Annotated in this window: 46 protein-coding genes and 1 tRNA gene (1 of these 47 only partly in view); 13 read left to right on the top strand and 34 right to left on the bottom strand. The window is 73.7% G+C overall.

The genetic code is table 11. The features are described 5' to 3' along the window. Window positions 1-156: 156 nt before the first annotated feature. The 6 genes from kdpC to ACZ58X_RS06485 all read right to left on the bottom strand — a co-directional run bounded on the left by kdpC (window position 157) and on the right by ACZ58X_RS06485 (window position 7,413). On the bottom strand, window positions 157-786 hold the full coding sequence (gene kdpC / locus ACZ58X_RS06510; RefSeq protein ID WP_470332561.1) for a K(+)-transporting ATPase subunit C: 630 nt from the start codon (window positions 784-786) through the stop codon (window positions 157-159). 22 nt (window positions 787-808) lie between these two features. Next, a complete protein-coding gene (gene kdpB / locus ACZ58X_RS06505; protein ID WP_470332560.1) occupies window positions 809-2,923 on the bottom strand; it encodes a potassium-transporting ATPase subunit KdpB in 2,115 nt (704 codons plus the stop codon). Next, window positions 2,923-4,584, bottom strand: coding sequence for a potassium-transporting ATPase subunit KdpA (gene kdpA / locus ACZ58X_RS06500; RefSeq protein WP_470332559.1), 1,662 nt, complete (start codon window positions 4,582-4,584; stop codon window positions 2,923-2,925). The genes kdpB and kdpA overlap by 1 nt, the downstream gene beginning before the upstream one ends. A 1-nt stretch (window position 4,585) precedes the next feature. Next, a complete protein-coding gene (gene kdpF / locus ACZ58X_RS06495; protein ID WP_045693083.1) occupies window positions 4,586-4,675 on the bottom strand; it encodes a K(+)-transporting ATPase subunit F in 90 nt (29 codons plus the stop codon). 446 nt (window positions 4,676-5,121) lie between these two features. Next, a complete protein-coding gene (locus tag ACZ58X_RS06490) occupies window positions 5,122-6,951 on the bottom strand; it encodes an APC family permease (RefSeq protein ID WP_470332558.1) in 1,830 nt (609 codons plus the stop codon). Window positions 6,952-7,332: 381 nt separating this feature from the next. Next, window positions 7,333-7,413, bottom strand: a tRNA-Tyr gene (locus ACZ58X_RS06485). Window positions 7,414-7,631: 218 nt separating this feature from the next. Between ACZ58X_RS06485 and ACZ58X_RS06480 the strand changes: the two genes are divergently transcribed. Next, window positions 7,632-8,120 (top strand): YajQ family cyclic di-GMP-binding protein, encoded by a 489-nt coding sequence (locus ACZ58X_RS06480; protein ID WP_470332557.1) that lies wholly within the window; start codon window positions 7,632-7,634, stop codon window positions 8,118-8,120. 155 nt (window positions 8,121-8,275) lie between these two features. Here ACZ58X_RS06480 and ACZ58X_RS06475 read toward each other — a convergent pair whose 3' ends face one another. The 11 genes from ACZ58X_RS06475 to ACZ58X_RS06425 form a co-directional block, all read right to left on the bottom strand. Then, window positions 8,276-9,337: a threonine aldolase family protein gene (locus tag ACZ58X_RS06475; protein WP_470332556.1), complete on the bottom strand. Its 1,062-nt coding sequence runs from the start codon at window positions 9,335-9,337 to the stop codon at window positions 8,276-8,278. A gap of 80 nt (window positions 9,338-9,417) precedes the next feature. Further along, the gene (locus ACZ58X_RS06470) at window positions 9,418-10,635 is read right to left on the bottom strand and encodes an ATP-grasp domain-containing protein (protein ID WP_470332555.1); all 1,218 of its coding nucleotides are present in this window, start codon (window positions 10,633-10,635) and stop codon (window positions 9,418-9,420) included. Between the two features lie 27 nt (window positions 10,636-10,662). Beyond that, window positions 10,663-12,276: a class I tRNA ligase family protein gene (locus ACZ58X_RS06465; RefSeq protein ID WP_470332554.1), complete on the bottom strand. Its 1,614-nt coding sequence runs from the start codon at window positions 12,274-12,276 to the stop codon at window positions 10,663-10,665. 26 nt (window positions 12,277-12,302) lie between these two features. Then, window positions 12,303-13,397: an FAD-dependent oxidoreductase gene (locus tag ACZ58X_RS06460; RefSeq protein WP_470332553.1), complete on the bottom strand. Its 1,095-nt coding sequence runs from the start codon at window positions 13,395-13,397 to the stop codon at window positions 12,303-12,305. Next, complete coding sequence (locus tag ACZ58X_RS06455) at window positions 13,394-13,789, bottom strand: cupin domain-containing protein (RefSeq protein ID WP_470332744.1); 396 nt, start codon at window positions 13,787-13,789, stop codon at window positions 13,394-13,396. Before ACZ58X_RS06455 ends, ACZ58X_RS06460 begins: the two co-directional genes overlap by 4 nt. 2 nt (window positions 13,790-13,791) lie before the next feature. After that, window positions 13,792-15,012: a lysine N(6)-hydroxylase/L-ornithine N(5)-oxygenase family protein gene (locus tag ACZ58X_RS06450; protein ID WP_470332552.1), complete on the bottom strand. Its 1,221-nt coding sequence runs from the start codon at window positions 15,010-15,012 to the stop codon at window positions 13,792-13,794. Beyond that, window positions 15,009-16,280, bottom strand: a complete 1,272-nt coding sequence (locus ACZ58X_RS06445; RefSeq protein WP_470332551.1) for an ATP-grasp domain-containing protein — start codon at window positions 16,278-16,280, stop codon at window positions 15,009-15,011. The genes ACZ58X_RS06450 and ACZ58X_RS06445 overlap by 4 nt, the downstream gene beginning before the upstream one ends. Then, the gene (locus ACZ58X_RS06440) at window positions 16,277-17,536 is read right to left on the bottom strand and encodes an MFS transporter (RefSeq protein ID WP_470332550.1); all 1,260 of its coding nucleotides are present in this window, start codon (window positions 17,534-17,536) and stop codon (window positions 16,277-16,279) included. The genes ACZ58X_RS06445 and ACZ58X_RS06440 overlap by 4 nt, the downstream gene beginning before the upstream one ends. Before the next feature lie 257 nt (window positions 17,537-17,793). After that, the gene (locus tag ACZ58X_RS06435) at window positions 17,794-18,432 is read right to left on the bottom strand and encodes a hypothetical protein (RefSeq protein WP_470332549.1); all 639 of its coding nucleotides are present in this window, start codon (window positions 18,430-18,432) and stop codon (window positions 17,794-17,796) included. Between the two features lie 154 nt (window positions 18,433-18,586). Further along, window positions 18,587-19,075 (bottom strand): hypothetical protein, encoded by a 489-nt coding sequence (locus ACZ58X_RS06430; RefSeq protein ID WP_470332548.1) that lies wholly within the window; start codon window positions 19,073-19,075, stop codon window positions 18,587-18,589. Between the two features lie 42 nt (window positions 19,076-19,117). After that, a complete protein-coding gene (locus ACZ58X_RS06425; protein WP_470332547.1) occupies window positions 19,118-19,777 on the bottom strand; it encodes an ArsR/SmtB family transcription factor in 660 nt (219 codons plus the stop codon). Window positions 19,778-19,917: 140 nt separating this feature from the next. Between ACZ58X_RS06425 and ACZ58X_RS06420 the strand changes: the two genes are divergently transcribed. From ACZ58X_RS06420 to mug, 7 genes are all read left to right on the top strand, one after another. Further along, a complete protein-coding gene (locus tag ACZ58X_RS06420) occupies window positions 19,918-21,348 on the top strand; it encodes an MFS transporter (RefSeq protein WP_470332546.1) in 1,431 nt (476 codons plus the stop codon). A 146-nt stretch (window positions 21,349-21,494) separates the two neighbouring features. Next, window positions 21,495-23,030 carry an APC family permease gene (locus tag ACZ58X_RS06415; protein ID WP_470332545.1) on the top strand — a complete coding sequence of 512 codons (1,536 nt, stop codon included), beginning with the start codon at window positions 21,495-21,497 and terminating at the stop codon, window positions 23,028-23,030. Continuing rightward, window positions 23,027-23,464, top strand: coding sequence for a hypothetical protein (locus tag ACZ58X_RS06410; RefSeq protein ID WP_470332544.1), 438 nt, complete (start codon window positions 23,027-23,029; stop codon window positions 23,462-23,464). The genes ACZ58X_RS06415 and ACZ58X_RS06410 overlap by 4 nt, the downstream gene beginning before the upstream one ends. 9 nt (window positions 23,465-23,473) lie before the next feature. Then, a complete protein-coding gene (locus ACZ58X_RS06405; protein WP_470332543.1) occupies window positions 23,474-24,820 on the top strand; it encodes a M20/M25/M40 family metallo-hydrolase in 1,347 nt (448 codons plus the stop codon). Between the two features lie 180 nt (window positions 24,821-25,000). Next, complete coding sequence (locus ACZ58X_RS06400) at window positions 25,001-26,080, top strand: aminopeptidase P family protein (protein ID WP_470332743.1); 1,080 nt, start codon at window positions 25,001-25,003, stop codon at window positions 26,078-26,080. Window positions 26,081-26,228: 148 nt separating this feature from the next. After that, complete coding sequence (locus ACZ58X_RS06395; protein ID WP_470332542.1) at window positions 26,229-27,245, top strand: phosphatase PAP2 family protein; 1,017 nt, start codon at window positions 26,229-26,231, stop codon at window positions 27,243-27,245. A gap of 17 nt (window positions 27,246-27,262) precedes the next feature. Next, window positions 27,263-27,805, top strand: a complete 543-nt coding sequence (mug, locus tag ACZ58X_RS06390; protein ID WP_470332541.1) for a G/U mismatch-specific DNA glycosylase — start codon at window positions 27,263-27,265, stop codon at window positions 27,803-27,805. 24 nt (window positions 27,806-27,829) lie between these two features. Here mug and ACZ58X_RS06385 read toward each other — a convergent pair whose 3' ends face one another. Next, window positions 27,830-28,732 carry a LysR family transcriptional regulator gene (locus ACZ58X_RS06385; protein WP_470332540.1) on the bottom strand — a complete coding sequence of 301 codons (903 nt, stop codon included), beginning with the start codon at window positions 28,730-28,732 and terminating at the stop codon, window positions 27,830-27,832. Between the two features lie 133 nt (window positions 28,733-28,865). On the opposite strand from ACZ58X_RS06385, the gene ACZ58X_RS06380 reads away from it, so the two are divergent. Beyond that, window positions 28,866-29,864, top strand: a complete 999-nt coding sequence (locus tag ACZ58X_RS06380; protein WP_470332539.1) for an NADP-dependent oxidoreductase — start codon at window positions 28,866-28,868, stop codon at window positions 29,862-29,864. A gap of 18 nt (window positions 29,865-29,882) precedes the next feature. On the opposite strand, the gene ACZ58X_RS06375 is transcribed toward ACZ58X_RS06380, so the two are convergent. The 3 genes from ACZ58X_RS06375 to ACZ58X_RS06365 form a co-directional block, all read right to left on the bottom strand. Continuing rightward, window positions 29,883-30,839 carry a M48 family metalloprotease gene (locus tag ACZ58X_RS06375; protein ID WP_470332538.1) on the bottom strand — a complete coding sequence of 319 codons (957 nt, stop codon included), beginning with the start codon at window positions 30,837-30,839 and terminating at the stop codon, window positions 29,883-29,885. Window positions 30,840-30,842: 3 nt separating this feature from the next. Beyond that, window positions 30,843-31,268: a BlaI/MecI/CopY family transcriptional regulator gene (locus tag ACZ58X_RS06370; protein ID WP_470332537.1), complete on the bottom strand. Its 426-nt coding sequence runs from the start codon at window positions 31,266-31,268 to the stop codon at window positions 30,843-30,845. A 159-nt stretch (window positions 31,269-31,427) separates the two neighbouring features. Continuing rightward, on the bottom strand, window positions 31,428-32,357 hold the full coding sequence (locus ACZ58X_RS06365; RefSeq protein ID WP_470332536.1) for a DMT family transporter: 930 nt from the start codon (window positions 32,355-32,357) through the stop codon (window positions 31,428-31,430). Here ACZ58X_RS06365 and ACZ58X_RS06360 point away from each other — a divergent pair. After that, a complete protein-coding gene (locus ACZ58X_RS06360; RefSeq protein ID WP_470332535.1) occupies window positions 32,356-33,810 on the top strand; it encodes an aminotransferase-like domain-containing protein in 1,455 nt (484 codons plus the stop codon). The two genes, ACZ58X_RS06365 and ACZ58X_RS06360, sit on opposite strands and share 2 nt — an antisense overlap. 34 nt (window positions 33,811-33,844) lie before the next feature. Here the strand turns inward: ACZ58X_RS06360 and htpX are convergent, their stop codons facing one another. From htpX to ACZ58X_RS06305, 11 genes are all read right to left on the bottom strand, one after another. Then, window positions 33,845-34,708, bottom strand: coding sequence for a zinc metalloprotease HtpX (htpX, locus tag ACZ58X_RS06355; protein ID WP_470332534.1), 864 nt, complete (start codon window positions 34,706-34,708; stop codon window positions 33,845-33,847). 118 nt (window positions 34,709-34,826) lie between these two features. Further along, on the bottom strand, window positions 34,827-36,368 hold the full coding sequence (locus ACZ58X_RS06350) for an NADH-quinone oxidoreductase subunit N (RefSeq protein ID WP_470332533.1): 1,542 nt from the start codon (window positions 36,366-36,368) through the stop codon (window positions 34,827-34,829). Between the two features lie 56 nt (window positions 36,369-36,424). Continuing rightward, window positions 36,425-37,981: a complex I subunit 4 family protein gene (locus ACZ58X_RS06345; RefSeq protein ID WP_470332532.1), complete on the bottom strand. Its 1,557-nt coding sequence runs from the start codon at window positions 37,979-37,981 to the stop codon at window positions 36,425-36,427. Window positions 37,982-38,037: 56 nt separating this feature from the next. Then, window positions 38,038-40,080, bottom strand: coding sequence for an NADH-quinone oxidoreductase subunit 5 family protein (locus ACZ58X_RS06340; protein WP_470332531.1), 2,043 nt, complete (start codon window positions 40,078-40,080; stop codon window positions 38,038-38,040). Then, window positions 40,077-40,454 carry an NADH-quinone oxidoreductase subunit NuoK gene (gene nuoK / locus ACZ58X_RS06335; RefSeq protein ID WP_470332530.1) on the bottom strand — a complete coding sequence of 126 codons (378 nt, stop codon included), beginning with the start codon at window positions 40,452-40,454 and terminating at the stop codon, window positions 40,077-40,079. The genes ACZ58X_RS06340 and nuoK overlap by 4 nt, the downstream gene beginning before the upstream one ends. Next, complete coding sequence (locus ACZ58X_RS06330; protein WP_470332529.1) at window positions 40,454-41,170, bottom strand: NADH-quinone oxidoreductase subunit J family protein; 717 nt, start codon at window positions 41,168-41,170, stop codon at window positions 40,454-40,456. The genes nuoK and ACZ58X_RS06330 overlap by 1 nt, the downstream gene beginning before the upstream one ends. Next, complete coding sequence (locus ACZ58X_RS06325; protein ID WP_470332528.1) at window positions 41,167-41,721, bottom strand: NuoI/complex I 23 kDa subunit family protein; 555 nt, start codon at window positions 41,719-41,721, stop codon at window positions 41,167-41,169. Before ACZ58X_RS06325 ends, ACZ58X_RS06330 begins: the two co-directional genes overlap by 4 nt. Then, on the bottom strand, window positions 41,718-42,677 hold the full coding sequence (gene nuoH, locus ACZ58X_RS06320) for an NADH-quinone oxidoreductase subunit NuoH (RefSeq protein ID WP_470332527.1): 960 nt from the start codon (window positions 42,675-42,677) through the stop codon (window positions 41,718-41,720). Before nuoH ends, ACZ58X_RS06325 begins: the two co-directional genes overlap by 4 nt. Further along, window positions 42,674-43,840, bottom strand: a complete 1,167-nt coding sequence (locus ACZ58X_RS06315; protein ID WP_470332526.1) for an NADH-quinone oxidoreductase subunit C — start codon at window positions 43,838-43,840, stop codon at window positions 42,674-42,676. Before ACZ58X_RS06315 ends, nuoH begins: the two co-directional genes overlap by 4 nt. Continuing rightward, window positions 43,837-44,472, bottom strand: coding sequence for an NADH-quinone oxidoreductase subunit B (locus tag ACZ58X_RS06310; protein ID WP_470332525.1), 636 nt, complete (start codon window positions 44,470-44,472; stop codon window positions 43,837-43,839). The genes ACZ58X_RS06315 and ACZ58X_RS06310 overlap by 4 nt, the downstream gene beginning before the upstream one ends. After that, a complete protein-coding gene (locus tag ACZ58X_RS06305) occupies window positions 44,463-44,879 on the bottom strand; it encodes an NADH-quinone oxidoreductase subunit A (RefSeq protein WP_470332524.1) in 417 nt (138 codons plus the stop codon). Before ACZ58X_RS06305 ends, ACZ58X_RS06310 begins: the two co-directional genes overlap by 10 nt. A 285-nt stretch (window positions 44,880-45,164) precedes the next feature. Between ACZ58X_RS06305 and ACZ58X_RS06300 the strand changes: the two genes are divergently transcribed. After that, window positions 45,165-46,385, top strand: a complete 1,221-nt coding sequence (locus ACZ58X_RS06300; RefSeq protein WP_470332523.1) for a sensor histidine kinase — start codon at window positions 45,165-45,167, stop codon at window positions 46,383-46,385. Window positions 46,386-46,524: 139 nt separating this feature from the next. Here ACZ58X_RS06300 and ACZ58X_RS06295 read toward each other — a convergent pair whose 3' ends face one another. Next, the gene (locus ACZ58X_RS06295; protein ID WP_470332742.1) at window positions 46,525-47,601 is read right to left on the bottom strand and encodes a S1C family serine protease; all 1,077 of its coding nucleotides are present in this window, start codon (window positions 47,599-47,601) and stop codon (window positions 46,525-46,527) included. Window positions 47,602-47,840: 239 nt separating this feature from the next. On the opposite strand from ACZ58X_RS06295, the gene galE reads away from it, so the two are divergent. Further along, on the top strand, window positions 47,841-48,827 hold the full coding sequence (gene galE, locus ACZ58X_RS06290; RefSeq protein WP_470332522.1) for a UDP-glucose 4-epimerase GalE: 987 nt from the start codon (window positions 47,841-47,843) through the stop codon (window positions 48,825-48,827). 39 nt (window positions 48,828-48,866) lie between these two features. Here the strand turns inward: galE and ACZ58X_RS06285 are convergent, their stop codons facing one another. Further along, entirely contained in the window at window positions 48,867-51,284 is a 2,418-nt protein-coding gene (locus tag ACZ58X_RS06285) for an outer membrane protein assembly factor BamB family protein (RefSeq protein ID WP_470332521.1), read from the bottom strand. 424 nt (window positions 51,285-51,708) lie between these two features. On the opposite strand from ACZ58X_RS06285, the gene ACZ58X_RS06280 reads away from it, so the two are divergent. Further along, window positions 51,709-51,771, top strand: the 5' end (the start) of a protein-coding gene (locus ACZ58X_RS06280; protein ID WP_188307623.1) for a TetR family transcriptional regulator. Its footprint extends 585 nt past the window's final position; only the first 63 of its 648 coding nucleotides appear in the window; the start codon lies at window positions 51,709-51,711; its stop codon lies off the right edge, out of view.

Here is a 51,771-nt window from a genome sequence, read left to right as displayed (position 1 = left end):
GGGTGGGTGGGGGGATCGTGATCTTCCGCCCTCACCCCCCCCCCCCCCCCCCCCCCCACCCCCCCCCCCCCCCCCCCCCCCCCCCCCGGCCCGGTCATCCTGGTATGTGGTGCGGTGTCACTGTCCGATCACTTCTGCTCGGTCACTGCTGCCCGGTCACTTCGCTTCGCTGATCGCCCGGTTGAGCAGGACGACGTTGACGCCCTCGTTGCCGAGGAAGCCGAGCGAGCGGCTCTCGGTGTACGTACGGACCAGTTTGGTGACCGTCTCCACCGGCAGCTTGCGCTCCTTGGCGACCCGGTTCACCTGCTCCTCGGCGTAGGCCACCGAGATGTGCGGGTCGAGGCCGGAGCCGGAGGCGGTCAGCGCGTCGGCCGGGACGCTCGCCGGGTCGACGCCGTCGAACTCGGCGACGGCGGCGCGGCGGTCGTTGACGGCCTTGAGCAGGTCGTCGCTGTTCGGACCGAGGTTGCTGGCGCCGGAGCTGTCGCCGGCGTAGTTGTTGGCGGAGGGGCGGGGCTGGAACCACTTCGGGTCCGGCACCGGCTCCTCCTTCGGGTCGTCCGGGTTCTTCTTGGGGAGGTTGTAGTTCTGGCCGAGCAGGCTGGAACCGATCACCTTCCCGTCGGACTTCACCAGCGAGCCGTTGGCCTTGTCACTGAACGCGACCTGGCTGATCCCGGTGACCAGCAACGGGTAGGCGACTCCGAGGATCACCGTGAGCACCAGCAGCACGCGCAGTGCGGTGAAGTGGGTGCGGACGGTCGTCGGCAGGGGCTTGGACATGGTGCTTCTCTCCTTCCCTGCGTCAGCTGAGGCCGGGGATGAACTGGACGATCAGGTCGATCAGCTTGATGCCGACGAACGGCACCACCAGACCGCCGAACCCGTAGACCCCGATGTTGCGGCGCAGCAGTGAACTGGCGTCGGACGGGCGGTACTTCACGCCGCGCAGGGCGAGCGGGATCAGGCCGACGATGACCAGGGCGTTGAAGATGATCGCCGAGGTGATCGCGGACTGCGGGCTGTGCAGGCCCATGATGTTGAGGTGCCGCAGGCCCGGGTAGACCCCGGCGAACATCGCGGGGATGATCGCGAAGTACTTGGCCACGTCGTTGGCGATCGAGAAGGTGGTCAGCGCACCGCGGGTGATCAGCAGCTGCTTGCCGATCTCCACGATCTCGATCAGCTTGGTCGGGTTGGAGTCCAGGTCGACCATGTTGCCGGCCTCCTTGGCCGCCATGGTCCCGGTGTTCATCGCGACGCCGACGTCGGCCTGGGCGAGCGCGGGGGCGTCGTTGGTGCCGTCGCCGGTCATCGCGACCAGCTTGCCGCCCTCCTGCTCCTTCTTGATCAGGGCCATCTTGTCCTCAGGCGTGGCCTCGGCGAGGAAGTCGTCCACGCCGGCCTCCTCCGCGATCGCCTTGGCGGTCAGCGGGTTGTCGCCCGTGATCATGATGGTCTTGATGCCCATCCGGCGCAGCTCGTCGAAGCGCTCCCGCATGCCCTCCTTGACCACGTCCTTGAGGTGGATGACCCCCAGGACGCGGGCCGGCCTGCTGCCGACCTTGGCCGCCACCACCAGCGGGGTGCCACCGGCGGCGGAGATGCCGTCGACCAGCGCGGCGACCTCGCCGCCGACCGAACCGCCGTTCTCGGTCACCCAGTTGGAGACCGAGCCGGCCGCGCCCTTGCGGACCTGGTGGACGCCGTCGGCCTCGTCCAGGTCCACGCCCGACATCCGGGTCTGGGCGGTGAACGGGACCCAGGTGGCGTGCGTCAACTCGCCCTGGGCGCGGGCCCGCAGACCGTACTCGGTCTTGGCCAGGACCACGATCGAGCGGCCCTCGGGAGTCTCGTCGGCGAGCGAGGAGAGCTGGGCGGCGCCGGCCAGTTCGTCCGTGGACACGCCCGGGGCGGGCAGGAACTCGGCGGCCTGGCGGTTGCCCAGGGTGATGGTGCCGGTCTTGTCGAGCAGCAGGGTGTTGACGTCGCCGGCGGCCTCGACGGCGCGGCCGGACATCGCCAGCACGTTGCGCTGGACCAGGCGGTCCATGCCCGCGATGCCGATCGCGGAGAGCAGCGCGCCGATCGTGGTCGGGATGAGCGCCACGATCAGGGCGACCAGGACGATCATCGACTGCGGGGCGCCCGCGAAGGTCGCCATCGGCTGGAGGGTGACGACCGCGACCAGGAAGACGATGGTCAGCGAGGCCAGCAGGATGTTGAGCGCGATCTCGTTCGGCGTCTTCTGCCGGGCGGCGCCCTCGACCAGGGCGATCATCCGGTCGATGAAGGACTTGCCGGGCTCCGAGGCGATCTTCACCACGATCCGGTCGGACAGCACCTTGGTGCCGCCGGTCACCGCGGAGCGGTCGCCGCCGGACTCGCGGATGACCGGCGCGGACTCACCGGTGATCGCCGACTCGTCGACGGACGCGACGCCCTCGACCACGTCGCCGTCGCCGGGGATGACCTGACCGGCCTCGACCACCACGTGGTCACCGAGCCGGAGCGCGGTGCCGGGCACCTCCTCCTCGGCCTGGGTGGCGGGCCAGTCGGTGAGCCGGCGGGCGACGCTCTCGGTCTTGGTCTTGCGCAGGGTGTCGGCCTGGGCCTTGCCGCGGCCCTCGGCGACGGCCTCCGCCAGGTTGGCGAAGATCGTGGTGAGCCAGAGCCAGACGGTGATCGCCCAGGCGAACACGGACGGGTCGGCGATCGCGGAGACGGTGGTGACCACCGAGCCCACCTCGACCACGAACATCACCGGGTTCTTGACCATCACCCGGGGGTCGAGCTTCTTCACCGCGTCCGGCAGGGAGGCGACGATCAGCTTCGGGTCGAGGAGGCCGCTCTGCACTCTGTGCGGCGCGGCGGGCTCGGCCTTGTCGGCCGGTGCGGGGTTGAGCGTAGGGGTGGACATCAGGAGAGACCTTCCGCGAGCGGCCCGAGGGCCAGGGCCGGGAAGTAGGTGAGGCCGACGACGATCAGGATCACGCCCGACAGCAGGCCCACGAACAGCGGCTTGTGGGTGGGCAGGGTGCCCGGAGTGGCCGGCACCGGCTGCTGCTGGGCGAGCGACCCGGCCAGCGCCAGGACGAAGACGATCGGCAGGAAGCGGCCGAACACCATGCACAGGCCCAGCGCCGTGTCGTACCAGTCCGTGTTGACGGTGATGCCCGCGAAGGCCGAACCGTTGTTGTTGGCGGCCGAGGTGAAGGCGTACAGCACCTCGGAGAAGCCGTGGGCGCCCGAGTTGAGCATCCCGGCCCGCTCGCCCGGCAGCGCCATCGCCACGCCCGTGCCGACCAGCACGATGGTCGGGGTGGTGAGGATGTACAGCGAGGCGAACTTCATCTCCCGGCCGCCGAGCTTCTTGCCCAGGTACTCGGGGGTGCGGCCGACCATCAGGCCGGCGACGAACACGGCCACGACGGCGAGGATCAGCATGCCGTACAGGCCGGAGCCCACACCGCCGGGCGCGATCTCGCCCAGCATCATGTTGAAGATCGTCAGACCGCCGCCGAACGGCGTGAACGAGTCGTGGAACGAGTTCACCGCACCGGTCGAGGTCAGGGTGGTCGACGTGGCGAACAAGGCACTGGCCGCGATCCCGAAGCGCTGCTCCTTGCCCTCCATCGCACTGCCGGCGGCCTGCAGGGCGGTGCCGTGGTGCTGCGACTCGGCGAGGGTCATCAGAGCGGTCGAGGCCACCCAGAACAGACCCATCACCGCGACGATGGCGTAGCCCTGGCGGTTGTCGCCCACCATCCGGCCGAAGGTCCGGGGCAGGGCGAACGGGATCAGCAGGATGAGGAAGATCTCGATCCAGTTGGTGAAACCGGTGGAGTTCTCGAACGGGTGCGAGGAGTTCGCGTTGAAGAAGCCGCCACCGTTGGTGCCGAGTTCCTTGATGACCTCCTGGGAGGCCACCGGGCCGCCCGGGATCTTCTGGATCTCACCGGTGAGGGTGTGCGCCTCGGTGAAGCCGTGGAAGTTCTGGATCAGGCCGTTGGCGGCCAGGACCAGGGCGAAGACGAACGCCAGCGGCAGCAGCAGCCGCAGGTTGATCCGGACGAGGTCCACCCAGAAGTTGCCGACCCGGTCGGTGCGGTTGCGCGTGAAGCCCCGGATCAGCGCGGCGACGACGGCGATGCCGACGGCCGCGGAGACGAAGTTCTGCACCGCCAGGCCCGCCATCTGCACCAGGTGGCCCATCGCGGACTCGCCGCTGTAGGACTGCCAGTTGGTGTTGGTGACGAAGGAGATCGCGGTGTTCCAGGCCTGGTGGCCCTCCATCTGCGGGACGCCCAGGTTCAGCAGCAGGTAGCCCTGGAGCCGGATCAGGCCGTAGAGGAAGAGCACCGAGACGGCCGAGAAGGCCAGCACCGAGCGCAGGTACACCGGCCAGCGCTGGTCGGCGTCACCGTCGACCCCGATCAGCTTGTAGATGCCGCGCTCGGCTCTGAGGTGCTTGGAGGTGGTGAGGAGCTTGGCGATGTAGTCGCCAAGGGGGCGGTAGCACAGGGCCAGCGCGCCGACGAGGGCGAGGGCCTGCGACCAGCCCGCGAGAGTGGATCCCATGTCAGAACTTCTCCGGGAAGATCAGCGCCACGACGAGGTAGCCGACGAGAGCGACGGCCACGACCAGACCAGCGATGTTCTCGGCGCTCACAGCTTCTCCACCCCCCGCGCGATCAGGGCGATGACGGCGAACACGGCGACCGTGACACCGACGTAGATGAGATCGGACATGGGCTCCACCAGCGTGGTTCGGGAGATGCCGCGACCGGGCCGAATGGCCTCCGTACGGCGCCGGCGGACGACCGGCAGAGGAAGCAAATCAGCCGTCTAAGGTGCGTTAGGGAGCCCTGACGCCCTCCATACGGGTGACAGCGGTCCGTTGACGCGACCTTGACGCCCGCTTCACCGGGCCGAGACCACTGTGATCGGGCCGAGACCTGGGGCGCTTCGAGCGGCGCGCTTCGAGCGGCGCGCTTCGGGCAGCGCGCTTCGGGCAGCGCGCTTCGGGCAGCGCGCTTCGCGCGGGCACGCGCCGGGCCCCGGTCCGACACGGCGTCGTACCGGGGCCCGTCCGTCGCCCCTACCGGGGCAGTCGGGTCACATCCGCATCCGCAGCCGGCAGACCACCGCGTCGGTGTGCCGGCGCAGGGCGCGGTCGATCACGGCGCCGCGCCGGTTCTGCAGCGCCCGCTGCCACCAGTGCGCGGGCTCGACCTCGGGGATCAGCACGGTGAGCCGGTCGTAGGCGTGCTCCTCGCCCAGTCGGTTGACGAAGTCGGCGATCGGCTGGCCGAGCCGCCGGTGGTCCTCCGCGATCTCCAGCAGGGGCACGCCGGGCTGCCACAGCTCCCAGTCCCGGCGCAGCGCCTCGGCGTCCGCCGGATCGTGCACCACGGTCACCGCGAACACCTCGTCGCCCAGCGAGAGCGCCGCCGACAGGCCGTCCCGGGTGAGCCGGGTGATGGCCGTCACCGGGACCACCACCAGGCTGCGCCGGCGGGTCACCGCGCCCGGCACCCGGCCGAGTTCCAGCCGCTCGCCGATCCGCCCGTAGCTGCGGTGGATCGCCTCGAACAGCACCACCAGCAGGGGCAGGGCCACCACGATGCCCCAGGCGCCCTCGGTGAACTTGGTGCCGGTCACCACGAGGCTCGCGACGCCGGTCAGCACCGCGCCGAAGCCGTTCAGCGCGGCCCTCCACCGCCAGCCGGCCGGGCGGTTCAGGTGCCAGTGCCGGACCATGCCGACCTGGCAGATGGTGAAGCCGACGAACACGCCGATCGAGAAGAGCGGCACCAGGTCGTTGACGTCGCCGCCGGAGCCGACCAGCAGCGCGGCCGACACCGCGGCCAGGAACAGCACGCCGTACCGGTACACCTGGCGGTCGGCGCGCAGCGCGAAGACGTGCGGGAGGTGGTTGTCCCGGGCGAGCAGGTCCATCAGCACCGGCAGGCCGCCGAAGGAGGTGTTGGCGGCGAGGCCGAGCAGGACCACGGTGGCGAACTGGACCACGAAGAAGCCGGCGCCGTGGCCGAGCGAGGCGTCCGCGAGCTGGGCGAGCACGGTGACGCCGTCGACCGGCTGGAGGTGGAAGCGGCCGATCAGCACGGCCAGGCCGATCAGCATCACGCCGAGCAGGGCGCCCAGCGCGACCTCGGTGTGCTGGGCCCGCTTCACCCGCGGGGTCCGGAAGGAGGGGACGGCGTTGGCCACCGCCTCGACGCCGGTCAGCGCGGAACAACCGGCCGCGAAGGCCTTGAGCAGCAGCAGCGCGCCGACCGCGGTGGCGTTCTCGGCGAGCACCGAGGCGTGGCCGGCGGCGGCCGCGGTGCTGGCCGGGGCGTCCCGGAACAGGCCGACCACGATGATCGCCAGGATGGAGAGCACGAAGACGGCGGTCGGCACCAGGAACCAGCGGGCCGACTCGGCGATGCCGCGCAGGTTGACGGCGGTCACCAGGGCGAGCACGCCCAGGCAGAGCCAGACCCGGTCGTCGTACAGGCCGGGGATGGCGGAGGTCAGGGCCGCCACTCCGGCGGTCACCGAGACCGCGACGTTCAGGATGTAGTCGATCACCAGCGAGGCAGCCGCGGTCAGCGCCGTCCGGCGCCCCAGGTGGGCCTTGGCGACCGCGTACGAGCCGCCGCCGTCCGGGAAGGCCGCGATCACCTGCCGGTAGGAGGCGACCAGCACCGCGAGCAGGACGGCGATCGCCACCGTGACCGGCACCGTGAAGCCCAGCCCGTACGCGCCGGCCGCGGCCAGCACCAGCACGATCGACTCCGGGCCGTAGGCCACCGAGGCCATCGCGTCCAGCGACAGCGCCGCCAGGCCGCCGAGCGCGCTGAGCCGGTGCCGCTCGTCGCCCGCCCCGGTGTCCGGCGGTTCGTCGGCCGTGACGGCCGGGGTGGAGATGGCGCTGGACATCGGACGGACCTCCGCAGTCGGTAGTTCTCCGAATCCTGCGGTTCGCGCGCCCGGGGCGCGCCCGTCCCCTACGCGTTCCTGACGCCGTCACCAGCGCCCTTGACGCGGCCTTGACGCCGCGGCCGTACGGCGGGAGGGGGTCTTGGCGGGGGTGGGGTGAGCCGTTGTCCCGGCGGGCGCCGGTTGGGAAGACGATCAGCTCGGTCGAAGGACTCCCACCCCCGGGCTCCCACTCTGCTGCCTGGGAAAGGTAATTGCAAGCAATGTGCAATAAGTGCCAGGCGGCCGCACCCGGACGGCCCCGCCGTTCGATTCCGCCCGGACCGCACGAAAAAGCCCCCGATCCGCGTTTCCGCAGATCGGGGGCTGTTCTCTATCCTGTGGCTGGTGCAGGGTTCGAACCTGCGTAGCTTGCGCGACAGATTTACAGTCTGCTCCCTTTGGCCGCTCGGGCAACCAGCCAGGATGGTGTCTCGCGGGGCCTCGCGGCGCCGTTCGACGTGGTAAACCATACCTGATCCCGGGGGGTGCTACGCCACTCGGTAGATCACGCGACGATCAAGGACCGCCGCGCGGCGGTCACGGGCGGGGCCCGGGTGACGCTGGATAGGCTTGGGCGGCGGGCGCCCGGTGGGGCGGGCCGTGTCAGTGAAGCCAGAGCATCAAGGAGACCAACACCCATGGCCGACTCCAGTTTCGACATCGTCTCGAAGGTCGAGTGGCAGGAGGTCGACAACGCGATCAACCAGACCTCCCGCGAGATCGCCACCCGCTTCGACTTCAAGGGCGTGGGCGGCGAGATCAAGCGCTCCGGCGAGAAGATCGAGATGAAGGCCAACGGCGAGGAGCGCGTGCTCGCCATCCTGGACGTGCTGCAGACGAAGTTCGTCAAGCGCGGCCTGTCGCTGAAGGCTCTGGACGCCGGTGAGCCGCAGCTGTCCGGCAAGGAGTACAAGATCTTCGCGGACATCAAGGAGGGCATCACCACGGAGGATGCCAAGAAGGTCGCGAAGATCATCCGGGACGAGGGCCCGAAGGGCGTCAAGGCCCAGGTCCAGGGCGACGAGCTGCGCGTCAGCTCCAAGAGCCGCGACGACCTCCAGGCCGTCCAGGCCCTGCTCAAGGGCAAGGACCTCGACTTCGCGATCCAGTACGTGAACTACCGCTAGTCGACCCCCGGCCGGCCCGCCCCCGTGCGCGGGTGGGCGGCAGGACGGCACGGCCCCGCTCCCGGTCCGGGGGCGGGGCCGTTCGCATCGGTGCGGCCGGTGGGGCCGGCACGACCAGTGCGGCAGGGCAGCGGGACGGCCGGGCGGCCGGGCGGTCAGAGCGCTGCGGCAAGCTCCTCGGCGATCGCGGCGGCGAAGGCGTCGACGTCGGCCTCGGTGGTGTCGAAGGAGGTCATCCAGCGGACCTCGCCGCTCTGCACGTCCCAGGTGTAGAAGCGGAAGCGCTTCTGCAGGGCCTCGGTGGCGGCCGGCGGCAGCACGGCGAAGATCTGGTTGGCCTGCACCGGGCGGTCGATCCGGATGCCGGGCAGGTCCCGGACGGCCGTGAACAGCCGCTGGGTCATCGCGTTGGCGTGGGAGGCGCTGCGCAGCCAGAGGTCGGTGCCCAGGAGGGCCTCGAACTGGACCGAGACGAAGCGCATCTTGGAGGCCAGCTGCATCGAGGTCTTGCGCAGGTAGCGCATGCCCTGGACGGCCTCCGGGTTCAGCACCACGACCGCCTCGCCGAGCAGCAGGCCGTTCTTGGTGCCGCCGAGCGAGAAGGCGTCCACGCCGGCGTCGGTGGTGAAGGCCCGCATCGGGACGCCCAGGGTGGCGGCGGCGTTGGCCAGCCGGGCGCCGTCGAGGTAGACCTTCATGCCCAGGCCGTGCGCGTGGTCGCAGATCGCCCGGATCTCCTCGGGCGTGTAGCAGGTGCCGACCTCGGTGGACTGGGCTATCGAGACGACGGCGGGGCGGGCCCGGTGCTCGTTGTCGAAGCCGTAGGCCTGGCGGTCGATCAGCTCGGGGGTGAGCTTGCCGTCCCAGGCCGGGACGGTGTGCAGCTTGAGGCCGGCCATCACCTCCGGCGCACCGCCCTCGTCCACGTTGACGTGCGCGCTCTCGGCGCAGACCAGGGCGTCCCGGCGGTCCATCATGGCCTGCAGCGCGACCACGTTGGCGCCGGTGCCGTTGAACACCGGGAACACCTCGGCGGACGGGCCGAAGTGGTCGCGGAACACCTCCTGGAGGTGCTCGGTGTAGACGTCCTCGCCGTAGCTGACCTGGTGGCCGCCGTTGGCGACGGCGATCGCCGCCAACACCTCGGGGTGGACGCCCGCGTAGTTGTCGCTGGCGAAGGCGCGGAGCTCGGGGTCGTGTCGACGCTGCGGGGTCATCGGGTGCTGGTCCTCCATTGGAACGGGGTTGCCGGAACGGGGTTTGGTCGTCACGGGGGCGGTCGTCACGGGGGCGGTCGTCACGGGCGGGCGGGTTCGACGTCGAGCCGGTACTCGGCCATGATCCGGCGGGCCGCGGCCCGCACGCTCCGCTCGTCCGGCCCGGTCAGCCGGAAGCGGCCCGGGACGTGGAAGTAGCCGCCGGTGCCGTCGTACACGGCGCCGGGCTCGGGCAGCACCTCGGCGTACACCTGCGGGACCACGCCCTTCATCGGGGTGCGGTCCAGCACCCGGGCGGGCCGGACCGCGGGCTCGGGCATGACGACCCAGCCGGCGCTGGCGTGCTCGAAGCCGCGGCCGGCCGACTCCAGCGGGAGGCCGAGCACCGTGCGGAAGGTCTCCGCCATCAGGTCGATGCCGTGCACCTCCCGATGGACGAAGGGGACCTCGGCGCCGCCCGGGCGCATGCCGACCTCCAGGAAGACCGGTTCGCCGTTCGGCCGGCGGATCACCTCCAGGTGGAAGCAGCCGGTCTGCAGGCCGAGCGCCCGGACGCAGGCCAGCGCGAAGGCGGCGAGCTCGTCCCGCAGCGCGCCCGGGTCCAGGAACACCGAGCCGAGCGGGCGGCCCTCGGTGAACTCCAGCGGGGTGTTGACGTAGCCGGAGACGCTGACGAAGTGCTCGCGGCCGTCCGCGAGCACCCCGTCGACGTGGTAGATCTCCGAGGAGACGTACTCCTCGCACTCGTACTCCTCGGCGTCGGTCTCCGCGAGCGCCGCCGTCAGGGCGGCGGAGTCGTGGACGATCCGGACGCCGGCCGAACCGGCGCGGGCCCGCGGCTTGAGGACCATCGGGAAGCCGACCGCGCGTTCCAGCTCGGCGGCCGACGCGCCGCCCGCCAGCGCGGCGAACCGCGGCACCGCCAGTCCGGCCGCGGCCACCCGCTCCTTCATCACCACCTTGTCCTTGAACGCCCGCACCAGGTCGGCCGAGGGGCCGGGGGCGCCGACCGCCTCGCGCACCCGGGCGGCCGTCAGCACGTCGTACTCCGACAGGCCGACCACGCCGTCGAAGGCGCCGTGCCGCTCCCGCAGTTCCAGCGCGGCCGCCAGGACGGTGGCGAACTCCAGGTCGGGCACGGTGACCACGCGCCCGGGCTCGATCGGGCCGAGCGCGGGCACCCCGTCGGGCGTGGTGACGACCGAGAGGTCGCAGGGGTGGCCGGCGCAGTACCGCCGGTACTCGGCGTCCTCGTCGTCGTACCGGTTGACGACCAGGTAGTGCGGGTGTTCAGGCACGCGGGGGCTCCGAAGGGGTGGTGGGGATCAGCTCAGGGTTTCCGGCAGGCAGGCGGCGAAGTCGGCCGCGGTGACCGGGGTGAACCACCGCCGGTGCGCGACGGTGGCCGGGGCCGGGCGCTCCGGGAAGGCGGCGAAGCCCGGGTCGCCGGTGCCGCCGAGCCGGCGCCAGAGGTCAGCGGCGAAGTCCGGCATGATCGGGAAGCCCAGCAGGGCCAGTCCCTTGAGCCACCAGTAGCCCTGGTCGGGGGTGCGGTCGGCCTCGGGGAGGGCGGCGATCCGGTCGATCCAGGAGTCCAGCACCGCGCCGGCCTCGGCCATCCGCACGGTCGGGCCATCCAGGGCGCGCTCCAGCCGGTCCAGGTGCTCGTCGAGCGCGGCCAGCTCCGGCGCGGGGAGCGCCGCCGGTTCGGCCGGCAGCCGCTCCCAGGCGGCGGCGATCCGGTCCTCCAGGACGCCGGCCAGCCGGTGGTTGACGGCGTCCAGGAACTCCTTGGGCTCGAAACTGGTCTGCGAGGTCTCCGGGTTGACCAGGGCGAGGTGGTAGCGGACGGCGTCCGGGGTCAGCCCGCGGACCTTCGCGACGCCCGAGGCGGTGATCGCGTGCCGGCGGCTGGTGGAGAACTTCTCCCCGGCCAGCTGGTAGAACTCGTTGATCAGCACCCGGTCGTAGGGCCGGGTGTCCCCGTGCACCAGGGCGACGGCGTTGATGCAGATCAGCGCGGACACCACGTTGTCGCAGCCGAGGCTGGTCACCGTGACCACGTCGGAGTCGGGCGAGAAGGAGTTGACCTCGGCGCCGATCCGCTGCCGGTGGATCTCGCCGAGCAGCCGGGCGAACATGAAGCCGCCGGTGTACGAGAACAGGCTGGACGGGACGCCGTCCTCGCCGCCGGCCAGCGCCATCCCCCAGGTCTCGGGGACGCTCAGCCGGATGGTGGCGCCGCCCCGGCCGAGCAGCGCCCGGACGGTCGAGCGGTACCGCTCGGCGAGGTCCAGGCGGTCGAACTCGGGCTCCAGTTCGGCCAGTCCGGCGGTGCGCAGGAAGCGGGTGGCGATCTGCCGCCACTGCCAGTCGGCGTCCGTGGCCAGCCGCGGGCGCGGCTCGACCACCTCCTCCGGGCGGAAGTGCGCGCCGCAGCCCTCGCAGAAGTAGCTGGCCACCTCGGTGCCGCAGTCCGGGCAGCGGCCGAGCAGCAGCGGGCCGACCACGAAGCGGCCGGCGGTCGGCTCGTACGGGACCTTCTCGATCAGCGTGCTCACCGCGCCGCGGGCGTCCAGCCGGGCGACGCTCTCGTCGATCTCGCGCTGGAACAGGCCGTGCCAGGGCTCCTCGGCGGGGTTGACGAACTCGTCCATGCCGATCCGCAGCGCGGCGAGGTCGGCCTGCATGACCTCGTGGTAGTGGGCGACGACCTCGCCCGGGTCGACGCCGTCGACCCGGGCCTTCATGGCGACCCAGGGCTCGTAGGCGTCGGTGCCGGTCATGATCGCCGGACGGTCGCCGCGCATCCGCAGGAAGCGGGCGAGCGCGTCCACCCGCAGGAAGGGGCCGGCGATGTGGCCCAGGTGCAGGTGCCCGTTGGGGGTGGGCTCCGGGGGGACGAGCAGGTAGTGACGGGGGGTGGCGTTGGTTCGCATCGTGGTCCTCAGGTGCTGTCGGGAGGTCAGTCGAGGCCCAGCAGGGCGAGCGCGCCCTCGGCCATGGCCGGGGCGAGCCGGAAGCCGGAGCCCGCGCCACCGGTCGCCAGGACGACGCCGTCCAGGCCGTCCAGCGGGGTGATCAGCGGGGCGAAGTCCGGCAGGTAGAGGTCGGCGCCGGTCCGGCAGCCGGTGAACTCTGGCCGGAATCCGGGGAGTTGCTCGGCCAGGATGGCCTCGGCCAGCGCCCGGTCGGCGGGGTTCGGCGCCAGCCGGGTGCGCTCGGACGGGCAGTCCCAGTCGGTGCTGGTGATGCTGTAGCACCAGTCCCGGCCCTCCCCGACGGGCAGCAGGAAGGCGTCCGGCTCGTCCAGCACCAGCAGCGGGCGGTGCCCGCCGGGCTCTCCGCCGCGCAGCCGGTAGGCGACGATCTTCTTGGTCCGGGCGCCGAACCGCTTCGCCGTCGCGGCGAACGGGCCGGTCAGGGTGGCGGCGCCGGGGGCGGCCAGCACCCGGCGGGCGGTCAGTTCGCCGCCGTCCTCGGCGATCAGCCGGTAGCCGTCCGCGCAGGGCTCGACGGCGCGCACCGCGAAGCCCTCGGCCAGGTCGCGCCGCGGGCCGTCGGCGGGGGCCCCGTCGGTGAGGGGCCGGAGCAACTGCTCGACGGCCTCGGCGGGTTCGGAGAACGTCGCCTCGGCGGAGCGCCGCAGCTCGGTGCCCGCCCCGCCGACCGGTCCGCCGAACACGGCCCGCAGCCGCTCCTCCTGCTCGGACCGGCAGGGCGCCAGCGCGTCGCCGACCAGCTGGTCGTCGACGCCGGCCGCGCCACCGGCCGGCAGCACCCAGTACGCGCGCCGCACCCGGGCGTTCAACGCCGGTGCGAGCCCGGCCAGTTCGGCCCGGAGTTCGAGGCTGCGGCGGGCCAGCGCCCGCTGCTCCTCAGTCCGCCCGGCCGGGATGTCCACCGCGAGCGAGCGGACGGTCGAGCCGTCGTGCACGGCGCCCGCGCAGACCGCGACCACCGAGGCGTCCGGGTGGCGCAGCGCGGCCAGGCCGACGGCGGTGGCGCCGACGATGCCGGTGCCGATCACCGCGAGGTCGTACGTTCCGCGCGCGTTCATGCGTCGGCCCCCCGCCACCAGATGGAGAGCACCGTCATCTCCTCGTCGGCGGTGTGCAGCCGGTGCTCCTCGCCGCCCGGGAGCGCGTACAGCCCGCCCGGGCGGGCCGGGTGCTCGCGGCCGCCGCAGGTGATCACCCCGTGGCCGTGCTGGACCAGCCACAGCTCCTGCGAGGCGTGGCAGTCGGCCATGGTGGCCGAGTGCGGGGGCACGGTGAACACCGCCAGGTTGACGGGCAGCCGGCCGACGGCCGCGAGGACCTCGGCCGCGTCCAGGTCGGCCTCCAGGCTGGAGGTGCCGGTCTCGTCGACGTCGGGTGCGAGGTAGCGGACCTCGACGGACCGCCCCTCGGCCCCGGCACCCGGGCCCGTCGTCCCATTTAGCTGATGCATCGTCAAGAACCCCCGTTCGTACGGATGCTGTCGAGGATCACCCGGCTGCGCCAGGCGAGCAGGCCGAGGTTGGGATCGGTGATGCCGAACGCGTGCCGGGCACCGTTCTGCAGGTAGATCCGGTGGTCGTCCGGCCCGTCCCACTCCACCGAGTAGTCCGCCCGGACGACCGGGAGCCCGTCCTCCAGCCGCAGCCGTCCGGTCAACGCGCCCAGGCACTGGGGCAGTTGCTGGACGTAGCCGGTCGCCAGCACGACCGCGTCGCAGTCCACCGCGGTCTCGGCCTCGGCGGACTTGAGCTCCAGGCGCAGCCCGTCGGCCTGTTCGGCGAGCCCGGCGACCTCGTGCCCGGGCAGCAGCCGGATCAGCTCCGGACGCCCCTCGACGTGGCTGGTCAGGTAGACGATCCGGTACAGCTCGGCCAGCAGGCCCTCGTTGACGCCGTCGCTGGCGTACTTCTGCTCGGCCAGCAGGGCGGCCCGCTGCTCCTTGGGCCGTCCGAAGAAGTCCTGGGCGGCCTCCGGCAGGTACAGGTCGTTGGTGAAGGCCGACTCGTCCAGCGGCAGGAAGCCGGGCCGCCGGCTGACCCAGGTGACCCGCTCCGGGCGGGTCTGGCCGACCAGCAGGTGGCGGACGATCTCGGCGCCGCTCTGCCCGCCGCCGACCACGGCGACCCGGCGGCCGGCCAGTGCCTCGGCGTGCTGGACGAACTCGCTGGAGTGGAACACGGCCGGTCCGGTGGCGCCCTCCAGCACCGGCGGGAGGTACGGCTGCGGGCCCGCGCCGAGGACGAGGTGCCGGGAGCGGAAGCTGCCCCGGGAGGTCTCGGTCTCGAAGTGGTCGCCGTGGAAGCGGACCTCCGTCACGTCGTGGTCGTAGCGGACGGTGTCGCCGAGCTGGTCGGCCACCCAGCCGAGGTACTGGTTGAACTCGGCGCGGTGGACGGCCGGGAAGCGGGCGGTCAGGAACTGGTAGAACCGGCCCTTGGCGGCGAGGAAGGCCAGGAAGGAGAACCGGCTGGTCGGGTCGACCGGGGTGACCAGGTCCTTGAACGGCGAGTTCTGCAGGGTGGCGTCGGGGAGCAGCAGCCCCGGGTGCCAGGCGGGCCGTTCGCGGCGGTCCAGGTGCAGTCCGGTGGTGCCCGGGTGGGCTTCGGCCTGGGCGGCCAGGCTGAGGTTGGCCGGGCCGGCGCCGACCGCCAGGTAGTCGAGGAGCTCGCTCACCGTTCCTCCTCCGCTTGCGGGTTGATCCGGACGGCGGCGTCGACCGCGCCGCGCAGCGCGGTGGCGGCGGCCGGGGAGTCGGCGGTGAAGACCGCCTGGCCGAGCCGGCAGCGGAAGTCGTCCAGGTGCGGGTGGATCGGGTCGCCCGGGGCGAGGTCGAGCCGGACCTCGCGCACGCCCGGCAGGGCGGCCGCGGTGTCCAGGCCGGCGGCCCGGTCGAAGCGGGTCTCGCCGGGGGCGGTGAAGAAGTGGATGCCGGCGACCGCCGCGACCGGCTCGCCGAAGGCGCCGGCCTCCCCCGGGTCGAGGCCGAGCAGCCCGGCCAGCCAGACCCTGGGCAGGCTGACGCCGGTGGCGAGCTGGGCCAGTTCGGCGATCCGGTCGCCGCCCATCCGGGCGCCGATCTCGACCAGGGCCGGGCCCTGGGCGGTGAGCCGCAGTTCGCAGTGGAACGGCCCGACGGTGAGGTTGACCGCCCGGACGACACCCTGGACGTACGCCTCGATCGCGGCCGACGCCTCGGCCGACAGGGCGGCGGGCAGCTGGTGGCCGATCTCGGCGAAGTACGGCTCCGGCGCGAGGAGCTTCTCGGTCACCGCGACGACGGTGGTCGTGCCGTCGAGGACGTAGCCCTCGACGCTGTACTCCGGCCCGTCCAGGTACTCCTCGACCAGGGCCCGCTCGATCATCGGGCGGCCGAGGTCGACGAAGTCGTCGGTGCTGAGCCGGCGGTACGCGGCGGTCAGCTGGTCCAGGTCGTGGACCACCGAGACGTGGAGGCTGCCGGACTGGTCCACCGGCTTGACCACGCACGGGAAGCCGGTGTGCTCGGCGGCCTTCGCGAGGTGCTCGTCGGAGCTCACCTCCAGGAAGCGCGGGCTGCGCAGCCCGGCGGCCTCGACCGCCTCGCGCATCCGGGTCTTGTCCCGGACCTGCTCCACCGTCCGCACGTCCAGGCCGGTCAGGCCCAGCTCGGCGGCGAGGTGCGCGGCGTTGGGGACGTAGACGTCGCAGCCGGGGAAGACCGCGGCCAGCGGGAGGCGCTGGTGCAGTTCGCGGACCGCGGCGAGCAGTGCGGGCAGGTCGTTGGTCTCGACGGTCACCAGCTCGTCGATGCGGTCGCGCAGGTGCGCGGGCATCACCCGGTCCTCGGTGTCCGCGCTGGCGACCACGACGCCGATCCCCAGGTCCAGGGCGGCCTCGACCAGCAGCACACCCCCCGAGAGGGCTTCGATCACGAGGATGCGCCGGTCGGAATGCTTGGTCATCGTGCTATGTCTTCCCGTTCGTGGGCCACGGTCGCCGCTCCGGCGTCGTGGGGGTGGGGGTCGTGCGGGTGGTGGGGGTCGGCGGGGGCCGGGCGGCCGGCCCGGGCCAGCCCGGGCAGCAGTGCGAGGGTCAGGACCAGCGCCCCGACCGCGGCCACCCGCAGCAGGGTGGCCGGGTCGACCGAGGAGCCGGCCAGCGCGAGGGTGGCCCCGGCGACGGGCATCGGCGCCACCAGCAGCAGGCCGAACGCGGCGACCGCGCTGCCGTACTCCCCGGTCGGCACCCGCTCGGCCCTGGTGGTGCGCAGGTAGACGCTGAACAGCGAGTCCAGGGCCAGGAACACCCCGAGGGCGACGCCGAACAGCGCCAGGTCCGGGGCCGCGGACAGCCCCAGGCAGACCAGCGCGGAGGCGAGGGCCAGGCCGATGCCGTAGCGCCACAGTCCGAGCCGGCCGATCAGCCAGGGGGCGACGCCGACCACCGCGATCGAGGCGACACCGGCCGCCGAGTAGACGAAGCCGAGCGCGCTCTCCGAGACGCCGTACCGGGTGGCGACCAGCGCCGGGGCGCTGCCGATCAGCAGGCTGAGCAGGTAGTTCAGCCCCATGGTCAGCAGCACCACGCTGCGCAGCACCGGATCCCGTACGGTCCGGCGCAGGCCGGCCAGCGGGGACGGCGCCGCGTCCGGGTCGGCCTTGCCCTCGGGCAGGGCGAGGGCGAGCAGCAGGCTGACCGCGTAGCCGGCTCCCGCCGTGGCGACGAACACCACCGGCGGGAAGAGCAGCAGCAGTCCGCCGAGGGCGGGCCCGGCGATGATGGCGGCCTGTTCCAGGCCGGTCAGCACCGACTGGGTGCGGGCCGCCCGCTCCGGCGGGGTGAGCAGCCGTCCGGCCTTCTCGCCGGCCACGAAGGTCTGCTCGAAGAACGCGCCGGACAGCATCCCGAAGACCAGCACCACGGGCACCGCGGTGCTCGGCCGGAGCAGGATCAGCAGGCAGCAGAGGGCCGCCAGGGCGAGCCGTCCCGCGTCGCTGACCAGGAAGATCTGGCGGATCGACAGCCGGTCCACCAGGTAGCCCGCGCCGGCCAGCGAGAGCAGCCGGGGCGTCCAGGTCAGCACCACGGCCAGGCCCGACCAGGTGAGCCCGCCGGTCACCCGGTAGCAGAGCAGGGGGATCCCGAAGACCAGGAGGTTGTCCACCAGCCAGCCGATCGAGCGCAGCGCGAAGTAACCCACCGTACGGCCGGACGCCATGGAAGTTCCCCCGTGAACCTCGGAAATCGCCACCCCGGCCGGGCTGTTCGAAGCCCGGCATGAGCACGACCGTAGCCCGTCGGAAACGGAAAAGCTAGATCCATTTCCTGCGCCGACATGAAGATCTGTGCTCATCTGACGCTGCGACAGGAAGATCTGTTGGAGAACGCCGGGACGACGACAAGGCCCCGCTCCGGGGAGCGGGGCCTTGCGCGGCGGCCGACGGGGGCCGGCCGGTCACGGGCGACCGATGACGGTCAGTCGGCGACGGGGTGGGAGTGGGCGCCGCCGGTGAGCGCCTGCGCCTGGGCGCGCAGGGCGTCGAGCTGCTCCTGGAGGCCCGCGGGTGCGGAACCGGGGAGCTGCCGGGACGGGCTCGCGGCGGCGCCCGGGACGGTGGGCAGCGTCGGCACGCTCGGGAGTTGGCCGAGCAGGCCCTGCAACGTGGCGAGGAGCTGCTGGACGAGACCTCCGACGTCGGGGACGGCCGAGGTCACCGTCGAGAGCAGGCCGGTGACCAGCTTGACGACGTCGCCGAGCGCGCCAAGGGCCGCGCTCGGGTCCGGCGTGGCCGGGACGGCGGGGAGCGCCGGGAGCGCCGGGGTTCCGGGCACGGCGGGGGCGCCCGGCACGGCGGGAGTGTCCGGCACGGCAGGGGCATCGGGGACCGCAGGGGCGTCCGGCACGGCAGGGGTGTCGGGGACCGTGGGCGGGTCGACGACCGGGAGGGTGGTCGGCGGTGCCGGGACGGTCACCGGGGCGACCGGGACGACGGGGGCGGAAACGGTGGTGCGGGGGGCCGCGGCTCCGTGGCCGGCGGCGGTGGCGGACGCCGTGGCGACCATGGTCAGCGCGAGGGCTGCGGTCAGCGCGGCGGCCATCCGGGTGGCACGCATGGGTACTGCTTCCTCTCGGTGCGAGTCAGGCGAGATCGCCTGACTCACACCGTGCGGTCGCCGTCCGGACCCGGCCACCGCGGGTACGCCGAACGGCGGCGCGTCGAACGCCGGCCCACCGACCGGGCCGCGGTACGACGCGCCGTACGACAGCTCAGCCCCCCGCCCACTCCGCGGTGCTGCGGTGCGCCCCCAGCCCGACCGAGTCGAACTCGTCCGCCCGACCCGGTTCGACGCACCCGCCGAGCCACCGCAGGGCACGCGAGATCGGGGTGCCCTCGGCCGGCGCGGGCTCGAACTCGCCGCTGGCGAGCGGGCCCAGGACGATCCGGCCGTCGAACCAGACGGCGGCGCGCTGGGTCCCACCGCCACCGAAGTACTCGGCCTCGACGCAGGCGATCGGACCGGCCTTGGACCAGGCGGCGAGCCGGAGTTCGAACCCGTCGGAGTGCCCGCCGAATCCCGCCCCGCCGACGGACTTGGCCACCGCGGCGTCGCCCTGGAGCGCGGACAGCACGGCGGGGGTGACCGGGATGAGCGCCAGCCCCTGGGCCAGCGGCACCACCCGGGCCGCCGGCACCTCCGCCGCCGCCACCGTCAGCAGCTCCAACATGCCGATCAGCGCTTGGAGTTCATACGACATGCCGGACATGCTGTCCCACCGCACCGACAGTCGGCCCGGAATTTATCGTTCCGTGCCCGCGCGGAGACCGTAGAGCAGGGTGAAGAGGGTCACGTCCACGGCGTCATCGGCCGTACTCGGACCTTCTTCGGACAAGCCGTCGAAGATCTCGGCCAGTTGGGCGCGGAGCCGGGTCAGCCGGTCGGGGTCGAGCCGGAGGGTGAAGTGCGCGAACAGCCCGGCCGACGGGCCCGAACCGCCCTGCGGGCGGCTGAAATCCAGCCGCCCGTCGGCCACATGGGCGCGGAACTCGCCGCGGACCCGGTCGATCGCGGCCAGCATGGCGTCGTACGCCTCGGAGCGGGCCGGGGAGTCGGCGGTGAACATCTCCGGGGCGAGCCGGATGGAGTCCTGGGCGACCCGGTAGCGGCTCTCCACGATGCCGGAGACCAGTCGGGTACCGGCCACCAGGACCAGCCCGGCCTTCTCCAACTGCTTGATGTGCCGGTAGAGCTTGGTCTGCGGCTCGCCGAGCTCGGCGGCGAGTTCCTTGGCGGTCAGCGGACGGTCCTCGGCGGTCTTCAACGCGCCGAGGATGGCGAGGCGCAGCGGGTCGGCCAACGCCTTGAGCACCGCGACGTCGCCCACCTGGCGCTCCTTGACCCAGGTGGTGGGCTGCTGCTGCTCGTCCCCGTCGGCGGGTTCCCGTTCGTGCTCGGCCACGGGGCCACCCTCGCAGATCGGCCGCTCCGGACGCAATCACGCCCCGGTGAGCGCTCACCCTTGCGCAATTGCTCACACTCGCGCCATCATTCACGATAGCGTGAACGGTGTCGGAGAACGCGAACGATGGGGGTCGGTCCATGACGGAGCACACCACGGCGACGGCCGAGCGGACGGCGGACGGGCAGACGACGGACGGGCCGACGACGGACGGCCAGGCGGCGGAGCGGCAGGCGGCGGAGCGCCAGGCGGCGGCCGAACGGGCAGTGGCCGCAGCGGTACGGGCGGCGCCCGGACCGGCGGACCCGCCGCCGCCCGTACCGCTGCGGCGCAACCTGCGGTTCCAGGCCCTGTGGGCCGGCACCTCCTGCGCGACCCTCGGCCTGATGATCGGCGAGACCGCCTTCCCCCTGCTGGTCCTCGCCCTCACCGGCTCGTCGACCGCCGCCGGGGCCTTCGGCGCCGTCCAGATGGCCGCCACCCTGCTGCTCGGCGTGCACGGCGGCTCGGTCGCCGACCGGTGGGACCGCCGCCGGGTGCTGGTCGCCTCCGACGCCGTCCGGCTGCTGGCCCTGCTCAGCGTCCCGGCGGCCCTGGCGCTCGACCGGCTGACCCTGGTCCACCTGCTGGTGGTCGCCGCACTGGTGGGCGCGACGATCGCCTACAGCGGCCCGGTCCGGCTGCTGGCCCTGCGCTCGGTGGTCGCGCCGGAGCAGCTGTCACAGGCGCTCGCCCAGGACGAGGCCCGGATGAGCGGCGCCGCGCTGGCCGGCCCGCCACTGGCCGGCTTCCTGTTCGGACTCGGCCGCTCGGTGCCCTTCCTCGGCGCCGCGTTCGCCTCGCTGGTCGCGCTGATCACCGCCCTGCTGGTGCGCTTCCCCGCCGGACCGGCGGCCGCGGCCGGGCAGCCGGGCCGGGCGGCGAAGCCGGAGCAGGAGGAGCAGGAGGAGGGCGGCGCGCTGGCCGGCTTCCGTCTCCTCGCCGCCTCCCCGCTGCTGCGCCCCGCGCTGGCCGTCCTGCTGGTGATCAACCTGACCGGGGCGGCACTGCTGCTGCCGGTCATGGTGCTGCTGCGCGAACACGGCACCAGCAGCGGCGGGATCGGCCTGGCGCTGGCCGGCGAGGCGGTCGGGGCGCTGGCCGGGGCGACCCTGGTCTCCCGGCTGCACCGGCTGGCCGGCCCCGGCGTGCTGCTGCTCGCGGTGGCCTGGATCGCCGTGCCGGTCCCGCTGGCGCCGCTGCTGCCCGGCGGTGCGGTCACCGTGTTCGCCGCGCTGTTCCTGGTCGGTGCGGGCGTCCCGGCCCTGCGGGTGATGCTCGACCTGCTGGTCTTCCGTCAGGTGCCCGACCGGCTCCGCGGCCGGGTGATCGCCGCGACCATGACGCTGCTCACCGCCGGGATGCCGGCCGGCTCCTTCGCCGCCGGCCTGCTGCTGGACCGCTTCTCCCCCGCCGTCACGCTCGTCGCGATCGCCGCCCTGCTCGCCGCCGCCCTGCTGCCCGCCACCGCGAGCCGCACCCTGCGCCGCGCCGTCTGGCCGACCGCCGCGCCGGTGTCGGCCCAGGGCTGAGCACGGGTCACCCGCACGGCCGCCCGCCGCATGCGACGGGCGCGGCAACCGGGTGAACTGACCGGGTACGGCCCGCCTCCGGGGCCCCTTCCCCGGCGCCCCCGCTCCCCCGAGCAGCCGACCGGGGCCGTACCGGAGGAGGACCGATGAGTGCCACGGACGCGCCCCCGCCCGGCCCCGGGGGCGAGGCCGGCCCCGCCACCCGGGAGCGCGGCGGCTCGGTGGCCGGCCGACTGGCCGCCGCCCCGCGGATGTCCTGGATCACCCTCGCCCTGATGACCACCAGCTCGGTCGCCAGCCTGCGCTCCGCCCCGACCATGGCGGTGTACGGGCTGGCCTGCGTCTTCCTCTACCTCGTCCCCGCGGTGGTGTTCCTGCTGCCGACCGCGCTGGTCTCCGCCGAACTGGCCTCCGGCTGGGAGGGCGGCGTCTACCGCTGGGTCTCGGAGGGCCTGTCGAAGCCGCTGGGCTTCCTGGCCGTCTGGTGCCAGTTCGCGATGACGATCTTCTACTACCCGTCGCTGCTGGCCTACGTGGCCTCGACCATCGCCTACGTGGTGAACCCCCGGCTGGCCAGCAACGGCCCGTACACCGCGGTCGTGATCATGGTGCTGTACTGGACCGGCGTCTGGGTCTCCTCGCGCGGGACGAAGGCGGTCGCCGGACTGTCCTCGATGGGCCTGGTGATCGGCACCCTGATCCCCGGCACCCTGCTGGTCGTGCTCGGCTTCGTCTTCCTCGGCGAGGGCAACGCCTCCGCCGCCCCGATGGACACCGCGCACCTGTTCCCGCAGTGGACCGGGCTGGCCAGCCTGGTGCTGATCGTCAACAACTTCCTCAGCTACTCCGGCATGGAGATGAACGCGGTGCACGTCTCCTCGCTGCGCGACCCGGCCAGGGAGTTCCCGCGGTCGATGTTCACCGCCTCCGCGATGGTGCTGGCGATCTTCATCCTGCCGGCGCTGGCGATCAGTTGGGTGGTGCCGTCCAGCGAACTGAGCCTCACCGCAGGGGTGATGCAGGCCTTCGACGCCTTCTTCCAGTACTTCGGCATCGGCTGGCTCACCCCGGTCATCGCGGTGGCCCTGATCGCCGCCTCGCTCGGCGGCATGCTGACCTGGCTGGCCGGGCCCTCCAAGGGACTGCTGCTGATCTCCCGCCAGGAGGGCTACCTGCCACCGTTCCTGCAGAAGCTCAACCGCGAGGGCGTCCAGCAGAACCTGCTGGTCACCCAGGGCGTGGTCACCACCGCCATCGCCCTGTTGTACGCACTGATCCCGAACGTCTCCAGCGCCTACTGGATCTTCTCGGTGATCACCACCCAGGTGTACCTGATCGTCTACCTGCTGATGTTCAGCGCCGCGATCCGGCTGCGCCGCACCCAGCCGGACCATCCGCGCGGCTACCGGGCCCCGGCCCTGGTACCGATCTGCGTGATCGGCCTGCTCGCCTCGGCCGCCGCGATGGGCATCGGCTTCGTACCGTCCTCGCAGTTCGGCAGCGGCAGCGTCTGGTCGTACATCGGGATCGTCGGCGGCGGCCTGCTGCTGCTCGGGCTGGTCATCCCCTTCCTCTTCCTGCGGCTGCGCAGGCCGAGTTGGCGCTCGCCCGAGGCGGCGGCCGAGCTGGCCGCCCAGGAGGCGCAGGAACTGCGCCGGACCGAAGGAGGAGCGACCTCATGACCACCGGACCGATGGCCTCCCGGCACCGCTGGATCTACCTCGGCTCGATCGCGCTGCTGGTCGCGATGCTGGTCACCGGCCTGCTGTCGTTCACCCGGCTGCACGCCACCGACCTGGCGAACGAGAAGGCCAAACAGCTTGCCACCAGACTGGGTTCGGCCGGCTACCCGGTGCCCTCCCAGGACCAGATCACCCACACCCTCGGCGAGGACGGCGGCGCGGTCTGCGCCGACCCGGCGAACGCGCTCAACCAGGCGCAGTGGACGTACGGGATGTCCAACGGCGCGGGCGGGCCGGGCCAGCGCCCGGTGCTGTCCGACCGGGAGGTGGTCAAGGCCGAGGCGATCGTGCTCTCGGTGTACTGCCCGGACCGGCTCGCCGCCATCCAGGACAAGATCGACGACCTCGACCTGCGCGACACCGTGCGCAAGTAGGAGCCTCAGATGACCGACGAACTCGCCCGGCGGATCGACGAGTTGATGCCCCAGGCGCGGGCCGACCTGGCCGAGCTGGTGGCCATCCCGTCCGTCGCCGACCCCCGGCAGTACCCGCCGGAGAAGTGCCGGGAGGCCGCCGAGTGGGTCGCCGCCGCCTTCACCGGGGTCGGGCTGCGCGACGTCCACCTGGAGGAGACCCCGGACGGCAGCCACGCCGTGGTCGGCCACCGCCCGCCCCCGCCCGGCGCCCCGACCGTCCTGCTGTACAGCCACTACGACGTCCAGCCCCCGCTGGACGAGGCCGCCTGGACCTCCCCGCCGTTCCGGCTCACCGAGCGCGACGGCCGCTGGTACGGGCGCGGCGCCGCCGACTGCAAGGGCAACATCGTCATGCACCTCACCGCGCTGCGGGCGCTCGGCGAGGACGTCCCGGTCGGCCTCAAGCTGGTGGTCGAGGGCTCCGAGGAGCAGGGCACCGGCGGCCTGGAGCAGTACGTGCCCCCGCACGCCGGGGAGTTGCACGCGGACGCCCTGCTGATCTGCGACACCGGCAACGCCGCCGTCGGCGTGCCCACCGCCACCACCTCGCTGCGCGGGGTGGTCACTGTGGTGGTCGGCGTCGAGGCGCTCACCGGCGACGTGCACTCCGGCATGTTCGGCGGCCCCGCCCCGGACGCCCTGGCCGCACTGATCCGGATGCTGGACTCGCTGCGCGACGCCGACGGCGGCACCCGGATCGAGGGCCTGGACTGCACCGGCACCTGGAGCGGCGTCGGCTACGACGAGGGCGCCTTCCGGACCGACGCCGGGGTGCTGGACGGCGTCCGGCTGACCGGCTCCGGCACCGTCGCCGACCGGCTCTGGGCCCGCCCCGCCGTCACCGTCCTCGGCATCGACTGCCCGCCCGTGGTCGGCTCCGCGGCCGCCGTCCCGGCCGCCGCCCGGGCCCGGGTCAGCCTGCGGGTGCCGCCCGGCACCGACGCCCGCGCCGCCCAGGACGCCCTGGTCGCCCACCTGGAGGCGGCCGCGCCCTGGGGCGTCCGGGTCACGGCGGAGCGGGAGAGCGCCGGCGCGCCGTTCCGGGCCGACACCGGCGGGCCCGCGTACGCCGCGCTCGACAAGGCCGCGCAGGAGGTCTACGGCAAGCCGCTGTCCTTCCTCGGCCAGGGCGGCTCGATCCCGCTGTGCAACGTCCTGGCCACCACCTTTCCGGCGGCGGAGCTGGTGCTGATGGGCGTCGAGGAGCCGCGCTGCCTGATCCACGCGCCGAACGAGAGCGTCGACCCGGAGGAGATCCGGCGGATGGCCCACGTCGAGGCGCTGTTCCTCCGGCACTTCGCCAACAGCCGCTGACCGTGGCGCAGTCGGGCGGAGTCGGCCACCATCGAAGGACCCGCCATCGCAGGACCCGGCATCGCAGGACCCGCCATCGCAGGACCCGCGTCGAAGGACTCCGGACCAACCGCCCCCACCCGGCCCCGAGGAGGAGCAACCGTGCCCCGTCCGTTCACCACCGAGGACCACGCCGCCCGGATGGCCCGGGCCACCGCCGAGGCGACGGCCGCCGGGCTGGCCGGCCTGGTGGTCGCCCCCGGCCCCGACCTGAGCTACCTGTGCGGCTACCGGCCCACCGCCGTCACCGAGCGGCTCACCGCCCTCGTCCTCGTCCCCGGCCGCCGCCCCGCGCTGATCGTCCCCCGGCTGGAGCGCCCGGACGCCGAGAAGGCGCTCGGCGCCCCGGCCGTCGAGCTGCTCGACTGGTCCGACGGCGAGGACCCGTACGCCACCGCCCGACCGCTGTTCGAGCCGGCCGGGCGCTACGGCATCTCCGACAACGCCTGGGCGATGCACCTGCTCGGCCTCCAATCCGCCCTGCCCGGCAGCGGTTTCACCTCGCTCACCGAGGCGCTGCCGATGCTGCGCGCGGTCAAGGACGCCGAGGAGCTGGAGCGCCTGGCCGCGGCCGGCGGCGCCGCGGACGCCGCCTACCGGGGCATCCTGGAGGTCGAATTCGCCGGCCGCCGGGAGAGCGACGTCGCCGCCGACCTCGGCGCGCTGCTGATCCAGTACGGCCACAGCCAGGTCGACTTCACGGTGGTCGGCTCCGGCCCGAACGGCGCCGACCCGCACCACGAGGCCGGGGACCGGATCATCCGCACCGGTGACACCGTGGTGCTGGACTTCGGCGGCCTCAAGGACGGCTACGGCTCCGACACCACCCGCACCGTGCACGTCGGCCCGGACGTCCCGGACGAGGTGCGGCAGGTGCACGACCTGGTCCGGCTCGCCCAGCAGACCGCCTTCGAGGCGGTCCGGCCCGGGGTGAGCTGCCAGGAGATCGACCGGATCGCCCGACGGGTGATCACCGAGGGCGGCTACGGCGAGCACTTCATCCACCGCACCGGCCACGGCATCGGGATCACCACCCACGAACCGCCGTACCTGGTCGAGGGCGAGGAACGGCCGCTGGTGCCCGGCATGTGCTTCTCGATCGAGCCCGGCGTCTACCTGCCCGGCCGGTTCGGGGTGCGGATCGAGGACATCGTCACGGTGACGGCCAACGGCGGACGACGCTTCAACAACACCCCGCATGAGCTCGGCGCCGTCGCCTGACCGGGGCGGCGAGGCCGCTCCGACGGACCGTTCGCCCGAATCACGGGACTTTCGTCCGACGAGATTTGACCCAACCGTGCGATTTTCTTACGAGCCGGTCATAGTTCGCCCAGAGTCCTCCAAGCTTGCGTTGCTAGTTTCGCTGAACATGACGAAGCTGCTGAGCCCGGCCCCGCCGACCCCGGTGCGGGCCGGACGTCTGCGTCCCGTGACCGAACGCGACCGCCGGACCGGCCTGGCCAGACTGCGGCTGCTGGCCTGGCCGGCCTACCTCACCGCCTTCGTCTGGTTCCTGGCCACCCAGGGCATGGCCTTCGCCAACGACGTGGTCTTCCTCTGGCTGATCGGCGCCCTGCTCACCGCCGCCGTGCACAGCGGGCACGGCACCCGCGGCTTCCTGCTGGTGCTGCGCGACTGGGTCCCGGTGATGGCCGTGGTCTGGGCCTACTCGCTGCTGCGCGGCTACGGCGCCCACACCCCCTGGGCCCCGCACTGGCTGCCCCAGCTGCGCTTCGACGAGGTGCTCGGCTTCGGGGAGACCTGGACCGTACGGCTCCAGCACGCGCTCTACACCCCCGGCTCACCGCACTGGTACGACTACGCGGCGACGACCGTCTACCTCTCGCACTTCCTCGTCGTCTTCGTCCTGCTCGCCGTCCTGTGGCGGCGCTCCCACCAGCGCTTCCGTCAACTCCTCGGCTGCTACTTCACGCTGACCTTCGCCGGCTTCGCCACCTACCTGCTATACCCGGCCGACCCGCCGTGGCTGGTCGGCCAGCAGGGCAACATGCCCGAACTGCACCGGGTGGTCTGGGAGACCATCTCCACCATGGGCCTGCCGCAGGCCGACTCGCTGCTGGAGAACGGCAGCCAGTTCGCCAACGACGTCGCCGCGATGCCCTCGCTGCACTCCGCCTACCCGGCGATGCTGCTGTTCCTGTTCTGGCCCACCGCCCGGCCCTGGCTGCGCGCCCTGCTGGTCGCCTATCCGCTCGCCATGGCGTTCACCCTGGTCTACGGCGCCGAGCACTTCATCATCGACATCCTGGCCGGCTGGACGTACGCCGCCGTGGTGGTGTTCGGCCTGCGGTGGCTGCGCGACCGCCGCACCGCACGGGCGGCGACGGCCAGGGCAGAATCGGCCGGGTGCACTCCCATTCCGTGAGGGAAACCCCGACACCGATGAAGCCGACCCCCGAACAGCTGCGGGCCGCCCAGGACACCACCATCCCGGACGTCACCGGGCCCGGGCTGCGGGTGCTGTTCTGCGGCATCAACCCGGGCCTGTGGTCCGGGGCCACCGGCCACCACTTCGCCCGCCCGGGCAACCGCTTCTGGCCCGCCCTGCACCGCTCCGGCTTCACCGAACGCCAGTACCGCCCGGACGAGCAGGGCGAACTGCCCGCCCTCGGCCTCGGCATCACCAACGTCGCCCCGCGCACCACCGCCAAGGCGGACGAGCTCACCGCCGAGGAACTGCGCGCGGGCGGCGCGGCGCTGCGCGAGCGGGTGCTACGACTGCGGCCGCGCGTCCTCGCGGTGCTCGGCATCGGCGCCTACCGGACGGCCTTCGGGCAGCGCCGGGCCGCGATCGGGCGCCAGCCGGAGGGCATCGGCGACACCGAGGTGTGGGTGCTACCCAACCCCAGCGGCCTCAACGCCCACTACACCCTGGACGCGCTGGCGGCCGAGTTCCGCACGCTCCGGGAGAGCCTCGACGGCTGACCGGCCGGCCTGGTCAGGCCGCCGTCAGGCCGCCGTCAGCCCGGCCGGCAGCGGCAGCTCGCGCAGTTCGCGGATCAGCGCCCGGACGGCCGCCGTCCCGGCCAGCTCGGGAGTGGTGACGTACCCGACGAAGCGGCTGGGCGGCCGCGGGCCGAGGTCGGTGACGGCCAGCCCGGGCGGCGCGCCGAGCAGTGCCGTCCACGGCATCACCGCCATGCCGAGGCCCTGGGCGACCAGCGAGAGCGCCACCGTGTCGTCCTCCGCGTCGACGGTCGCGGGCGGCAGCCAGTCCTGCCGCCGCCACCAGTCCCTGGTGTACGAGCCGCAGTTCTCCGCCCAGTCCACCAGCGGCAGCCGGCGGGGCTCCGGGTGGCCCTGCGGGTGGGCGAGGGCGTACGACTCCCGGTACAGCCGCACCGCGACCAGTCCGGGCACGGCCGGCGGACCGCCCGCGTCCAGGGTGGCCAGTCCGAGGTCGGCGCGCCCGTCCGCGACCTCCCCGGCGGTGCCCCGGCCGAGCTCCCGGACGATCCGCACCCGCGGGGTGAGCCCCGGGTGCTCGGCGGCGAGCCGGGCCAGGACGGGCGGCAGCAGGTGGGCGGCGGCGCTGCGGAAGGCCGCGATCCGCACCGTACCGGTCAGCGGCCCCGCCGGGCCCGCGCCCGCGCTCCGCACCTCGGGGCCCATCACCGCCAGCAGCCGCAGGATCCGGCGGGCGTAGCCGACCGCCCGCGTGCCGGCCTCGGTGGGGCGCGCGCCGTGGCGCCCGCGGTCGAAGAGCACCGCGCCGAGCTTCCGTTCGCAGGCGCGCACGGCGTGCGAGACGGCGGACTGGGTGGTCTCCAGGCGCGCGGCGGCCGCCGTGAAGCTCCGCTCCTCGTCGACGGCGACCAGGACGCGCAGCTCGTGCGGGGCGAGTTCGGTCATGCGGTGAACCTACCGTCCATCGAATCCGCTCATGGAAGGAGCCGATCCATCGCCGCCGGCCCCTGCCCGGCCGCTCCCCCGCTTCCTACGGTGATCACGTCCCCGCCGACCTCCCCCGTACGGAGCACCGCCGATGTCCCGCCCCACCGCCCGCGCCGTCCACCTGGTCTCCCGCCCCTCCGGCGCGCCGAGCGCCGACGACTTCGCCTTCGTCGACGTGACCCTCCCGGCGCTCACCGCCGGCGAGGCCCTGGTCGAGAACCTCTACCAGTCCGTCGACCCGTACATGCGCGAGGAGATGGACGAGGGCGGCTGGCAGCTGCACGCCCCGCTGGAGGGCCGCACCCTCGGCCGGGTGGTGGAGTCCCGGGCCGACGCACTGCCGGTCGGCGCCCTGGTCTTCCACCGGCAGGCCTGGCGCACCCACTCGGTGGTGACCGCCGACCGTGCCAACCTGCTGCCCGACTTCGCGGGTGTCCCGCTCAGCGCCCACCTCTCGATCCTCGGCGGCACCGGGCTGTCCGCCTGGGTCGGCCTGACCAGGATCGCCCGGCTGCAGCCCGGCGAGACCCTGTTCGTCTCGGCCGCGGCCGGCGGCGTCGGCACCGCCGCCGGCCGGATCGCCCGACTGCTCGGCGCCGGCCGGATCATCGGCAGTGCCGGTTCGGCCGCGAAGGTCGCCCACCTCACCGAGCACCTCGGCTTCGACGCCGCCTTCGACTACCACGACGGCCCGATCGCCGACCGGCTGCGCGAGGCCGCCCCGGACGGGCTGCACGTCTACCTGGACAACGTCGGCGGCGCCCACCTGGAGGGCGCGATCAGCGCGATGCGCGACCACGGCCGGATCGCCTGGTGCGGCGCCGTCGCCCAGTACAACAACCCGCTGGACCCGCCGCCCGCGCCGCGCAACCTCTACGACGTGGTCGGCCGGAGCCTGCGCCTGGAGGGCTTCCTGGTCCGCAACCACCTGGACGCCCGCCCGGAGCTGTACGACTTCGCCGTCCCGCACCTGCGCTCCGGCGCCCTCGTCCCGGACGAGACCGTCGTGGACGGCTTCGACCACGTGGTGGACGCCTTCCTGGGCATGCTGCGCGGTGCCAACACCGGCAAGATGATCGTCCGGATCTGACCCCTCCCAGGGTGGGCGCTAGAGGGGGGTGACGGCCTTCAACACCACCAGCAGCGCCACCGCCGCGTTGAGCGCGCACAGCGCCGAGGCCGCCGTGCCGACCGCGGCCACCATCGCCGCCAGGCCCGCCGGAGTCTTGGCCGGCGGCCAGTTGCGGGCCGTCGGCACCGGGCCGAGCAGCGCGGCCACCCGGCGCGGCACCGGGCCGGGCGCCGGGGCCGGGGCGGCGAAGGCCGCGAAGCCGGGCACCGGGGCGGTGTGCGAGACCAGGGCCGCCCGGGCCACCGCCCGGGCGGTGATCCGCCGGTCGCCGACCGCCTGGGCTGACTCCTCGTCCGCCCACCGCTCGGCGCTGAACGCCACCGCCTCCTGCAACGGCCGCAGGAACGGATTGACGCAGGCGGCGAGCTGGGTGGTCAGCAGGTAGCGGTGGTGGCGGTGGCGCAGGTGCGCCCGCTCGTGCGCGAGCAGCGCCTCCCGCTCGTCCTCGGCCAGCCCGTCCAGCATCCCGGTGGAGACCACCACCCGCCCGGGCGAACCGGGCAGCGCGTAGGCGTACGGGCTGCGGTCCGGCAGCACCGCGAGGTCACCGGCCTCGGCCGGCGCCTCCGGCAGTCCGGCCAGCGCCCGCCGGGCCCGGGAGCGGACCCGCAAGTGCCGCACGACCGTCCGGGAGCAGGCGAAGCCGACCAGCACCAGCAGCCACATCGCGGCGGTGCCGACCGTCTCGTGGTACGGCAGCGCGTGCCGCACCTCCGGGTCGGACCAACTGTCCGGCAGCGGGTTACCGGGGATCTGCGCGGTGCCCACCACGCCGATCAGCCCGAGGCAGAGCACACTGCACACCGCCATCACGGCGCTGATCACGGTCATCAGCCGGGCGGCGCCGCGCGGGTGCAGGTGCTGCTCGGTCAGCCGGGCGATCGGTACCGCCGTCAGCGGCAGGATCAGCGGGAGGAAGACGAAGAAGCCCACGGGTCAGCTCTCACGGTCGGCCGCTGCGGGCTCCGCGGACGCGGCGTCCAACAGCGCCCGCAGCAGTTCCTCGTCGTGCGGCAGCAGCGCGGTGACGAAGCTGGCGAGGACGGCGTCCCGGTCCGCCTCGCCGTCGAGCATCCGGCGCATCCGCAGCGCCGCCAGCCCGGCGGCGTCGGCGGAGGCCTGCCACAGGTACGAGCGGCCGGAGCGGCTCCGGGAGACGGCCTTCTTGGCGTGCAGCCGGGACAGGATGGTCATCACCGTGGTGTACGCCAGGTCGCCGTCGATGCGTTCCTGGACCCACCCCGCGGTGGCCGGGCCGGGCGCCCGCTGGAGCACCGCCAGCACCTGCGCCTCCAGCTCGCCCTGACCGCGCCGTCGGGCCGGCGCGTCCCCGGACGCCGGGGCGTGCCTCTCGTCTGCCATGACGGCCCACTCCCTCCGGATGCCGCTCCCCGGACCGACGCGGGGCGCGGGGTCATCCTAACGAGCCGGCGGCTCCTCCGGACGGCTCAACGCGAGGGTTCGGGCCCGCACCGCCGAACGGCCCGACGCCGGGGTCCGGGCCCGCACCGCCGAACGGCCCTACGCCCGGGCCCGCTGGGTGACCGCGATGCAGCCCAGCACCACCACGGCCGTCACCGGCGCGGCCACCGGCAGGTCCTCGCCGAGCAGCAGCACCGACCAGACCAGCGTCAGCAGCGGCTGGGCGAGTTGCAGCTGGCTGGCCCGCGGCACCCCGATCGCCGCCATCCCCCGGTACCAGAACACGAACCCGCCGAGCTGGGAGACCGCCGCGATGTACGCCAGTCCGACCAGTGCCTTCGCGCCGAGCCGGACCGGCTCGGCGGACAGCCCGTAGGCGGCGGTCAGCAGCATCACCGGCGCCGCGGCCACCACCGCCCAGGCGATCACCCGGGCGCCCGGGAGGTCCCGGGACAGCCGACCGCCCTCCGCGTAACCGGCCGCGCAGACCAGCACCCCGGCGAACAGGTAGAGGTCGGCGACGGTCGGCCGGCCGTGGCTCTGCAGCAGGGTGAAGCCGAGCACGGCCGCCGCCCCGGCCAGCGCCGCCGCCCAGAACGCCCGGGACGGTCGGCGGCCGGTGCGCAGCGCCGAGGCCACCGCCGTGGCCAGCGGCAGCAGGCCGATGACCACCGCCGAGTGGGCGGTCGAGGAGGTCCGCAGGGCGAGCGTGGTGAGCAGCGGGAAGCCGACCACGCAGCCGGCCGAGACCACCAGCAGGCCGGGCCACTGCCGGGCCTTCGGCAGCGGGGCGCCGGAGGCCAGCAGGTAGAGCCCGGCGAGCAGCCCGGCCAGGGCGCCGCGCAGTCCGGTCGAGGTCCACGGACCGAACCCGTCGAGGGACCACACGGTGGCCGGGAAGGTGAGCGAGAAGGAGGCCACCCCGAGGGCGGCGAGGGCCGTTCCGGAGGCGGTGCCGGAGGCCGTGCCGGGAGCGTCGGTCCCGGGTGCTATCGCCACGGGCCGGGTAGCGCTATCTTGTGCCGTCATGAACGAGCGTAGCAGCGTGGCCGAACTCGCCGAAAGCCTCCGGCGGGAGGTCGAGCGCTACCCGGAAGGGCGAAAGCTGCCGTCCAGCCGGGCCCTGATGGAGCGCCACCAGGTCAGCCCGGTGACGGTCTCCCGCGCCATCGCGGTGCTGGTCGCCGAGGGACTGGTGGTCTCCCGGCCGGGTGCCGGGGTGTTCCGGGCGGCGGCCTTCGCCGCGGCGCCCGACTCCCCGGCGCCCCCGGCCGCCCGGCCCGGCGACCTCTCCTGGCAGGAGGTCGCGCTCAGCGCCGACTCCGGCCCGCGCGACCTGCTGGCCGCACCGGTGTTCGCCACCCTCCAGGTGCCGCCGCCTGACGTCATCGACCTCAACGGCGGCTACCCCCACTCCTCGCTGCTGCCGGAGCGGCTGCTCGCCGCCGCCCTCGCCCGGGCCGGCCGCCGCCCGGGCGCCTGGGACCGGCCGCCCACCGACGGCCTCACCGAACTGCGCGGCTGGTTCGCCCGCGACATCGGCGGCCACGCCGGGCCGATCAGCGCCGGGGACGTCCTGATCACCGCCGGCGGGCAGGGCGGCCTGACCGTGGCGATGCGCTCGCTGGCCGCGCCCGGCTCCCCGGTGCTGGTCGAGTCGCCGACCTACTCGGGCATCCTCGCGGTGGTCCGGGCGGCCGGGCTGCGGCCGGTGCCCGTCCCGGTCGACGCCGACGGCGTCCGCACCAAGCTGCTGGCCGACGCCTTCGAGGCCACCCGGGCCCGGGTGTTCGTCTGCCAGCCGCTGTTCCAGAACCCCACCGGCGCGGTGCTCTCGCCCGCGCGCCGGGCGGAGGTGCTGCGGATCGCCCGGGCCGCCGGGGCGTTCGTGGTCGAGGACGACTTCGCCCGGCTGCTGGTCCACGCGGACGCCCCGGCGCTGCCGCGCCCGCTGGCCGCCGACGACCGGGACGGCGTGGTGGTGCACCTGCGCTCGCTCACCAAGGCCGCCTCCCCCAACCTGCGGGTCGGCGCCCTCACCGCGCGCGGCCCGGCGCTCGCCCGGCTGCGGGCCACCCAGGTGGTGGACAGCTTCTTCGTGCCCCGGCCGCTCCAGGAGGCGACCCTGGAGCTGGTCTCCGACCCCGCCTGGGCCCGTCACCTGCGCACCCTCGGAGCCGAACTGCGCGACCGCCGCACCGCCGCCGTCGCCGCCCTGCACCGCGAACTGCCCGGGGTGCTCGGCGCCCACCGGCCCGGCGGCTACCACCTGTGGCTGCGGCTGCCGGACGGCACCGACGACGGCGCCCTGGTCGCCGCCGCCCGGCGCCGGGGCGTCCAGGTCACCCCCGGGCGGCCGTACCACGCCGCCGAACCCCCGGCCCCGCACCTGCGGCTGAGCTACGCCGCCGCCGACAGCCCCGCCCAGGTCGTCGAGGGCATCCACCGCCTGCGGGCGGCCTACCAGGAGTCGACCGGCTGACCGCGCCCCCGGCCGCAGCCCCGCGCAGCGGCCGCTACGGCCGGTACCCGGCCATCCGCTCCAGCCGGGCGATCCGCTCGGCCATCGGCGGGTGGGTGGAGAACAGCCGCGCCCCCGCCTCCCCCGGCCGGAACGGGCTGGCGATCATCATGTGGCTCGCCGTCTGCAACTGGGGCTCCGGCGGGAGCGGCAGCTGGCGGGTGCCGGCGTCGAGCTTGCGCAGCGCGCCGGCGAGGGCGAGCGGGTCGCCGGTGATCCGGGCGCCGTCGGCGTCGGCCTGGTACTCGCGGGAGCGGCTGACGGCCAGCTGGATCAGCCCGGCGGCGATCGGCCCGAGGATCATGATGGCGAGCATCCCGAACAGCCCGGGGCCGTCGTCGTCCTCGTTGCGGCCGAACGGGATCAGCCAGGCGAAGTTCACCAGGAACATCACCACCGAGGCCAGCGCCCCGGCGACCGAGGAGATCAGGATGTCCCGGTTGTAGACGTGGCTGAGCTCGTGCCCGAGCACCCCGCGCAGCTCGCGCTCGTCCAGGATCTGCAGGATGCCCTCGGTGCAGCAGACCGCCGCGTTGCGCGGGTTGCGGCCGGTGGCGAAGGCGTTCGGGGCCGGCGTCGGGGAGATGTAGAGCCGGGGCATCGGCTGCCGGGCCGAGGTGGAGAGCTCCCGCACGATCCGGTACAGCCCGGGCGCCTCGAACTCGCTGACCGGCCGCGCCCGCATGGCCCGCAGCGCGAGCTTGTCGCTGTTCCAGTAGGCGTAGGCGTTGGTCCCGAGGGCGACCAGCAGGGCGATCACGAAGCCGGTCCGGCCGAAGAAACCGCCGATCACCAGGATCAGTGCCGAGAGGCCACCGAGCAGGACGGCGGTCCTCAGTCCGTTGTGCCGGCTGTGCACGTCAGGCCCTCCAGTGGTGCGGTGGGGAAGCCCTTTCTGCCTCGTCCCTCTTGCCCGCTCAACGGGCGGGCCCCGGGACCTTGTTCCCTTGTGACCGACGCGACACCCGGTCGGCGGCTCAGAACAGCGAGCCGCCGGCCACCTGGAGGACCAACTGCGGGGCGACCGAGAGCACCACCGCCGCCGAGGCGGTGAGCCCCAGCGTGGCGGTCAGGCTGACCGGCAGCCGCCGCTCGGCGCCGTCCGCGGCCGCGGCCGCGTCGGCCGGGGCGAACAGCCGGGCCGTCCACAGCAGGTAGTAGTACAGGGCGACGACCACGTTGACGGCCATCACCACGGCCAGCCACCCCAGCCCGGCGTCCACGGCCGCGCGGAACACCACGACCTTGCCGAACAGGCCGATCACACCGGGCGGCAGCCCGGCCAGGCAGAGCAGGAAGAAGGCCAGCGCGAGCGCCGTCCAGCGGTTGCGGGCGAACAGGCCGCGGAAGTCGTCCACGCTGGTCCCGGCCCGGCGGCCGACGGCGGCGACCACCCCGAAGGCACCGAGGTTCACCACGCCGTAGATCAACGCGTACGCCGCGGTCGCGCCCAGCGGATCGGCCCCGGTCGGCGCGTAGCCGGCCGCGGCGAGCGGCACCAGCAGGTACCCGGCCTGGCCGACCGAGGACCAGGCCAGCAGGCGCACCGCGCTGTACCGGGTGTCGAAGCGCTGCCGCAGCGCGCCGACGTTGCCGACCGTCATGGTGACGGCGGCCAGCACCGCGAGCACCAGGCCCCAGGTGTGGGCGTACGGGCGGAACGCGACGGTGGTGGCGAGCGCCAGCCCGGACAGGCCGGCCGCCTTGCCGACCACCGAGAGGTAGCCGGCCACCGGCAGCGGGGCGCCGGTGTAGGTGTCGGGCACCCAGAAGTGGAAGGGGACGGCGGCGACCTTGAAGGCGAAGCCGACCAGGGTCAGCACCGCCCCCGCCTCGGCCAGCGCCTTGAGCTGGGCCGGCGCGTGCTCCAGCCCCTGGGCGACGGCGCCGAGGTGCAGGCTGCCGCTGGCCGCGTAGACGAAGCCGATGCCGAGCAGCATCACGGCGGTCGCGGTGACGGAGGAGACGAAGAACTTGAACGCGGCCTCGGCGCCCCGCCCGTCCCGGCGCAGCGCGACCAGGGCGAAGGCGGGCAGCGAGGCGACCTCCAGGGCGATCACCATGGTGGCGAGGTCGCGGGAGGCGGGCAGCAAGGCGGCGCCGGTGGCGCTGGAGAGCAGCAGGAACCAGTACTCGCCGCGGGGCAGCTTCTGGTCCTCGACGGTGTGCATCGACAGCAGCGCGGCGATCAGCGCCCCGCCGAGGGCCAGCAGCTGGAAGACCAGCGCGAAGTGGTCCGCGACGTACGAACAACCCCCGGTGTCAGTGGCCCCTGCTACGTTCCGCAGGCAGAAGGTGGCCCGGGGTGATCCCCCGGTGAGCGGAAGGAGGGCGAGCAGGGCGAGGGCGAGTCCGGCGGCGGCCAGGCCGCCGAGCCGGCGCTTGTGCCGCTCGGGCAGGAAGAGGTCGGTGACCAGCACCGCGAGGGCGGCCACGGCGGCGATCAGCGGGGGCGCGATCGCCACCCAGTCCACGGACTGGATCAGGCTGCCCGGGTTGGCTACGGCGAGGGAGGTCACAGTGTGCTGCCCCGTGGAGTGAGGTCCGAGTGCGGCGGTGTGGGCTGCGAGCACGGTCAGCCACCTCCGAGGAGGTGCTTGACGGCCGGGTCGGAGAGCCCGAGCAGGAGGGCGGGCCAGAGTCCGGCCACCAGGGTGAGCGCGGCCAGCGGCGTCCAGCTGACGGCCTCGTACGGCCGCAGGTCGGGCACCTCGGCCACCGGCGCGGGCTGCTCGGGGTCGCCCATGCAGACGCGCTTGACCACGATCAGCAGGTAGGCGGCGGTGAGCAGGGTGCCGAGGCCGGCCAGGACCATGTAGGTGACGAAGGCCGGGCGGGACAGCCCGGCGGCCGGGTCGAAGGCGCCGAACATGGCGAGCAGCTCGCCCCAGAAGCCGGCCAGGCCGGGCAGGCCGAGGCTGGCGACGGCGGCGAAGGCGAGCAGCGCGCCGATCCGGGGTGCCCGGCCGTACAGGGCCGCGCCGGTGGCCCCGGCGAGGGTGTCCAGGTCCGCCGTGCCGTAGCGGTCCTTGACCGCCCCGACCAGGAAGAACAGCAGGCCGGTGATCAGTCCGTGGGCGATGTTGGCGAACAGCGCGCCGTTGACGCCGACCGGGGTGAGGGAGGCGATGCCGAGCAGCACGAAGCCCATGTGGCCGACGGAGGAGTAGGCGATCAGGCGCTTGAGGTCGCCCTTGGCCCCGGGGCGGGCGAGCGCCAGGCAGGCCAGCGAGCCGTAGACGATGCCGACGGCGGCGAAGGCGCCCAGGTAGGGGGCGAGCGTCGCGGTGCCGTCCGGCACGACCGGGAGGAGCACCCGGACCAGTCCGTAGGTGCCCATCTTGAGCAGCACGCCGGCCAGCAGCACCGAGCCGACCGTCGGGGCGGCGGTGTGGGCGTCGGGGAGCCAGCTGTGCAGCGGCCAGGCGGGGGCCTTGACCGCGAGCCCGACCATGATCGCCAGTGCGGCGACCACCTGGGTGGTGTGGCTCAGGCCGTTGCCGTGCCCGGCGGCCAGCGCCTGCATGTCGAAGGTGCCGGCCTTGCTGCCGACCAGCAGGAAGCCGAGCAGCATCACGGCCGAGCCGAGCAGCGTGTAGAGGATGAACCGGTTGGCCGCCGGGGTCCTCGCACCGCTGCCCCAGCGGGCGATCAGGAAGTACATCGGGATCAGCACGATCTCGAAGGACAGGAAGAAGAGGATCAGGTCCAGCACCGCGAAGGTGGCGAGCATGCCGACCTCGAGGAGCAGGAACAGCCCGACGAAGGCCTGCGCCGAGGGGACGTCCTCCCCGTCCGGCAGCCGCTTCTCGGAGTACAGCGCGCAGAGGAAGGTGAGCAGCGCGGTCAGCACGACCAGCGGCAGCGAGACGCCGTCCACGCCGAGGTGGAAGCGCACGTGCAGGGCCGGGATCCAGTCCAGGTCGGTGGTGGCCTGCATCCGGGCCGGCGCGTCGTGGTCGAAGCCGGCCGCAAGGACGACGGAGAGCAGCAGCACCGCGCCGGTGAGGACGGAGTTCAGCCGCAGCGCCCGGCGGCCGGCGACGGCCTTGTCCGGGCCGAACACCGGCGCCAGGGTGAGCGCGGCGCCGAGCAGTGGCAGCACCAGGAGGGCGATGAGGACCGCGTTCATCGGGGGCTCCCAGCGACGGCGGCGAACGGGACGGGGGTGGGGGACGACAGCACCGGCTACACCGCCACCAGGACGGCGAGCAGGACGACCCCGGCCAGCAGGGCGCTGAGGTAGGTCTGCGCGTTGCCGGTCTGCGCGAGCCGGACGGCCCGGCCGAGCAGGTTGGCGCCGATCCCGCTGCCCTGCACGTAGCCCTCGACGACCTCGCGGTCGAGGAAGCGGACCAGCCGGGCCGCAGCGACCACCGGCCGGACGAACAGCAGGTGGTAGAGCCGGTCGACGCCGAAGCCGTGCCGGGCCGGGCCGAACAGCGGGCCGAGCAGGGTGCGCCCGGGGTCGGCGACGACCACCTCGGCGGCCGGGGCTCCGGACTGCTCGGGCACCCTCCCGGCGGCGGCCGGGGCGGGGCGGCCGGTGGTCAGTCGCGCGGTGGCCGAGCGCCAGGCGCCGTACGCGGCGAGCACGCCGACCACGGCGAGCCCGGTGCCGGTCACGGCGGTGACGCCGGTGGGGCGCAGCGAGCCGCCGTCCAGCAGCGCGGGCAGCCAGTCCGAGCGCAGCCCGGCGACGCCGAAGCCGATGGTCGGGACGGCCAGCACCCACAGCGGCCAGCGCATCGCGGGCGGCTCGGCGGTGGTCGGGTCGGCCTCGTCCGGCTCGGGCGAGTACGGCGCGTCGGCCTCGTGGTCGGCCGGAGCGGCCTGGGCCGCCCGGGCGGGCGCGGCCGCGCCCGCCGGGCTGTGGAAGGCGACCAGGAACAGCCTGGCCGCGTAGGCACCGGTGAGCAGCGCGGTGAGCGCGGCCGAGATCAGCACGATCCAGCCGGCCGCCTGCGGCACCGCCGAGGCCGGGCCGAGGCCGTTGGTCAGCGCCTCGCCGTTGGCGGCGTGCTCGGCGGCGGTGAGCACCGCTTCCTTGCTGAAGAAGCCGGAGAACGGCGGCAGCCCGGCCAGCGCGAACAGCGCGATGCCCATCGTCCAGTGGGCGTCCGGGACGGTCTTGCGCAGGCCCGGGATCCGGGACATCGCGGAGATCGAGTTGGTGTGTGCGGCGTGGATCACCACCCCGGCGGCCAGGAACAGCAGCGCCTTGAACGCGCCGTGGCTGACCAGGTGGAACACCGAGGCCTCGCGGTCCCCGCTGGCCAGCGCGCCGGCCATGTAGCCCAGCTGGCCGACGGTGGAGTAGGCGAGGACCCGCTTGAGGTCGTCCTGGGCGAGCGCGCAGAGCGCCGAGCCGATCATCGTCACAGCGGCCATCACCGCCAGCACCACCAGTGCCGCCCCCGACTGGAGGAACACCGGCAGCAGCCGGGCCACCAGGTAGATGCCGGCCGCGACCATGGTGGCGGCGTGGATCAGGGCGGAGACCGGTGTCGGACCGGCCATCGCGTCCGGGAGCCAGGTGTGCAGCGGGAACTGGGCGCTCTTGCCGGCCACGCCGGCGAGCAGCAGCAGCGCGACCAGCGTCGGGTGGCCGAGCCGGCCCTCGGTCGCGGCCGACAGCACGTCGGTGATCCGGAAGCTGCCGGCGTCCGCGGCGAGCAGGAAGATCCCGAACAGGAACGGCACGTCACCGAGCTTGGTGACCAGGAAGGCCTTGAGCGAGGCCGACCGGGCGTCGGCGCTCTCCCAGTGGTGGCCGATCAGGAAGTACGAGCAGACGCCCATGACCTCCCAGCCGACCAGCAGCACGACGAGGTCGCCCGAGTAGACCACCAGGAACATCGCCGCGGTGAACAGCGAGACCAGCGCCGCGTACGAGGGGTAGCGCCGGTCCTCCTTGAGGTACGCGGTCGAGTAGACCTGGACGCAGGTGGCGACCAGGCCGACCAGCACCGAGATCAGCGAGGTGAAGCCGTCCAGGTGGACGGAGAGCGCGATGTCCGGGCCGCCGGTCGGGGTGAGCCGGGTGGCGGCGTCCAGGGTCCGGCCGGTGCCGAGCTGGAGGGCGACCACCAGGGCGAGCACGGCCGAGACGGCGACCGGGACGATCGCCAGCGGCCGGGCCAGCCCGGGCGCCTTCTTGCCGACGGCCAGGGTCGCGGCGGCGCCGAGCGCGGGCAGCGCGGGGACGAGGACGGGCAGGGCGAGGTTCATGCGGTGGCCCGGCCCTTCAGTGCCTCGGCTGCGACCGGCTCGTCCTCGGCCGGGGTGTGCGGCTCGGCCGGGTCGCCGAGCGCGGTGGCCCGGTCGACGTCCGCGGTGCCCCGGGCCCGGAACAGCAGCAGGACGATGGCGAGCCCCAGGCCGATCTCGGCGGCGGCGACGGTGATGGTGAACAGGGTGAGCGCCTGCCCGGCGTGCAGCGAGTCGCGCAGCCAGGCGTCGAAGGCGACCAGATCGAGGTTGACGGCGTTGAGCATCAGCTCGACGGACATCAGCACCAGGACGGCGTTGCGCCGGGCGAGCACGCCGTACACGCCGACGCTGAACAGCAGCGCGGCGAGGACGACGGGGTAGGCGAGGTGCATCAGCTCTCCTCCGACGCGGACGACGCGGACGGCGCGGACGGCGCGGACGGCGCGGGTGCCGAGGGCTCGGGCGTGGTCGCGGCCACCGTCCCGTTCGACCCGACCGGCCGTCCGGCCCGCACCCTGCCCGCGCGGGGCGCCGGCTTCCGGCGCCCGGACCCGCGCGACAGCACGATCGCGCCGACCAGCGCCGCCAGCAGCAGCACGGACAGCGCCTCGAAGGGCAGCACCCAGTTGCGGAACAGGCTGGCGCCGGTCACGGAGGCCGAACCGCCGCCCGCGCCGAGGTCGATCCAGGAGGTCCGGAAGGCGTCGACCACCAGGGTCACCAGCGTCCCGGCCGCGGCCAGCGCCACCACCAGGGCGACCCAGCGGTTCTTGGAGTCGGCGTCCGGCGAGCGCCCGATCGGTGCCTTGGTGAGCATCAGCCCGAACAGCACCAGGACGACCACCGAGCCCAGGTAGATCAGCACCTGCACCCAGGCGATGAACTCGGCGGTGAGCAGCAGGAACTCCACCGCCAGCCCGCCGAGCGCGACCACCAGCCAGAGCGCGGCGTGCACCAGCTGCTTGGTGGTCACCGAGACCACCGCCGAGCCGAGCACCGCGATGCCGACCAGCAGGAAGACGACCTCCTGCCCGGTCGGGGACAGGAACGAACGGGCGGCCGGCTCCAACGAACCGGTCGCCGCGAGAAGCGTGGCAGCGGCGGTCATGCGTCGTCACCCTTCTCCTCGGTGGCGGCCGCCGCGGCGGCCAGCTTGTCCGCCGCCTTGCGCGCGGTGGCGATCTCCTTGGGCTCCTCGGCCGCCGGGTCCAGCGCCGGCGGCGCCGGGACGGTCCACATCCACTCGCGGAGCTTCTCCCGCTCGTGGGTCAGCTCGTGGATGTCGGTCTCCGCGTACTCGAACTCCGGCGACCAGAACAGGGCGTCGAACGGGCACACCTCGATGCAGATCCCGCAGTACATGCAGAGCGAGAAGTCGATGGCGAAGCGGTCCAGCACGTTGCGGGTACGGGCCCGGGCGTTCGGCTCGGCGGCCGGCAGCGTCTCCTTGTGGGAGTCGATGTAGATGCACCAGTCCGGGCACTCGCGCGCGCAGAGCATGCACACCGTGCAGTTCTCCTCCAGCAGCGCGATGACGCCGCGCGAACGCGGCGGCAGCACCGGCTGGACCTCGGGGTACTGGGCGGTGACGGTCTTCTTCGTCATCGTCCGCAGCGTCACGGCCAGGCCCTTGGCGAGACCGACACCGGGAAAACTCATGCGATCGCCACCTTGATGATGCCGGTGAGGGCCAGCTGGACGAGCGCGAGCGGGATCAGCACGATCCAGGCGAAGCGCATCAGCTGGTCCTCGCGCAGACGCGGGTAGGTGACCCGCAGCCAGATGACCACGAAGGCCAGCGCGAAGGTCTTGAGGAGCATCCAGAGCCAGCCGAGCTGGTCCGCCATCGGCCCGTGCCACCCGCCGAGGAACAGCACCGCCGTCAGCGCCGACACCACCAGGATGCCCGCGTACTCGGACAGCAGGAACAGCGCGAAGCGCAGCCCGGTGTACTCGGTGTACGCGCCGAAGATGATCTCCGAGTCGGCGACCGGCATGTCGAACGGCGGCCGCTGGAGCTCGGCCAGGCCGGCCGTGAAGAACACGAAGGCGCCGATGATCTGCCAGGGCAGCCAGTACCACTGCCAGGCGTCCAGGATCCCGGGCAGCGACAGGGTGCCGGCGGCCATCGCCACCGAGGCCGCCGCGAGCACCATCGGCAGCTCGTAGGACATCAGCTGCGCGGCCGTGCGCAGGCCGCCGAGCAGCGAGAACTTGTTCGCCGAGGCCCAGCCGGCCATCAGCTTGCCGATCACGCCGACGCCCATCACGGCCAGCACGAAGAACAGCCCGGCGTCGACCGCCTGGCCGACGAAGCCGTTCGGGCCGACCGGGATCGCCAGCAGCACGAACAGGTACGGCAGCAGCGAGACGGCGGGCGCCAGCTGGAAGACCCGGCGGTCCGCGTCGGCCGGGACGATGTCCTCCTTCTGGACGAACTTCACCCCGTCCGCGACGAGCTGGGCCCAACCGTGGAAGCCGCCCGCGTACATCGGGCCGAGCCGGCCCTGCATGTGCGCCATCACCTTGTGCTCGGTCTGGCCGATGAGCAGCGGGAAGACCAGGAAGACGACCAGGGTGGCGACGCAGCGGAGCACCGTGTCGAGCAGGTTCACGCGCCGTCTCCGTCCTGGTCGGCCGCTCCGGCCGCGTTCTCGTCCTTCGCCCCACCGGGTTCCTGCTCGCCGGCCTCGCCGGACGGCTTCTCCTCGTGGGCGGGCACCGGGTTGTGCCAGGGCGCGTCGGAGGACCGCGGCCGGGCCGGGGCCGGGGCCTGGGGCTGGGCCTCCGCCGGCGGCTCGGCGGCGGCGTCGGCCGCCTGGCTGACCGATCCGTCGGACACCGACCGGGTCCGCCGCGGCCGGTCGGCCCGCACCGCCGGAGCGCCTTCGGCAGCGGGTGTGGCAGGAACAGCGGGTGCGGCGGGAACAGCAGGCGCGCCAGGAGCAGCCGAGGCCTCCGGTACCGCCGCGGCCTCCGGTGCCGCCGCGGCCTCGCCGCCCGCCTGGCTCGCCGAGCCCTCGGAGACCGACCGGGTCCGCCGCGGCCGGTCCGCCCGCACCGCCGGAGCGCCCTCGGCGGCGGGTGCGCCGGCACCGGCCGCCGCCGCGCCCGCCCGCGGGGTGCGCGCGGCCGCGCCGGCCGCCCGCGCACCCCGCGCGGGCCGCTCGGCCACCGGCGGCAGGGTGCCCTTGAGCGGCCCCCACTCGTTCGGGTCCGGCACGCCGGCCGGCTGCATCTTGCGCCGGGCCGGGCCGCCGCCGTGGTCCGACTCGCCCGGCTCCTTGGCGCCCGGCCAGTCCTTGGCGACCCGTGCCGCGAGCACGAACTCCTTGCGCAGCGGGTGCCCCTCGAAGCCGTCCGGCAGCAGCAGGGTGGCCAGGTGCGGGTGCCCGGGGAAGTCGATGCCGAACATCTCGTGGGTCTCGCGCTCGTGCCAGGCGGCCCCGGCGTACACCGCGACGGCGCTCGGCAGTGCGGCGCCGTCCCGCGGCACCCGGGTGCGCAGCGCGAGGTGCCGCACGCCCGGCGCCTCGACGGCGGCCAGGTGGGCGATCACGGAGAAGCCCTCGGCGAGCTCGTCGACGGCGCTCAGCCAGTCGAAGAAGCCCAGGCCCAGCACGTCCCGGGCGGTGGTGAGCGCCTCGATCCAGCGCTCGGCCGGCACGTCGACGGTGATCAGCCCGTACGCCTCGGCGCCGGTCGCCCACTCCCCGACCGACGCCGCGTACCGCTCCGCCGTAAGCGTCTCGACAGGTCGCTCGCTGCGCTCGCTCACGACGCTCCTCCATCGGTCGGGGGCCCCGCCACCAGCGGCCGGCGCAGCGCCGCCGCGGGCGCGGTGTAGCGGCCGGGCAGGGACTCGGCGGCGATCTTCTCCTGGAGCTTGAGGATGCCCTGGAGCAGCGCCTCCGGCCGCGGCGGGCAGCCGGGCACGTAGACGTCGACCGGGATGATCTGGTCCACGCCCTTGGTGACGGAGTAGGAGTCCCAGTACGGGCCGCCGGAGTTGGAGCAGGCCCCGAAGGAGATGACGTACTTCGGCTCGGGCATCTGCTCGTAGAGCCGCTTGACGGCGGGCGCCATCTTGTCGGTGACCGTCCCGGAGACGATCATCAGGTCCGCCTGCCGGGGGCCGGGCGCGAACGGGATCACACCCATCCGGATGAAGTCGTGCTTGGCCATGGACGCCGCGATGAACTCGATCGCGCAGCAGGCCAGGCCGAAGTTGAAGCACCACAGGCTGTAACGGCGGCCCCAGTTGAGCACGACCTTGACCGGGTCCGGCGCGAGCCGGGCCAGCGGGCCGATGCTGCGGCGCTCGACGGCGCCGGGGCGGGCCGGGTCGGGCAGTCCGAGCGGGACGGGACCGCCCTGGCCACCGTGCGAGTGGGTGTGCGTCACGTCCATTCCAGAACGCCCTTCTTCCAGGCGTAGAGCAGTCCGACCGCGAGGAAGCCGATGAAGAGGAACATCTCGATCAGCGTTCCGGCGCCGTACCCGGCGGCGGCGAAGACGGTCGCCCACGGGAACAGGTAGATCGCGTCGACCGCGAAGATCACGTAGAGGAAGGCGTACACGTAGTAGCGGATCTGGGTGTGCGCCCAGTCCTCGCCCACCGGGTCCACCCCGCACTCGTAGGCGAGGAGCTTCTCGGGGGAGTACACCACCGGCCGGAGCAGCCGGTTGGCGGTGAACGCCACGGTCACGAAGAGCACCCCGATGACGGCCAGCAGGCCCATCGCGGCGTACGCGTCGAAGTAGCCGCTGCCGACCGCCGGGTCGGCCGCGACGGCAGCCACCTGCTGCCCCTCCATGCCTTCGCCTCCACCTCGGCCGCGAACCCGCCCTCAAGACAGTTCTACGACTTTTCCTCACACGGTCTTAACCATGGCCAATGCGTGAGTCTAAGGGGAGGGCTCCACTCCCCCCGAAACCTGCCCGCTCCGCAAGACGTCCGGTGGACAACCCGGTGAACGTCCGGGGACCCGCCGGGGTGGGGATAACCCCCGCCCGGGAAGATGTATCACCCCCATGGCACACCCCCTCCCCCGTTCGGGATGCTGGGGTCCGCCAGCTCGAACGAGGGGACGGATGATCCGATGAAGTCGCTGAACCGCGCCGTGGACGCCATCAAGGAGCAGGACGCTCGGATGGGGCGCCCGCCGTTGTACGGCGCGCGGATGTGGCGCCAGGTCGGACACCTGATGCTCAACTTCCCGCTGGGCATCGCCGGCTTCGTGCTCTCGGTGACCGCGCTCTCGGTCGGCCTGGGCCTGTCGGTGACGGTGATCGGCCTGCCGGTGCTGGCCGCCGGCCTGGCCGGGTCCCGCGCCCTGGGCGCCCTGGGCCGCAGCCGGGCCCGTTCGGCGTACGGCTCCGCGATCGACGATCCGCAGCCGGTGCAGCAGCGCCGCCCGGGCGTGGTCGGCTACACCATCGCCCACCTCACCGACCTGCTGAACTGGCGCTCGGCGCTCTACAACGTGCTGATGCTGCCCTGGGGCATCCTGAGCTTCACCCTGACCCTGGTCTCGGTGATCACGCTGTGGCCCGTGCTGCCCTTCATGGTGCGCGCGATGGCCGCGGTCGACCGGATCCTGATCGAGTCGTTGCTCTTCCCCGGCGCGCTGGCCGAGCGGGTGCGCGAGCTGGAGGACGACCGCGGCACCGTGGTCGAGACGGCCGCCGCCGACCTGCGCCGGATCGAGCGCGACCTGCACGACGGCGCCCAGGCCCGCCTGGTCGCGCTGGCGATGGACCTCGGCATGGCCAAGGAGCGGCTGCGGGAGGTGGAGAGCCAGGAGGACATGGCGGTCGCCACCCGGATGGTCGACAACGCGCACGGCGAGGTGAAGCTGGCCCTCCAGGAGCTGCGCGACCTGGCCCGCGGCATCCACCCGGCGGTGCTCACCGACCGCGGCCTGGACGCGGCGCTGTCCGCGGTGTCGGCCCGCTGCACCGTCCCGGGCGGGGTGAAGGTGAACGTCGACCTGGCCGGGCCGGACGGCGAGCCCGAGCGCCCGGACTCGGCGGTCGAGGGCATCGCGTACTTCACCGTCAGCGAGCTGCTGACCAACGTCTCCAAGCACGCCGGCGCCACCAGCGCCTCGGTGGACGTCTGGCGCTCGGACGACCAGCTGATGGTGCTGGTCCAGGACGACGGCCGGGGCGGGGCGGCCCCCTACCCGGGCAGCGGCCTGGCCGGGCTGGCCGAGCGGATCCGGGCGGTGGACGGGGTGTTCCTGGTGGAGAGCCCGGAGGGCGGCCCGACCACCGTCACCGTCGAGCTGCCCTGGCGCACCCGCACCGCCCGCCGCTAGGCGCCGGAACGCGAAGGGGCGCCGGAACCCGTCGAGGCAGTGGACGGGCCCCGGCGCCGGTCCGGTGCGGCGGCCGCCCCGCGGAACCCTTGCGCGGTGTACGGGCCGGCCGGCGTACCGGGGTCGGGGGGCGGGTGCGCTAGGAGCTGCTCTCCAGCGTGCCGAGGGTGACGTCGGCAGTCGCGTTGTTGCCGTCCCTGGTGTAGCTGACGGTGACCTTGCTGCCCGGGGTGAGCGAGGCGAGCGCGGTGGTGAGCGCGTTCAGCGAGTCGACCGGGGTGTCGCCGATCTTGGTGATGACGTCGCCGGCCTGGAGCCCCGCCGAGGCGGCCGGGCCGCCCTGGCTGACCGCCACGATGGCCGCGCCGGCGGGCTGGAACTGCTGGTTGAAGCTGGTCCGGGCGGTGACGCCGAGCGCGGCCCGCCCGGAGTTGGTGACCTTGCCCTGCTTGATCAGCTGGTCGGTGATGTTGGTGATGGTGGACGCCGGGATGGCGAAGCCGATGCCGGGGGCCGCCGCGCCGTTGGTCTGCGGCTCGGTCGCGGCGAGGGTGTTGATGCCGATCACCTGGCTGTCCAGGTTGACCAGCGCGCCGCCGCTGTTGCCCGGGTTGATCGCGGCCGAGGTCTGCACCATGTTGCCGATGGTGGCGCCCGGCGAGCCGCCGCCGCGGGGCTCGGAGACGGTCCGCCCGGTGGCCGAGACGATGCCCTGGGTGACGCTGCTGGAGAGCCCGAGCGGGCTGCCCATGGCCAGGGTGATCTGGCCGAGCTGGACCTTGCTCGAATCGCCGAAGGCGGCCGGCTTGAGGCCGCCGGGCGGGCTGCTGAGCTTGATCACCGCGAGGTCGGAGTCCGGGTAGCTGGCGACCAGGGCGGCGTCCAGCGACTTGGTGGAGTTGGCCAGCGTGACGGTGAAGGTGGTCGCCGAGCCGACCACGTGGGCGTTGGTGACGATGTCGCCCTTGTCGTCGTAGACGATCCCGGAGCCGAGGCTGTCGCCGGTGGTGATCTGGACCACCGAGGGCAGCACGTCGGCGATCACCTTCTGGTACGCGTCCTGCAGCTGGTTGGCGCCGCCCGGCTGGGCGGCGGGCGCGGCCGAGGCCTGCTTGCTCGCGGCGGAAGTGGAGGCGGTCGAGGACGAGGTGGCCTTGGAGGAGGACGAGCTGCTGCACCCGGCCAGTGCCAGGGCGAGCGCCGTGACGACCACGATCCCGCCGGGCGCCGGCAGCCGCCGGTGCGCCGCCTTGGGACCGGTCGGCCGGGGGCCGGCCGGCAGCGGTCGGTTGTGTTCCTTCTTTCGGCTCACCTGGCTGCCTCCGATTCGTCACCGCGCGAGGGCGCGGGGCGTGAGAGCACGGAAATCTTTGTCAGCATTTCACCGATTTGTCCGTTTTGCCGCCCCGACTCGCCCGAGGCCGGTGTCCGAAACCGAACGCCTAGGATTGCCGCATGACTTGGTTGATCACCGGCGGTGCCGGATACATCGGCGGACACGTCGTCCGCCAGCTGCTCGACGCCGGTGAGCGCGTCGCCGTCCTGGACGACCTGAGCACCGGCGACGCCTCCCGGGTGCCGGCCGGCGTCCCGCTGATCCAGGGCTCCACCCTGGACCGCGCCGTCCTGGACGCCGCGATCCGCGAGCACGGCATCGAGGGCATCCTGCACTTCGCCGCCAAGAAGCAGGTCGGCGAGTCGGTCGAGCAGCCGTTCCTGTACTACCGGGAGAACATGATCGGCCTCCAGACGGTCCTGGAGGCCGCGGCCGAGGGCGGCGTCAAGCGCTTCCTGTTCTCCTCCTCCGCCGCCGTCTACGGCATGCCGGACGTCGACCTGGTCACCGAGTCCACCCCGTGCGACCCGATGAGCCCGTACGGCGAGACCAAGCTGGCCGGCGAGTGGCTGGTGGCCGCCGCGGGCAAGGCCCACGGGATGTCCACCGTGGCCCTGCGCTACTTCAACGTGGCCGGTGCCGCCTCGCCCGAGCTCTCCGACACCGGGGTGTTCAACCTGATCCCGATGGTCTTCGAGCGGCTGACCGCCGGCCAGGCCCCGCGGGTCTTCGGCGACGACTACGCGACCCCGGACGGCAGCTGCGTCCGCGACTTCATCCACGTCTCCGACATCGCCTCGGCCCACGTGGCGGCCGCCAAGCGGCTGGCCGCCGACCCGGCCGGCGAGACCGCGCTGGTGCTCAACATCGGCCGCGGCGAGGGCGTCAGCGTCAAGGAGATGATTGAGGTCATCGGCAAGGTGACCGGCTACGACACCACCGCCGAGGTGACCCCGCGCCGCCCCGGCGACCCGGCCCGGGTGGTGGCCGCCGCCGACCTGATCCACCGCGAGCTGGGCTGGAGCGCCGGCCACGACGTCGAGGACATGGTCTCCTCCGCGTGGGAGGGCTGGTGCAGCCGCCACCCCGGGGCCCGCAAGGCCTGACCCTCGGGTAGCAGCACCGGACGGCGGTGTCCGCCCCGCTCAGCGGGCGGGCACCGCCGTGCCGTAGTAGGCGTCCAGCGCGTACACGCAGCGGTCCTTGGAGCCGACGAAGACCCGGCCGCCGACCGCCACCGGGGAGCCGGTGAGCTCGCCCTTGGTGCCGAGCTCCCAGCGCAGCTGACCGGTCGCCAGGTCCAGGGTGTGCAGCGAGTGGTCCCGGCTGCCCAGGTGCACCAGGCCGTCGGCCACCGCCGGGGAGCCCACGATGTCGCCGCGCGTGGTGTAGCGCCAGCGCTCCCGGCCGGTCGCCGCCTCGAAGGCGTACAGCACCTCGCCGCTGCCGACCAGCACCATGCCGTCCCCGACCACCACCGGCTCGGCGCCCTGGCGGCTGCCGGTGACCCCGCGCCAGCGGTCCAGGCCGGTGGCCGCGTCCAGCGCGTAGACGGTGCCCAGGTAGTCGGCCACGTAGACCGCGTCGCCGTCCAGCGCCGGCGGGGTGAACAGCACCACCGGGGCTTCGAAGCGCCAGCGCTCGGTGCCGCTGGCCGCGTCCAGCGCGTACACCCGGGTGCCCGCCGTCACGTACAGCACGCCGCCGCGCTCGACCGGGTGCGCGGGCACGTCCTCGCCGACCTGGAAGGACCAGCGCAGGCCGGCCCCGCGCGGATCCACGCAGCGCAGCCGTCCGGCGCCGAAGTAGTAGGCGGCGCCGCCCACCAGGACCGGGCCGGACTGCGGGTTCTCGTAGTCCTGCTGGGCGTCGTCGGCGCGCCACAGCTCGGCGCCGGTGGCGGCCGCGCGCAGCTGGACGCCGCCGCCGCGCACGCCGCAGCAGAGCACGCCGTCGGCGGCGGAGAGCGAGTAGACCCAGCCGTCCAGCGAGGTGCGCCAGCGCTCGGTGCCGTCCGCGACGTCCACGGTGTACAGGTGCGGGCCGTCCGCGGCGTGCACCCGGCCGGCGTCCACCGCGAGCGCCCAGGCGACGTCCCGGGTCTTGTAGCGGCGCTCGCCGGAGGCGATGTCCAGCGCGTGCACCTCGAAGCTGGAGACGAAGAGCGTGCCGTCGGCGACCACCGGGGTGCCCCAGACGTCGTTGGACATCCGGAACCGCCAGGGGCGCCAGCGGGCCGCCGCGGCGGGCGGCGGGGTCGGAACGGGCGGCGGGGTCGGAACGGGCGGCGGGGTCGGCGCCGCCCGGCGGACCCAGTCGGTCGTGGCCGGGGCGGTGCTCGGACCGGGCTGCTCGTGCTCGGCCCGCGGCCCCGGGCCTATCCGCACCGAGGCGCCGGACAGCTGCACCTCGACGGCCATGCCGCCGGTGGGCGCGCGGTGCTTGTTCTTGGAGGGGATCTTCGCGGTCGGGATACCGTCGTCCTGGCCCCCGGGGCGCGGCCCGGCGTGCACCGGCCCGGTCGGCGGGGCGTGCCCGGCCCCGGGGTAGGTGCGCGGGTCGTCCGGGCCGGGGTGCTGCGGCGGCACGTGCGGCTGCTGCGGCGGGCCCTGGGTGTGCGGCGGCCGCGGCGGCTCGGCCGGGCCGGGGTACGAGCGGGGCTGGGCGCTCGGGCGGCGGCCGCGCTTGCGCTCGATCAGCTCCAGCGCGTGGGGCGGCAGCCAGTCGCCGACCTCGCCGGCGGCGTCGTCCCGGGAGAACAGGTGCGGCGCCAGCTCGGCCTGGATCTGCGCGGGGGTGGGCCGGCGCTCGGGCGCCTGCTGCATGCAGGCCCGGACCAGGTCCATCAGCTCGGGCGCCATACCGGTGAGGTCCGGCTCCTCGCGCAGCAGCTGGAACACCGTCTCGACCGGGTTGGAGCCGCGGAACGGAGGGTGCCCGGTGGCGCAGAAGACCATCAGCGAGCCGAGCGAGAAGACGTCGCTGGCGCCCCGGACGGTACGGCTGTCCCGGGCCTGCTCCGGGGACATGTAGGCAGGGGTGCCGACCGCGACGTTGGTCATGGTCAGCCGGGTGCTGGAGACCCCGGCCGCGATGCCGAAGTCGATCACCTTCGGGCCGTCCTCGACCACCAGCACGTTGGAGGGCTTGAGGTCGCGGTGGATCAGTCCGGCCGCGTGGATGGACTGCAGCGCCTCGGCGATGCCCGCGACCAGCCAGCGGGTGGCGTCGACCGGCAGCGGGCCGCACTCCTCGACCAGGTCCTCCAGGGAGGGCGCCGGGATGTACGCGGTGGCCAGCCAGGGCACCCGGGCGTCCGCGTCGGCGTCCACCACGGCCGCGGTGTAGAAGCCGCCGACCGTCTTGGCCGCCGCGATCTCCCGGGCGAAGCGGACCCGGAACAGCTCGTCCTCGGCCAGCTCCCCCCGGACGGTCTTGATGGCCACCCGGCGCCCGGAGGCGGAGCGCGCCAGGTAGACCAGCCCCATCCCACCCGCGCCGAGCCGCCCCAGCACCTCGAAGGGCCCGATCCTCCTCGGATCGTGCGCCGTCAGCTGGTCCACTCCGCAGCCACCTCCCCGTCATCCGCACCCGCCGCGTGGTGCCGGACCCGATTCTCCAATGCCGCCCGGCGCAACTCCAACCTCCCCCACCGGGAGACGGCCGCCGCCCCGGACCGTCGGTCCGCTGGTCAGCGGTGACGGAACGGCCGGATCCTGACGCCTGTTCCGGCACCGGCTTGCGCCCCGGGGCCCGGACCGTCCACGTTCCGACCCCCCTCGCCGGTCACGCTCTGTCACCCGACCACCCCTCAGCGGACTCGCCGTCACGCTATGGGGTCAAAAGCACACGGGGGGGCTTCAAGAGCGCCTTCGGACCCCGGTGAATATCCGTCCGAAGTGGTTCAGGCCGCTATAGCGACCCCCGTGCGGAGTAATAGTCGCATCACCGAATCGCGCCAAGATCTTGCCACGGTAAGCTGACGGCATGACAGGACAAGTTCGCACCGTCGACGGTCGCGTCGCCGGGCGACGCGGACAGGAGACGCGG

The sequence above is a fragment of the Kitasatospora sp. NPDC040550 genome, from assembly GCF_055594965.1.
The sequence above is the reverse complement of the archived record's forward strand: the minus strand, read 5'-3'. Positions and strand labels throughout refer to the sequence as shown.

What these genes read in the sequence shown, in the direction of transcription:
- ACZ58X_RS06385 (WP_470332540.1), bottom strand. Translation starts at nt 28,732, where the DNA reads ATGACCGAACTCGCCCCGCACGAGCTGCGCGTCCTGGTCGCCGTCGAC.
- ACZ58X_RS06300 (WP_470332523.1), top strand. Translation starts at nt 45,165, where the DNA reads ATGAAGTCGCTGAACCGCGCCGTGGACGCCATCAAGGAGCAGGACGCT.
- kdpA (WP_470332559.1), bottom strand. Translation starts at nt 4,584, where the DNA reads ATGGGATCCACTCTCGCGGGCTGGTCGCAGGCCCTCGCCCTCGTCGGC.
- ACZ58X_RS06460 (WP_470332553.1), bottom strand. Translation starts at nt 13,397, where the DNA reads ATGAACGCGCGCGGAACGTACGACCTCGCGGTGATCGGCACCGGCATC.
- galE (WP_470332522.1), top strand. Translation starts at nt 47,841, where the DNA reads ATGACTTGGTTGATCACCGGCGGTGCCGGATACATCGGCGGACACGTC.
- ACZ58X_RS06325 (WP_470332528.1), bottom strand. Translation starts at nt 41,721, where the DNA reads ATGAGTTTTCCCGGTGTCGGTCTCGCCAAGGGCCTGGCCGTGACGCTG.
- ACZ58X_RS06345 (WP_470332532.1), bottom strand. Translation starts at nt 37,981, where the DNA reads ATGAACGCGGTCCTCATCGCCCTCCTGGTGCTGCCACTGCTCGGCGCC.
- ACZ58X_RS06360 (WP_470332535.1), top strand. Translation starts at nt 32,356, where the DNA reads ATGAACGAGCGTAGCAGCGTGGCCGAACTCGCCGAAAGCCTCCGGCGG.
- ACZ58X_RS06480 (WP_470332557.1), top strand. Translation starts at nt 7,632, where the DNA reads ATGGCCGACTCCAGTTTCGACATCGTCTCGAAGGTCGAGTGGCAGGAG.
- ACZ58X_RS06445 (WP_470332551.1), bottom strand. Translation starts at nt 16,280, where the DNA reads ATGACCAAGCATTCCGACCGGCGCATCCTCGTGATCGAAGCCCTCTCG.
- ACZ58X_RS06415 (WP_470332545.1), top strand. Translation starts at nt 21,495, where the DNA reads ATGAGTGCCACGGACGCGCCCCCGCCCGGCCCCGGGGGCGAGGCCGGC.
- ACZ58X_RS06310 (WP_470332525.1), bottom strand. Translation starts at nt 44,472, where the DNA reads ATGGACGTGACGCACACCCACTCGCACGGTGGCCAGGGCGGTCCCGTC.
- kdpB (WP_470332560.1), bottom strand. Translation starts at nt 2,923, where the DNA reads ATGTCCACCCCTACGCTCAACCCCGCACCGGCCGACAAGGCCGAGCCC.
- ACZ58X_RS06430 (WP_470332548.1), bottom strand. Translation starts at nt 19,075, where the DNA reads ATGTCGTATGAACTCCAAGCGCTGATCGGCATGTTGGAGCTGCTGACG.
- ACZ58X_RS06365 (WP_470332536.1), bottom strand. Translation starts at nt 32,357, where the DNA reads ATGACGGCACAAGATAGCGCTACCCGGCCCGTGGCGATAGCACCCGGG.
- ACZ58X_RS06435 (WP_470332549.1), bottom strand. Translation starts at nt 18,432, where the DNA reads ATGCGTGCCACCCGGATGGCCGCCGCGCTGACCGCAGCCCTCGCGCTG.
- mug (WP_470332541.1), top strand. Translation starts at nt 27,263, where the DNA reads ATGAAGCCGACCCCCGAACAGCTGCGGGCCGCCCAGGACACCACCATC.
- kdpC (WP_470332561.1), bottom strand. Translation starts at nt 786, where the DNA reads ATGTCCAAGCCCCTGCCGACGACCGTCCGCACCCACTTCACCGCACTG.
- ACZ58X_RS06330 (WP_470332529.1), bottom strand. Translation starts at nt 41,170, where the DNA reads ATGACCGCCGCTGCCACGCTTCTCGCGGCGACCGGTTCGTTGGAGCCG.
- nuoK (WP_470332530.1), bottom strand. Translation starts at nt 40,454, where the DNA reads ATGCACCTCGCCTACCCCGTCGTCCTCGCCGCGCTGCTGTTCAGCGTC.
- ACZ58X_RS06400 (WP_470332743.1), top strand. Translation starts at nt 25,001, where the DNA reads ATGGCCCGGGCCACCGCCGAGGCGACGGCCGCCGGGCTGGCCGGCCTG.
- ACZ58X_RS06420 (WP_470332546.1), top strand. Translation starts at nt 19,918, where the DNA reads ATGACGGAGCACACCACGGCGACGGCCGAGCGGACGGCGGACGGGCAG.
- ACZ58X_RS06395 (WP_470332542.1), top strand. Translation starts at nt 26,229, where the DNA reads ATGACGAAGCTGCTGAGCCCGGCCCCGCCGACCCCGGTGCGGGCCGGA.
- ACZ58X_RS06490 (WP_470332558.1), bottom strand. Translation starts at nt 6,951, where the DNA reads ATGTCCAGCGCCATCTCCACCCCGGCCGTCACGGCCGACGAACCGCCG.
- ACZ58X_RS06340 (WP_470332531.1), bottom strand. Translation starts at nt 40,080, where the DNA reads ATGAACCTCGCCCTGCCCGTCCTCGTCCCCGCGCTGCCCGCGCTCGGC.
- ACZ58X_RS06305 (WP_470332524.1), bottom strand. Translation starts at nt 44,879, where the DNA reads ATGGAGGGGCAGCAGGTGGCTGCCGTCGCGGCCGACCCGGCGGTCGGC.
- ACZ58X_RS06380 (WP_470332539.1), top strand. Translation starts at nt 28,866, where the DNA reads ATGTCCCGCCCCACCGCCCGCGCCGTCCACCTGGTCTCCCGCCCCTCC.
- ACZ58X_RS06410 (WP_470332544.1), top strand. Translation starts at nt 23,027, where the DNA reads ATGACCACCGGACCGATGGCCTCCCGGCACCGCTGGATCTACCTCGGC.
- ACZ58X_RS06405 (WP_470332543.1), top strand. Translation starts at nt 23,474, where the DNA reads ATGACCGACGAACTCGCCCGGCGGATCGACGAGTTGATGCCCCAGGCG.
- ACZ58X_RS06475 (WP_470332556.1), bottom strand. Translation starts at nt 9,337, where the DNA reads ATGACCCCGCAGCGTCGACACGACCCCGAGCTCCGCGCCTTCGCCAGC.
- ACZ58X_RS06465 (WP_470332554.1), bottom strand. Translation starts at nt 12,276, where the DNA reads ATGCGAACCAACGCCACCCCCCGTCACTACCTGCTCGTCCCCCCGGAG.
- ACZ58X_RS06370 (WP_470332537.1), bottom strand. Translation starts at nt 31,268, where the DNA reads ATGGCAGACGAGAGGCACGCCCCGGCGTCCGGGGACGCGCCGGCCCGA.
- ACZ58X_RS06455 (WP_470332744.1), bottom strand. Translation starts at nt 13,789, where the DNA reads ATGCATCAGCTAAATGGGACGACGGGCCCGGGTGCCGGGGCCGAGGGG.
- ACZ58X_RS06440 (WP_470332550.1), bottom strand. Translation starts at nt 17,536, where the DNA reads ATGGCGTCCGGCCGTACGGTGGGTTACTTCGCGCTGCGCTCGATCGGC.